Here is a 57671-nt window from a genome sequence, read left to right as displayed (position 1 = left end):
TATGGTGCTTAGTGTGCAGCAAGGCTAAAATACAAAGAAGTGAATTGATTTAATAATAGCTATTCAAATTATGAATATTAAAAGCAAAGATCTGAATTTATTGCTGCTGTTTAAAGTGCTATACGAAGAACTGAATGTCAGTTCGGCAGCGAACCGACTTAATTTGAGCCAACCCGCGCTGAGCCACAAATTAAATAAGCTACGTCAGGAATTTGCCGATCCGCTTTTTGTCCGGGCAGCCCGGGGTTTAACAGCTACGCCTAAAGCCATCCGCATCAGTGCTGAAATATTACAGCTGGTGTCTTCACTGGAAGGTTTTTATCAACAGCAAAGTGGCACTGATTTTTTAACTCAGTCCGACCGGCTGGTGATTTACAGCACCGACTACATCGAAAGTTTACTACTGCCCGATCTCGTGGCGTTATTAAATGAGCAGGCTCCGCAGGTACAGTTGGTCATGCGCCATACTCAGGGCGTATTACCTAAACAACAGCTGGAACGGGGCGACTGTGATATCGCTATCGCTGGTTTTTATCGTGATCTGCCGGAAAGCTTTTATCAGCAAAAACTACAGACCGAAGATTTTGTGGTACTGCTGCGTCGTCAACACCCGCTTGCGCAACAAGCTCTGAGTCTGGAAGACTATTGTCAGGCACGTCATATAGTCACAACTCTGACCGGAGATCTGGACGGCCTGGTTGATCAGGAATTAGCAAAGTCTGGCTTAGCGCGTCAAGTCTGCGCCGGGCTCTCTGGTTTTTTATCACCAGCTCATATAGTGAGCAAAAATAATGTGCTGCTGACCTGCCTGAAATCAGTGGCAGACATAGCACAAAAGGCCATGCCTGATTTACTGATCACAGCTTGTCCTGTGCCGCTACCTAAGGTACAAATCAGTCAGGTTTGGCATTCCAGAACTCAGGATGATCCTTTAAGACGTTGGTTGCGTCAGCATATTCATCAGTTGCTGGTCCGAAGCTAAGCGCCCTCCTTTGTTGTGTAAAATCTGGTAGTTAAATTGACCTTCTGTAATTTGCTGCCAGTATTAAGATCCCTAGATCTTCTGTCATACACATTTTTATGAAACAAAACCTGCTGTTGTTATGTCTGCTGCTGTGCTCTGCTTCGCTTCACTCTGAAGTGCTTTGGCAAGACTTTCGGGTCAGTTACTTAACAGGCAACCATTACCGCTTAGGCGACAACAATCGTGATATTTATACCTTTGAACACGCTGCGGCCACCAGTTGGGGCGACAGTTTTTTTTTCCTCGACCATATCAGGCCAGATTCCGGTGATGTAGCCAATTATGCCGAATGGGCCCCGCGCTGGAGTTTCAGTAAACTGGGGCTGGCAGAGGCAAAGTGGGGCTTGATCAGCGATGTAACGTTCGCCACTACAGTCGAAATGTCAAGCCAGACTACGCATCTGCTCTATGGTGTAGGTTTTAATCTGGACATGGCTCAGTTTCGCTATTTTCAGGTCAATCTTTACCGGCGCAACAATGAAAAACGCAGCGACAACTGGCAAACCACCATCACCTGGGGTTTACCTTTTGCACTGGGCGATCAGGAGTTTTTATACGATGGTTTTCTCGACTGGGCCAGCGCAACACAAAACCATAATGCAAATCTGAATATGACATCGCAACTGAAATGGCTACTAAGTAAAGCGTTGAACACTGAAGATAAAATTTATCTTGGGTTTGAATATGTGTTGTGGCTGAACAAATTTGGTGTCAAAGACCGGCCGAACTTACGCAGCGACGAATACAACCTGAACCTGCTGTTGAAGTGGCATTTTTAACAAGAGGGCGATATGAACTCTGTATCATTAAGAACCAAACTGATTTTATTAGCTTTTTGCCCGGTTTTTATTCTGGCTCTGGTACTTATTAGCAAAGCCTACTTTTCCGCTCAACATGAAGCAGAGAACCGAGTAATGCATCTGCGCGATTCATTGTATGCAGAGCGTAAACAGCAATTAGACACCCTGCTGGAAATGGCCATTACAGCGGTAAGTGCTGCTGCAGACGACGACAGCAAAAAAGCCATATTGCGCAGCCTGCGTTATGAAAACGGTAAAAACTACTTTTTTGTTTATGACCTGCAAGGAGTTCAGGTGGTCAGTGCCGACCTACCGGAGCGTGAAGGCAAAAACTTTCTCGACAGCAAATCGCCTGAAGGCCGCTTTTTAGTCAAAGAATACATAGAGGCAGCCAAAAAAGGCGGCGGTTACATTAACTACAACTGGCCAAAACCCGGCAGTACTGTGGCCGCACCTAAACTGGCAAAAGCTGTACTGCTGGGTGAATGGGTACTGGCGACAGGCTTTTATATTGATGATCTGGAGCTGATGCTGCAAAAACAACGAGAAGTCACAGAACAACAAATTTACGCTGATTTACTGTCAGATGCTCTGATCACTCTGATACTGGTGGCTTTGGTGATTTTTATCGGCACTTTATTTGCCAAAGCTATTTTAAAACCTCTACTGAATGTGGTTCAGGCCATGCAGGATATAGCGTCGGGCGAAGCCGATTTAACCAAAAGACTGGACGCGTCCATCGGCCATGAATTGGGCGCTTTAGCTCAGGCTTTTAACCAGTTTTCCGGCAAAGTAGCCACCTTGGTCGGGCAAGTGCAAAGCTCAATGCGTAGTCTGGGCCAATCCGCTGAACACTTAGCTGCACTAATGCAAAAAACAGAAGCCGGTGTTGCACAGCAACACAGTGAAAGTGATCAAGTCGCTACTGCGATAAATGAAATGTCCGCCACAGCAGAAGATGTTGCCAAAAGCGCCAGTCAGGCTGCACAAGCTGCCAATCACGCCGAAACTCAGGTGCATGAAGCTAACGTCAAGTTGCACAGAGCCATCTCTGTGATCGGAGGTCTGGAGCAACAAGTTCAGCTGGGCGTTTCTGTGATCGACAAAGTTGGCGACGACTCCAGAAATATCGGCGCTGTGTTGGATGTGATCCGATCTATTGCGGATCAAACGAATTTGTTAGCCTTAAATGCAGCTATTGAAGCCGCGCGGGCAGGTGAACATGGCAGAGGTTTTGCCGTAGTTGCTGATGAAGTACGCACTCTGGCAGCCAGAACTGCCAAAAGTACAGATGAAATCAATCAAATGATCGTTTCTTTACAGCAAGGTGCAGAGCAGGCGGTTCAGGCCATCAATGAAATTAAACACCACAGCCAGAATACAGTGCAACAGGCCCAGCAAGTCGATGCTGCGCTGCAGGAAATCCAGCACTCTGTATCAACTATTAATGATATGAACAATCAGATCGCCAGCGCCGCTGAAGAACAAACTACAGTGTCAGAGATGATTAACAAAAATGTGCACCAAATCGTGGTCATAGCTCAGGAAACCTCAAGTGATACCTCAGAATCCGCAGCCATTAGCAAAGAGCTGATGCATTTATCAGATCAACTGAATGCAGAAGTATGTCGTTATAAAATTTGACTGTAGATCCGGGAGCTGAGTAACAAAAGCAGCCGGTTTAAGGCTGCTTTTTCATTACTTACTCAACAATAATTTCAAACAAGCCACGCATATTGGCCTTCGCTGCATCTGAGCGTAACACAGCAGGATTGGCTTTATATTCAGCAGGATTGCTTTGACCAAAACCTACAGTTTTAAATCTATTGGCATCCACCTCTTCGAGGATCAGGAAAGCTTTGATTGACTGAGCGCGACGCTCGCTCAACGCCTGATTGTATTCAGCTGTACTGCTGGCTGAAGCGCAAGCTGCGATACGCAGACGGGTCTGCGGGTTCGCCTTCAGCGTCTGCACAGCTGACGTAAAATAGCTTTGGTTTCGTTATTTAATTCTGCAGTGTCAAAATTAAAATGCACATCTTTGAGCACCAGCACTTCGGCTTCATTTACCGGTGTTTGCACCACGGCAACAGACTGTACACTACGCACAGCTTCAGGAGCCGCAGAGGCAGCGTAAGTGGACTGAGTTTCGCCAAATCTAAGCATTAAGCCCAAAGAATACATATCTACATTACCGCTGTGGGCAATCAAATCATCCAAGCGATACCGCTCAGCTTCCAGTCGCACCGTCAAAATAGGCGAAATATTGTGCTGCAAACCCACGCCATATTTGTTTTTTGTATAGCTGCCATCTTCGTCATAACCCGTGACATCGACCAAACCATTGCTGCTGTAGGTATTTGCAGTTTCGTTTTGAGTCACGCCAATACGGGCAAAACCAGAGAAATCTTTGGTAAAAGACATAATGCCGACTAAATCAAGGTTCCAGCCTAACAGCTTGGTTTTACCGCGAAAATCAGTGGCTGGCGTAGTGTTTGCTAAAGTGTGAAAACCGCCAATATTAAAGTAACCACCTTCTACCGCCAGATAAGGATTGAACTTATAACCGACAAAAATTTTGTATCCTTCACTGCGGCGATCTTCTAAAACAGAGTTCAGATTAAAACCCTGGCTTTCCAGATCAGCGCGTATAGTATCCTGCTCTATTCCAGCCACAGACTTACCAAGGTTCATACCAGCAGACCAGCCATTTTCTTCAAAATTGCTGTAGTCCATCGCATATGCTGTGGGTAACATCAGCACAGATAAAACGGCTAAAACCAAAGGCTTAAGGCGTATTTGTTCCATTAGCCATATTTAATTCCTCTGCATTCCATCAAAAGATCACAAGCAAGGTACTGAAAAAGCGCCTTATCTGACTACAGTATTAGCTCTGCCAGCATGAACCTCACCTGAAGTGCTTACCTAAAATAAAACAAAGCATGCTGATCGTCTGCGAAACCAGAGCAAAAGCTGAGTGATCCCCTCACTCAAGCCTGCGCTAACGGGCAATATATCCTTTGGTACCGTCTGTGTAGACAATCACTTCATCCCAGATTTGACCATTGAGCTCCACTTCGCCGGAACGACTCAGCTCAAAACCTGGTTGCAAGGTATCCAGTATCGGCGCCTGTGCATCGGGGTGAGTGCGTATCTGCACAGTATTTTTGGTCACCAAATTACCGCCAGCTCGTTTGACCTGAAACTCCAGTCGGCTAAAGCGGACGTAATCAGCCGCTTTAATATATGCCCTGATACCTTTGGGACCCCAAGGTTGGGTTTCCAGCCAATCGCTGTCTTTTACAGTACCAGTCACATCCATCTGAAAGCCTTGTGCCAGCTCCTCTACCACAGCAGCTTGCTCAGAAGGGGCGGCATAGAGTTTGACCGGTTGAGGCAAGTTATGACCAAAAGGAGCCAGTTTTTTCTTTTTATCCAGCAGCACAGGATTTGCTGTCATCGTCAGTCCTGCAGGTGTCAGCTCACTTTTGCCAGCCTGACGTTGTACTTCAGCCACCACAGCATTTAAATCAGCAGGGTTCCCCGCTATCACTTTTACGCCGGCAGCAGTTTTATAAATCAAGGTAGGAAAAGCAAAAGTACGGTCCTGAGCATAAGGACGAAACTGGTAAGTTGTGCTGGTCATCACTGCATTGTTGTATTGCACAGCACGTTGAGCTTTAGCTCCATCAGCCACCTGCCCTGCTTTGCCGCTAAAACCAGCTGCCACAGCATCCGCAGTACGATCCGTGACTACTGCAGGAGCTTGTCTGGCGGCTACAGGGATCCAGCGCAGTTGCACTTGATCGGTAAGATGACGGGTATCATTAAATAACTTTTGGCTCCAGCCACATTCTGTGCTGTAAATAACATAAATAACCTTGTCACTGGCTTTACCATCTGCAGCCCAAATAGCGTTCTCAACAGTCCCAAGTAAAGCAGAACTTTGTGCAGCATCAGTAATTTGTAACTGCCGCCCTCTGTCCAGCGCTTTCACTGGCAAACTCAAGCTGGCAAAAAGAATGAGAAAACCTGCAAAGAGTACTAAATGTCGCATAGCATCGACTCCTTAAAAACAGAAATTCAGTGCATTGATAAACCCAAAACAACACAACCAGCCTGGGTTGACCCGCTTATTTATTAGACAAAATACCATACCTTATTTTTGAGTTCTGATACAACAGGCACAGCGGGCATGTGCTGCTAAGCGATAAAACGGAGTTGGGCTCTGTAGCTAAAAGCAAAACGCCCATCTGTGTAGTACAAAGATGGGCGTAAAGAAACCGGCCAAAAAGTGGTGTTAAGCAGTCGCAGTGCTCTTTTTATTGTGCGCTACAACAAGTCCGATCAAACCTATCACAGCAACGACCACACCTATAGGTTTGCTATATGCTGCAGGTAAGTTCAGGCCAATGCCAGCCGTTGCTATGTAGGCCACAGTCATACTGGTGCCTATCACCGCAGGAACACTGGCAATCCAGTGAAAAGTGCCACGATCAAACAAGTACTTCGTTGCCAGCCACAATACGCTGGTGGATAACAACATATTGGAGAAGGCGAAATAACGCCAAATCAACGAGAAATCCAGCATCGTCATAAAGTAAGCAATAGCTAAAATTGGCACGGACAACAGCAGTCTGTTGCGTAAACTTTGTGGAATATTAAAAGCATCCACTATGGTTAAACGTAATGAGCGGAAGGCTGTATCACCTGAGGTGATAGGAAATACTGCCACAGCCAGAATTGCCATCACACCACCAAAAACGCCCAGATAACTAGTCGCGATATGATTCACCACTAAGCCAGGACCACCCTGAGCCAGCATAGCTTTTAACTCAACATAACCACCAGGAAAGGCTGCAATACCAGCCAAAGCCCAAACACAGGCCACTATACCTTCACAGACCATGGCACCGTAGTAGACAGGACGAACATATTTTTCATTGGTTAAACAACGGGAAATAATAGGTGCCTGAGTAGAGTGGAAACCACTGATAGCGCCACAGGTAATAGTTAAAAACAGCAGAGGCCAGATCGGAGCACCATCAGGATTAGGTGTTAAAAAATCATGTTCATGGTGACCATCAAAATAAGCAAAAATATCAGCAACCTGTGGTAAATGAGGCGCTTCCATTAATAAAGCACCCGCTATTAGGGTTGTCATCACTATCATTAATACACCAAAAGCCGGATACAACTTGGTGATGATTTTGTCGATGGGCAGCAGGGTTGCTAAAAAGTAGTAGGCTAAAATCACTAAGACCCAAAAGGTATTGCCTGCTAACAAAGTGTCCTCAAAATAAGACAAATTACTTAAAAGCCCGGCCGGGCTCATAATAAACACCACACCGACAAAAAACAGCAGCATGGCGGTGAATACAAGCATAACGCCTTTAAAAACAACGTTGTAATAATGACCGGCTATTTCAGGTAAGCTTTTGCCGTCTTCTTTGATACTCATCACACCGGAAAAATAGTCGTGAACTGCGCCACCGATAATATTACCAATCACAATCCATACCAGCGCCACAGGACCATAAACAGCACCTAAGATAGGGCCAAAAATAGGACCTACCCCGGCCACGTTCAGAAACTGGATCAAAAAGGCTTTCATCGGACTAATAGCTACATAATCCACGCCCTCACTAAAACGCTCCTGTGGGGTAATAGCTTTAGGATCTATGCCAGCCTGTTTTTCAACAAAGGGACTATAGAATTTGTAGCCAAGGATAAGTATCGCAATACTGACAAAAAAGATAAGCATAAGGGTAGGTTCCTTTTATTCTCACAGGCTTGTTGGAGGTCGTCATTGCGACCCCCTTAATAAACCGGCATACCATAGCATGGCCACATCAGATGTGACATTAGCGAATAGTCGATAGAGCACGCGCTGCAGCTGGGCTATCAAGTAGTCTAGTCAGCATTGAAACCTAAAGCCTTTCCCCGTCATACAGTTGCTCCACCTGGGTTTGATGCTAAATCCCTATCAACGCAGAAAAAACGACGGAGATTTATGCTGACTTTGTGGCAGCGGAAAAATTTCAACTACAGCCCAACGTCAGTTTATGCGGGTTAAGTTGCATTGCAATATAGAGGATCGCCAGTTAACTTCAATTGACTATAAATACAACAATTTGGATGCCACATGAAAAAACCTGTTATTTCACTGCTAGTTAGTCTTGTGCTTTGCAGCGCAAGCACCAGTGTTTTTGCTGAAAAAATTGCACTGGTTGGTGGCAGGCTGATCGACGGCACAGCTGAAAACCTGATCCGAAACAGCGTGATCCTGATAGACAAAGGCATCATTCAGCAAGTGGGCTCAGTCGACACCCTCAGTGTGCCAGCAGATTACAAAATAGTGTCCACCGAAGGACAAGATGTATTACCTGGTTTATGGGAAAGCCATGCCCATATCCAGCTAACGGGGCACGCCAACTATGTGCACTGGCAAGCCAAATACAAAAGCCGTTTTGCCGATGAAATTATGCCTGCCAGTTTAGTGCAGTTATTGTTGGCCGGAATAACCAGCGTGCGTGATTTAGGTGCGCCGCTTGAAGATACTCAAATCATCAAAGCTAAACTGGCTGCAAACGAAATCCCCGGCCCCACTTTGTATGCCTCTGGCCCATTTTTGCAATGGCAGGTTGATGACTGGCAAAAAAGCTACCGCTGGGCAGTGAAAGATAAAAGTGACGCGATAAAAAAGGTCAATCAGTTAGCCGATGCCGGTATGGACATAGTTAAACTGATTGATCAGGACGACATGCCTCGTGAAGTGGCGGAAACTATAGTGCAACAAGCTCACAAACGTGGGTTAAAAGTTGTCGCACATTCACATAAACCTAATGAAATTCGCCGCGGAGTAGAAATTGGCGTCGATAACTTTGAACACACAGGCCTGACCACAGCACCAGGTTATCCTGATGACGTGCTGACCGCCATTAAAGAGCGCACAGGCACAGGCATGTTTAAAGGTCTGCTGTTTTGGACCCCTACAGTGGAAGGTTTGTGGAGTTATCAGGATACAGTTAAAAATCCTGAGCATTTAGACAATACCTGCTGGCACAGAGGCTTAAAGCCAGACACTATCGCCGATATTCAGCAATCTATTAAAAAACCCGGCCATTTGGGGTATACCCAATTAGTACCACTACGTAAACCCACGTTAAAGCGCAAAATTGAGCAGTTAAAAGATACCGGAGTTGTGATGTTGGTCGGGACTGATGTCGGCATTCCGATGAAATTCCATTGCCAGACCACCTGGCATGAAATGGCGGTTTGGGTAGACGATTTTGGCTTTGACCCTATAGAAACCATCAGAGCAGCGACGTACTGGCCAGCCGTAATGATGGGTGTGCAGGATAAATACGGCTCAGTAACGCCCGGCAAAGTAGCAGACATTATTACTGTTAGGGGTGACGTGCTTAAATATATGAACCTGTTACAACACGTTGATTTGGTGATGAAAAACGGCGTGATCTATAAACAAAATGGTCAGGTGATTGAAGAAGCGCTGAAGCGTTAGGACACACAGCCTAGAGACATTCTAACGCGGGTTGCGCCAAATTCTGCGGCAACCCGCAGCTCACTTGATCGGTAAATAAAGGTCGGTTACTGCCTGATGCTGTGGTACATCAGGGAAAAAACGAACCCGCTCAAAAAACAATGGAAAGTCCCGCAGCTCTGCTTGGGTTTCCTCAAGCCAGACCGAATACAAATACCGTACAACCTGCGCTAGCTGTTCATCTGAACCTGTATGACGGATCATAGCGCAAGGTCCTGCCGGAATTTTCTTCAGTACTATAGCTTCGGAGTTATCAGCCAAATCGCCATCGAATTCACAACATAAATCAAAGCGGTAATCTGCAGCTGGAACTGTCGCAGGATCCTCGTACACCAGATTAAAAGTTCGGCTGACTGCCGGTGTCAATTTCTGACTTTTCCGCCAGTTTATAAAACGCCTGATGCTGTGCATCAGTTGATCAGGTGCGCCTTTGTGTTCAAAAACTGCCACTGAAATGCCAGGAAAATCAATGCGCTGTACTTGATACGCCAGGGGCTCTGTCATAGTTACTCCTGCCAGGTCACTCAATACTTTGTGCTGTTGTTGCCAATAATCCCAGTCTGGAGCTTTTCGAAAACTGCTTGGACTCTGCCCGCTGAGTTGCCGGAACGCACGCGAAAAAGACTCCGCATTTTCAAAACCCGCCTCAAAAGCAATATCGGTCACAGTCAGTTGAGTTCTGAATGCCAGCTGGTAGGCTGCTTTTTTCAGTTTTAAGCTGCGAACAAGAGCAAAAGGACTGATGCCAAAACATAAACTAAACTGGCGATGAAAGTGATACTTGGATAAATGAGCCAGCTTGCTCAGCGCCTCAATATCCAGAGCGGTATCTGTATTGGCTTCAATAAACGCCAATACTTTTTGTAGTCTTTGCCGATAATTAACCACTCTCTGATCCTGCGTTAGGGATAAAACAACTAAATAGTACCCAATGAATCACGGCTTTACCTGACCAAAGTTGCTGTAAAATCAATTGACTGCGCTTTGATGCGACCAGGTAAACAGCTTCTGGCTGGTTTTATTGAGTTATTTTTGATCTGGCAGTTCCGGAATACAATCCCGTAGCAGAGTGGTTTATGCAAAGAGCCCCAGCCCGGAGTAACAAAGAGTAGTTTGGTTTTCACTTGAGTTTGACGCTGTGCAGGTTTTTGGCACCACATCAAAGTCAAAGGGCGGCACCGGATGATCTGTCAGAACAGAACCAAAAAACTGTTTCTGCAATTCCAGTCAGAGACATAGGTTTGCATTGCAGTTCTAAGGTTTTTTACGTACTTAGTTAGGGGTCAGCAGGCCATTAATCTTGGCGTACTGCAGCAACATAATAGTTTTACCGTCTTTAATTTCACCAGTGCTAATCATCGAATAAGCCTGCTCAAAATCCAGTTCCAGTACTTCGATATTTTCCTGCTCATGCGCCAGTCCACCGCCTGCGGACACCTGCATGTCTTCGGCGTATTCAGCCGCGAAAAAATGAATGATTTCGGTCACAGAACCCGGCGACATATAGGCTTCAAACAGCTTTTGCACTTTGTCTACTTTGTAGCCGGTCTCTTCTTCGGCTTCTCGCTTAATGCAGTCTTCCGGATTATCCTGCTCCAGTAATCCAGCGCAGGTTTCAATGAGTAAACCATCGGCATTACCATTGATATAAGTAGGTAAACGGAACTGACGGGTTAAAATTACAGTGCCTTTAGCGCTGTTGTACAACAAAATAGTAGCGCCATTGCCACGGTCATAGGCTTCACGGTGCTGTTGTTGCCATACCCCCTGGTGATTCTGATAGTCAAAACTAAATTTATTCAGGGTGTACCAGTTATCCGACAGCAGGGTTTTCTGAATATTTCTGATTTTAGTGCTCATTTAAAACGACCTGTCCATTTAAATCCATACATCATTTTCGGCTTTTAGCTCGCTTGTGGCGTCGCCAGTATTGACCACACCTTTGGGTTCTACCAGCAGTACTTTGCACTCCTGCACAGCCCTGGGTTTGTGTTTCACGCCTTTAGGCACCACAAACATTTCTCCGGCGGCTAAAGTGACTTTTCCATCTTCAAATTCGATGTCCAACACCCCGTCCATCACAATAAAAACTTCATCGGTGTCAGGATGATCGTGCCAGACAAAATCTCCAGCCACTTTTACCAGTTTAAACTGGTAGTCATTCATTTCTGCGATAACACGGGGTGACCAGTGATTATCGAACTTCGCAAATTTATCTTTAAAATTAATAGCCTGATAACTCATATGATCTTTGGCTCCACCTTTATATCAACTCAAATGCTGTTTAAAAAATTCGATTGTGCGGCCCCACGCCAGCTCTGCTGCCGCCTGAGCATAACGTGGCGTGGTGTCGTTATGAAACCCATGCTGAGTGTCAGGATAGATATAACTTTGGGCATTTTTGCCTGCAGCTTTTAGCGCTTCATCATAAGCTTGAGCTCCGGCATTCACCCGCTCATCGTCACTGGCGTAGTGAATAAGCAAAGGCGCCTGAATAGCCGCCACTTTGTTTAAATCAGCTTGTCGGCCATAAAATGGCACTGCCGCAGCTAAGTCAGGTAACTCAGTTGCAAGGAAGTTCGACATGCCGCCGCCATAACAAAAACCGACCACACCAACTTTGCCATTGCCTTGCGGCAGTTTTTGCAAAATCGCTACGCTGGCAATAAAGTCTTGCCGGGTTTTATCCTGATCCAACAAGGCAAACATGGCGCGGGCTTTGTCTTCATCTCCTGGATAACCACCCAGAGGAAAGAGTGCATCTGGCGCAAATGCAATAAAACCAGCCAAGGCCAGACGGCGTGCCACATCTTCAATATGAGGGTTTAACCCCCGATTTTCATGCACCACCAGCACCAGCGGTAATTTTCCCGTCACTGCCTTGGGTTTAACCAGATAACCCCGTAAATCACCGTAACCTTTTGGGCTTGGCCAGGTCAGATACTCAGAGTCCAGTTGCGGGTCGTCGGGTTGAATTTGCTGGCCCATCGCATAATTTGGCGTCAATGCCTGCAATATAGTCAGGGCGGTCATGCCAGCCACGGCAAACTTTGCAGCCCCTGCCAAAAAGTCGCGGCGACTAATATCTCCATGCACATATTTATCAAATAAACGCAGAGTTTCGGGGTGAAAATCTTTGGCAGTTTTACGATCAGACATAACCACTCCTGGGTTGGCCATTCACTCAGCTCTTTAGATAAAGCTATGTTTTGGGGGCAATTTACATACTGCACCCGACAGCGCTACGGGCACAACCTTTAATTTATCTGCACCACAGCTCTCAGACCAAAACCACAACGAACGGAGAAAGTTGCAAAGTTAATCGCAAAAAAGTGACGCTTTATCGCCTTTTGAAAAAACAAAAACGTCTTATTATGGTTGCTGTACTCTGCGCACTACCAGTTAACAAAGCCGCAGAACACCTTTACAAAAAGCAGCACAAATCACTCATAGGTGCATGATTTTCAATAAATTTACTACGTTCAACAACATTACGAAAAATGAAATCGGTTACATATCAAAAGCCGCAGCCGCAAAATGATGCAACCTTTTCATTGCACTTTGCTTACAACAAAACCCTGACAGCGGTTGTGCATTGAAATAAAAGCATCATAGTTGCTCTGTAATCTCGCCCGTCGTTGAGCACGGCCACTACACTCAGCCAATAAAATAGTGTGGTCGCAAAAAAACAATGACATCAGCTAAGGGTTTGGGAATGAAAAATCAGAGTCAATACCGTCGTCATATTGCATCAAAACGCACTGCATTAAGCCTGGCTATTGGTCAGCTGCTGCTGGGTACAGCCATCAGCTTACCTGCTTACGCACAAGACAAGCAGACTGAACAGAAAGTCGAAGTCATCGCAGTAAAAGGCACTTATAGCAAAAGTCTGGAACAAGCCGTTGATATGAAAAAAGAGAATATTGGTTTCTCTGATTCTATCGTAGCTACAGATATCGCCGATTTCCCGGAGCAAAACCTGGCAGAAGCTCTGCAACGTATGCCTGGTGTCACTATAGAGCGTAACAAAGGCCTGGGCAGCAAAGTCAACGTGCGAAGCCTCCCTTCTGAATTTACTCATGTGTCGATCAATAACCTGGCTACGGCATCAGGCAGTGGTGGCCGTGATGTGGAATTTGATATTTTTGCCTCTGAAATCATCCAAAGCGTTACAGTACAAAAATCTCCTACCGCTGCAGATGAAGAAGGCGGTATCGCAGGTTCAGTACAGATTGGTACAGCTAAACCTTTCGATTACAGCGAAGCTCAATTTGTTGTATCCGCTGAAGGTGCCCATAACTCGATTTCAGAAAAAACCGACCCTAAATTCTCCTTCCTTACCAGCGACACCTGGGGTGACTGGGGCGCTTTAGTGTCTTTCTCTAAAGCAGAACGTAGCAACAGAACTGATTCAAACTCTGGCATCAACTTCCGTCCTATGGGCCGTTTCCTTGAAGCGTCAGCACCACGCTCTACTCAGGCTGCGGCAGTTCTGGAGCGTGACGCAGGCGTGATCGTCAGCAATTTCAAAGATAAAGACGAAACCAGCCGTATTATTTTCCAGGATAAAGTGGGCGACCGTGTTTTCCAAAGCGAGCAGGACAAATGGGGTGGCACGGCTTCATTACAATACAAACCCAGTTCAAGCTTCAGCCTGACTTTTGACGCCATGTTAGGTGGTTATGACAACACCGAAGACGAGTACGATGCTGCCGCCTATTCCGCATCAAGCCGCAGTACCTTAGAGACTATCCACGCTTATGACGATACCACGCTGGCCGACTATGGCATGGTCGTGCTGACAGACGTGTCTTACACAGCCACTCAGCATGAATTTTTAAGCAAAGAACGTATCAATGAAACAGACTTCACTCAATACAGCGCCACTATGGATTGGCTGGTTAACGGGTGGGATATTAATGCTTTAGTCGGGTATTCAGGCGCTGAGAAAACTGCAGACTACGCCAACCTGAAACATGTGGCTTATGCTCCGTCCCGTACCCGCTGGACTGCGAATGGTGGTGAAACCATTAAGAGTGACAACCCGGCCAGTATCGATATGTACAATGCTGCCGACAAATACCTGTTTGAAGCTTATGAAACTCAACTGGAAGAAGTGCAGGACGACAAATACGCTGCTCAGCTCGACTTTAAGAAAGAGCTGGAATGGTCTCTGTTGCCAGCTCTGAGCAGTGTGCAGTTTGGTGTGCGTTACACTGACAAATCCAAAGAACGTAATTACGGTGAAATCAAAATTCAGGGGCCCAAAGCTGGCGACAGTTCATACGTGAACAAACGCACTTTAAAAGACAGTGAGTTAGGTTATGTCACTGATATTGCTTCCGGCGGTGCTTATCAGGCCAAAAACCTGAACTGGATGCAGGTATCGAACGACTATGCCCGCCGCACTTTCCGTTACGAAGGTTTCTTTACTCCATTCCAGGTGAACCAGTACTACCGTGTTGACGAAGCAGTAACTGCTTTATACGCCATGACCAATTTTGATTTCGAAATTGGCAGCTTACCAAGCAAGTTAAACGCCGGTGTGCGTGCAGTGGACACTGACGTAACCTCTTTTGGCTACCACCCAATCCAAAATGAAGATGGCACTACTGGTTATACCAAAGATCCAGTGTCTGCAGATGGCAGCTACAACGATGTATTACCAAGCTTTAACCTGACAGTTGAAGTTGCTGAAGATGTCATTTGGCGTACTGCTGCGTCAGAAACCCTGATGCGTCCGGCCTTAGGCGACATCGCCTACAAACGTACAGTCAGCTGGAACGAATTCCGCTTTAAGGACGGAAACCCGGGTCTGAAGCCAACCAAAGCCAAACAGTGGGAAACCGGTGTTGAATGGTATATGGAAAATGGCGGTATTCTGGCGGCATCTTACTTCTGGAAAGATATCGAAGGTGTAGTACGTGAAGAAATGACCGGCATAGTGAAAGATGTAGAAAAGCGTAATGCAGACGGCTCACTGGATGGTTATTACGACTTTGAAGTGTTCCAACCTGTCAATGCTGAAGGTTCTTACAAAGTTACAGGTCTGGAATTAATAGCCCAGTTACCTCTGACTATGCTGAGCGAATCACTGGACGGTTTTGGTATTAATGCTAACTACACCATGCTGGACAATACCTTAACAGGTGCGTCGGATTTAGATATTCCAACCCCACCTGAAGGTTTAGCAGACAAAACTTACAACTTTACGCTGTACTACGAAAACGATAGCTTTGATGCTCGTGTGTCTTACAACTACAAAGACAAGTACGTAGAGTACATTCACCTGAATATGTACCCGGTATACCGTGACGCCTACGGTCAAACGGATATCGCCTTAGGCTACCAATTGACTGACAACGTCAAGCTGAGCTTAAAAGGCATCAATATGACAGACGAAGAAACCTCAGGTTACACCATGAACCCAGCTTTCCCTGTGATGTATGAGTTTTCTGGCAGACGTGTAAGTTTAGGTCTGCGTGCAGATTTCTAATCCTGTTCTTCAGATTGTTTAAGTGATAAAACTTAGTAAGGCCACAGTATCCCTGTGGCTTTTTTTATTCGGATTACAAGGACAGCTTTACTGATGAAAACTCATTTCTTTGGCACTGTATTGGCTTTATTCTGTCTGCCTGCATTAGCTGCCAAACCAAGCCAGCCGCTTCAAATCGCCTTTTTACCAGACGTACACTTTCACGATGTCTATGCACAATTTTCTGATGACAGCTTTAAAGGCCTTACAAGTAAAAGCACAGGCAAAGCGGCCACTATCCGCACTATGGCCGCTCAGCTGCAATCCACCCGGCTTTTTAACGAAAACTACTTTGCGCTACGCGCAGCTTTAGATGATTTGGTACGTCGCAAGGTCAAACTGGTGGTGCTGCCCGGTGACTTTAGTGACGATGGTCAGACAGTACATATCCGTGGTTTAAAACAGCTTTTGCAGCACTACAGCGCCACTTATGGCCTGAAGTTTTTACTGACGTTGGGCAATCACGACCCGGTACGGCCTTATGCCCAGCCGGCCGGCAAACCCGACTACTTAGGAACAGATGGTCGACCTCTGGCTATCTTTAGTCCGGGTTCAGAGCCTTGCACCAGCTCAGATAAAGCAGTGGTTTGCACCGAAGAAGTAAAAGAGCTGGGGTACGCAGAATTAACAGCCGAACTTGCCGATTTTGGTTTTTACCCCAAAGCCGAAGATTTGTATTGGGAAACACCCTACAGCAACTACGCTCAGGCTCAATACAACTACAGCGAAGCTTTGGCCCAGTCTGATTTAACTCAACGTCAGTTTGAAATTTGTCAGCAAGGTGCCGGCGGCGCTTATAAAAAACCAGGCTACAGCAATTGTCATATTATTCCTGACGCCAGTTATCTGGTGGAACCAGTGCAAGGACTATGGTTATTGGCCATAGACGCCAATGTCTACAAACCTAAAGCCTCCTCACCCAACACAAGCACAGGCAAAGCCAATCAAGCCGCGGACTTTGAAGGCTCAGGCAATGCTGGTTACAACGCTATGTTTGACTACAAGCCGCAAGTGATAGCCTGGGTGAAGCAAGTGGCAGAGCGGGCCAAAATTCAGGGTAAAACCCTTATCACTTTTAGCCATTATCCGATGATCGAGTTTTATCAGGGCCAAACCCAACCTATTGCTGCTTTATTAGGTGAAGAGCGTGGACAATTGTCACGCAGCCCACACCAACAAATCAGCCACAGCTTAGCCGACTTAGGAGTCAAGCTGCATATTGGTGGCCATATGCATCTGAATAATACCGCCGTCGTTCATTCAGACAACGGCAATAGTCTGGTTAATATTCAGGCGCCCTCTTTAGCCGCTTATGTGCCAGCCTATAAATTACTGACGCTGACAAGCAAAGATCAAGTGAAGGTTCAAACCATAGTGCTGGAGCAGGTACCGGGCTTTGATCAGCTGTTTGAGCATTATCAAAAGGAATGGCAGCAACTGAAGCAAGACCAGCTGCCGTTATGGGATGCCCGTATTTTGCAGGCCAAAAACTATCGGGAATTTGCTAATGGCCACTTACGCGAGCTAACCCGTTTACGCTTCTTACCCAAAGACTGGCCGGACGAACTGCGGCACTTGTTGCTTGCTTTAAATGCTGAGCAAATGCTGGTGCTCTCTCAGTTAAACAGCGACGTCAAGCTCAAAGAGTTTACCCCCGAGCTCTTGCAGCAACTGAGCCAAAGCCCTGAATGGCAGCATGCCAGAACAAAGGCTATAGCTCAAACCTCAGCTGCAGGGTTACGCCTGGAGGATTTAGCCAGCTGGACAGGTTTTGATTTAGTCTTCGACTTTTACAGGCTGCAAAACGCAGGCGAACTGGCTCTGCCTGACATTACTGCACAGCGCCTGAAACAATATGGCTTTTTTACGTCAGTCTGGCAGCAACCGGCCACAGCAGCAAAAGTTCAGCATTGGCAAAACTGGACTCTGACACAGTACAGCCAGTACCAGTTTTCAGCTTTGTTTCACATCATTGATGGCTTTTTGCGAGGTCAGCCTAATGCTGATTTTATGCTGAATATGCAGACAGGCGAACTAAAGGCGCTGCACAACATTCAGGCCAGATAACGTCTGAATGTTGCGCTCTATAGTGCGAGAGAGCGAAATACGAAGCTCACTGAGGCAGTTGTTCTATCTGGCTCAGCTGAGCTTTTAATCTGTTGATCTCACTGCTGGTCTCCTCCAGCTTTTGCCGGTATTTCACTACTTTGTCTTTTTTACCGTCCAGCTCTGCCTGCTGTAAATCAGCCTGATACCGCACCAACTTTTTATTGGCGTCAGCCAGTTTCTCCGTCAATCCCTCTTTTAATCTATTGTCACTGCAATTTGTTCTGGCGTTATCCAGCGCCATTTGTAAACCGGCAAGCTTATTGGTGTCGCCAGTTTGTTTTGCCATAGTGAGTTGAACTTCCATTTCACAGAATTTCTGTTCACAACCTTTCAACGCACTGCAGCTGGCCTGCGTCTGAGCCAGCGAAGGAGTTGCTGCGGCCAGGGCGGCCAGACATAAAGCGACAACAAGCGGACCTGAAAAAATAGTTGGTGTGGGCATCATTTCAATTTCCTTGTTAAAGACGTTAATTGCGACTACATGCCACAATATGCTTTAAAGCTAGCAGCTGATACTGAACTCAAACTTAAGTTCTGCTATCTGTTTTTCTGTCCGTCCTTGCAAACACCTTCCTGATGCCGGAATTTTTTTCGTAAACTTGTGTGTAACATGTAACTACAATCTACCACCACGATCACTGGCTGCTTACCACCCCGTTGCACTTTCACGTAACCACCAGTTTCAGCAGTCATCCAGTTTATTAATCTTCAGCTATGAGCGAATAGCGGACATTAACGCCCCGCGCATGCGCGCGAACTTGTGAGCGTCGCAGGGGCCGCAGGCCCCGAATGACGCGGATTGTTAAGTATCACTTTTTATCCGTAATTGCAGTTAACCCTTTAACTTGGAACCACTTCTTAGCTGGCAGCAAATGAGATGAAAATCTGTTCCCTGCCTTGCCAACTTTAACGCAGGATTTAATTAAATTATCCATAGCAACATCGATACCTACATCTTTGTATGCTATTGACGGAGATCCTTCAGTGAAGCAATTAACTTTAGGGTGTTTTATTGCTTCAAGATAATCATCAAAAGTATCACGAGCTACAGACATACCGTAAATACGCCAAGCATATTTTTTACCCAAATAATGACCATCATTGGCGCTATGCGATACTCTTGTGTCAGATTTCTCTGTCTCTACTTTGCGCAGTTGTTCACCAAGAGTTCTTGCAAAGTAATGACTCACAGATGGATTCACTTCATCAGCTTTTGCGGTTGCTGAAATATCAACCCAATTAATACCCGCAATTACTTCGTAGCCAATGTTGTAGCGTTCACCATGAATCGACCAGACTTTCTTAGACAGTTTGTTGCCTCATAAAGTACTGCTTTTCAAATACAGCAGGAGGCAGATCACCACTGTACCCATGTTTGCGTTTGATGTTATAGAACATTTCGATGTAATTAAAGATATCCGACTTCGCTTCTTCTCTGGTTACATACACTTTTCGCCTGACCCGCTCTCGCTTTAACAACTGGAAAAAGCTTTCTGCACACGCATTGTCATGGCAATTACCGCGACGACTCATACTGGCTTTGAGGTTGTGTTCTTTTAAAAAGCCTTGCCATTCGTAGCCAGTAAACTGGCTGCCTTGGTCGGAATGAACAAGGACTTCCTGCTTGGGTTTTCTGCGCCAGATCGCCATTAGTAACGCTTTGAGCACCACATCCGCATCCATTCTCGGCTGCATCGACCAACCAACAACCTGACGCGAGAACAAGTCCAGTACGACCGCCAGATACAGAAAGCCTTCATGGGTTTTGATGTAAGTTATATCGGTGACCCAAACCCGATTCGGTTCTGTGACATCAAACTCGCGTTGCAACACATTCTGCGCCACCACCGCAGGCTTGCCATGGTAGTGGCCTTTCCGTCTGCGGTATCCCACTTGCGCACTCAGCGTTTCCTGCTTCATCAGCCTGGCCACGCGGTTTTTACTGCATCGTTCGCCTAAATCTTTCAAATCGCTGGTGACTTTGCGATAGCCATAAACACAGCCACTTTCCAGCCACGAATGCTTAATTAACCCTAACAAGCGGTTGTCTTCCAAGGTCCGGCCAGAATGTGGCTGTTTTAACCATGCATACAACCCGCTGCGCTGAATATTCAGCACCTGACACATCAGTTGCACCGGATAGTGAGCCAGTCTGGATTTTATGAACGTGTACTTTTCTTTGACTCCACGGCAAAGTACACGGCGGCCTCCTTTAATATATCGCGTTCCATCGTCACCCGTTTCAGTTGTTTCTCTAACTCACGGATCTTGGCTTCCTGCTCAGAAACCTGTTGATAATGTTCGCTGTTGCTGCCGTATTTTTTAAGCCACAGGTAAAGACTGTTTGTAGAGATGTCTAAACGCTTCGCAACGCTCGCCACAGAATGGCCGCGCTCCGTAATTTGCTTGACTGCTTCAATCTTAAATTCTTCTGGAAACCGTTTTGTCGTCATTTGTCCCCCTTAACACACTGCATTGTAATGCTATTTTGTGTCTAGGAAACTCTGGTCGATTCATCCGTTTTCAAAGGCAGCAGGCCCGCAAGTCGAACATTTTTCTGCCTTCTTTCATGATTTTTTCTCATGCCAAACTAACGCTGATGTACCTCTATTTCAACCGATTTTTCTGAAATCAGTAAATTTGCGTGCAACAAAATTTATACAAGCAATACGCTAGTTGTTCTTAAATTTACTCAAGCTAGATATATGGGATTTTAACCAGTGGTTTGGGCTAATAAAGGGAGAGATGAATAGAGATTGACTAGAAAGCCCAATATCGGCTTCCGGCACAAAGCCACTATTCGATACAGTCGCGCTATTTAGTGAAATAGGCGGTGCTGTCAGTTTGCAACGGGTAGTGCAATTGACTTGCAAATAGGTGGTGTATTAAATGAAATTAACCATTGTGCTTACAACCCCTGAGCTGAACGCTGGATCGCCGCTTCAATAGCTGCCAAAGCCTGCGGGCTGTTTTTCCAACAACTGGTTCTGAGCATAGCGGCTACCCGCTCCGCAATTTCAGCGGCACTGTGACTGGCTAGTTTCTCAAAGGAGTCCAGCCCAATTTGTTCAAAACGCTGTATCACTGTAGGCCCAACACCTTTGAGCTGTAATAAAGCGGTTTTTTCCTGTTCAGTAAAAGCCATCGCAACCTCATGCTGGATCGTTGTTTACAGCGTTATAACATGAAAGTACAAGAAGCGGGAACGCAGCAGGACGAACTGACTACCAGCAGCGGCAGCAGTAGATGAATACGATGAAGAAAAGGATCCGGCCTGATGGCCAGATCCAGCACTGAGGGGGCTGTAGCTAATAGTTAGAAGCTAACACCGTAGTTAGCATCGACTAACTCACTCACCTGCAATTGATCCACTGTAGGCAGAGCTTTAAACCACTCTGTGATCACTGTGATATCGTCCTGCGTGGCAGAACCATAACGGTGCGCTGACCAGATAAAAGCTTCAAACTGAGTTTTATCACCACCACCGGCCATCACCAGATCGCGGCTTTCAATCAAACTGATGAATTGGTCCAGTAATTTGCTGAAATCCTGATCAGACTCCAGGCCTAATGAGCAGGACAACATAAAACCGTATTCAGTAAATTCGCCCATGTAGAGCTTTTTCTGTAAACGACGGCTTTTAGGTTTAGACATGAGATCTCCTCGACGCACCTACCGGAAATTCGGCCTGATGCTTAGTTAACACACTAGGGTATTGCTATAGGATCTCGTTATCAGGGCCTGATAAGCAAGCTTTTTTAGAAAAGAAACGAAATAACAACGTTCAACTCCTTGCTAAGCTTCGCAAAACCAGCGAACTGATATATGATGCGCGGCCGAAAATTTGACCACACCAACCAGCCTATGCACTCTTCAAATGCGCTTTACACAGACCTATCCGGTTATTACGACCTGATGTGTGCTGACATTGACTATCAGGCGCAAAGCCAGAGCGCGCGCAGGTTGCATCAATTTTTTGGTGGTGATGGCAGAACTCATCTGGATTTAGCTTGTGGTACCGGCCCACATATCCGGCATTTTTTGGATGCCGGTTATCAAAGCAGTGGGCTGGATTTAAATCAGCCTATGCTGGATAAAGCCCAGCAGCGTTGCCCTGAAGCCAGCTTTATGTTGCAAAACATGTGTGATTTTCAACTGGAACAGCAGGTTGATCTAATTACTTGCTTTTTATACTCCATTCACTACAGCGCCAGTATTCAAAACCTCAAATCCTGTATTGATAGCGTATTTAAAGCACTAAAACCAGGTGGCGTGTTTTGTTTTAACGCGGTAGATAAAGACAAAATCGACAATAACTCTTATGTTCGACACAGCGCAGTGCTGGACAAGGATCACTTTGTGTTTGAATCTGGCTGGAATTACAGCGGTACAGGTGAGAGACAAACCCTCAATCTGAGTATCGAAAAAACCACAGCTGATTTAAAACAGCTGTGGCAAGACCAACACCCTATGGTTGCTGTTAGTTTTGCCGAGCTGGAATTGTTACTTAGCACTTACTTCGAAGTGCATATTCTTGAACATGATTACGAGAAAATTGCGGCCTGGGACAAAAATTCAGGAAACGCGCTTTTTGTCTGTATCAAAAGCTAAAACCGCTTTAAATCACAGTCAAACACAACAGCACTAAGGCCACGGCAGCTGGCAGCGCCTGCACATATAGTATTTTTTTCCCTACAGTCATAGCACCATACAGGCCGGCGATCAGCACACATAACAGGAAAAACACTTTCACATCAAAGCCGGCCTCGCCCTGATACAAGCCCCACAACAAACCCGCGGACAAAAAGCCATTGTATAACCCCTGATTGGCAGCCATCACTTTGGTGATAGCGGCTTTTTCCGGTGTCAGGCCAAACACCTTCATGCCTTTAGGCTTGTCCCATAAAAACATTTCCAGTACCAGAAAATACAGATGCAGTAATGCCACCAGAAGTATCAGCAGGTTTGCGATCAACGCCATCTCTTTGTCCTCATCAGCGCAATAAGTTTTATCCTACATCAGCAGCTTAGCCCTAAACTACTGATTTTTCTGCTGCAAAAGCTTAAACAGCCATCAATAGGCAAAAGGTCAGTTTTATTCAATACAACAGTGATGGGAAAGCTCATAGTCAGCGCTTTGTTGAATCAATACAGGAGCACCACTATGACTTTATCCCTTATGACCTCTATGGCGTTATTCGCCTTTGCCGCATCATTTTCACCAGGCCCGGTGAATCTGGTCTCCGTCAGTAATGGTGCCCGTTATGGCCTTGGCAAAGGGCTGAGCTTTATCACTGGTGCAACTCTGGGGTTTATCCTGTTGTTTTTCGTCATAGGTTTTGGCTTGCATCATGTACTGGCGGCTTTGCCTTTGCTGACTCAGGTACTGCAATGGCTTGGCATCGCTTTTTTGCTGTATCTGAGTTATCAGTTATTCAGTGACAATGGCGAGCTTTCTGACAATTCAGAGGCGAAGGCGCCGAATTTTATAACAGGTGCCTTAATGCAATGGCTGAACCCCAAGGCCTGGCTGGCCTCTTTGTCTGGTATAGCCGTTTATATTCCGCAAGCTCATACCGATCAATTGCTGATATTTGCGGGTCTTTATCTGCCTATTTGCTGGTTGTCGCTGGCGGCATGGCTTTGGGCTGGTATTGTGTTACGTCATTATTTGCAAAGTCCGGCCAGAATGCGCATGCTGAATAAAACGCTGGCGTTGTTACTTGCTGCCAGTTGTATCCTGATCCTGCTCTAATCCTGTTCAGATACTGAGCGGCGATACTGATCCGGTGTCGCTGCAACCCGTTGTTTAAATACCCGCTGAAAGTGCGCCTGATCACTAAAGCCTGTAGTTTGAGCCACAGCTGAAATAGCCTGCCCCAGTTTTAATGCCTGCTGCCCCAGCTGCACCCGCCGGTTTAACCTGTAGGCATGAGGTGTCATATTAAAATGGCGTTTAAAGGCCCGAACCAGATAGCCTGCACTGTAACCAAATTCAGCGCTGATACTGTCTATTGCCCTGTCTTCCTGACAATGTTCACTCAGATAGGCAGCCACCTTATACAGAGGGTTGGCGGGTAACAGATCCTCAGTGCTCTGGTTTTGCTGATCCAGCTGTAAAAACAACCTGGCCAGGTAAGCCTTTAGCTTTTGTTCTTTTTCCGCAGAGCTATACTGCGCCGACATCAGAAGTTCAGCCAAAACCACAAAGCTCTCAAACAATGCTGTTTCACAAAGCGTGTCGACTTTGGTATCACGCCACAAAGCGCTGGTTCTGATGCCTGCTTGTTGTAAAAAGTCCGCTAACCAGTTTTTATCCAGATGCATCATGTAATAAGCCCATGGCGAATTCTGGCGTGGGTTGCAGGCATGCACTTGATCCGGGTTCATCACCACCAATGCCCCCTGCTCCACATAATGCAGCCGGTCGGCACAAAGAAACTCACTTTGCCCAGCCAGAATTGCGCCAACAGACCACTGCTGATGTGAATGAGGTGCATAAGTTACCTTACGTCCATCCTGGACCAAACGTAGCTCCAGATAAGGTAAGCTTGGGTTGCGCCAAAACAGCGGGTGAGTTGAGGGAGTCATTTAGTTGTCTGCCTGTCCTTTTGTAAGATTTGCTAAGGGGATCCGGATCTGATCCGCATCAGCAATTGCTGATAAACACCGGATTTTTTCAGTTCAGTGATACCTGCATCCAGAGCTGCTGCTCTTTTACTACTTTGGGGATTCTCTTTGCTAAATGCCAGATAAATTTCGCTACGATAGTTCAGCTTACCGCGTTGAATATTGTTTTCCTTGCTCCCTTCTTGTTGCAGGTAATAACGCAGTACGTCATCAAAAAATATCGCCAAATCCAGCTTACCACCATTGAGCAAACCAATCAGCTGGCTGTGAGTGGACACCTGAACCAATTGAAATCGGTGTTTATGCTGCTCGTATAAATCCCCATACTCATAACCTAGTATCACTCCCACTACAGTACCATTTGGGATTTGCGCTGCAGAATCATAGGGCTGGGGTGTGCGATAGTAATAAAAGGACGAATCGGCGGTAAATAACGGAATTTTATGCAGGGTAAATTCCTGCTCTGTGTTTTGCTGGCGGGTTACATTCCAGCAAGCATCAGTCGTGCCCTGACGGGTAGAATGCAAAGCGCGGGCATAAGGCACAACTACAGTGCTGATCTGATAACCCTGAGTGGCAAAAGCAGCTTTGACCAACTGTTCAGAAAGCCCCTGCCCCTGATGATCAGAAAATGGTGGCCAGTTATCCTCCGCCGCAATACGGATAGGCATGGTTGGCTCAGCAGACAGAGGCTCATCCTGACTTAGCGCAGAAACAGACCAGATGATGAGCCAGAAGAACAGGTGGAATCGCAAATGACAAACTCTGTAAACTACTGTTGCAGTAAAGATAAACCAGATCAAAACAAGCCACCAGCGGCCGCTTTGATCTGAAACATTATTCGTTGAACAATTCCCGGATGAACTCCCGTCACTTCGCTGTAAAACCTACCACCATACAGCGTGCTACACTGAATCGCTGATATGCATCACACCGCATAACTTCACAGGTACAAGTTACTCTATGTACAAAGTACAACTGTTAGCGGCTTCAAGGATACTTATGCAATTTATCAAGCGCGGCTTAATCAAACACAAAAACCTGCTGTTGTTTATTGCAGTGACTGGCATTTTAGCCGGCTGTGCCACACAACCTCTGTCAGGCCATAGCGAAACAGAACCAGTGAGTTTCGTCACTGGGCTTATTCATGGTTTCTGTATCGTATTTAGCTTAGTTGGCAGCTACTTTACCGACGTGCGTATCTACGCCTTCCCGAACTCGGGCGGCTGGTACGATATTGGTTATGTAATAGGCGCAGCCATGTTTCTCGGCGGAAGCGGCGCCAGCGCACGCTAACAAAGCCAGATCCCACCAGGTTCCAACCCGGCAAATAGCTAGCCTGTGTGCCGGGGTGATCAGGTTCAAGCGACACCACTCTGCTTTCAGTCGGTTCAGGTTTTAACTAACTGAATTATTTCATCAGCTTAACCAGCAAATATTACCTTCGGTCGCAATTTAAGCAGATCACCATCTGGCTCTGTATGCTTTTTACGCAGCTTTGCTATTGTTGCTTTTGGTGCTGACAAGTCATCACTGCGCGGTGCAGAACTGCCAGACAATAAAACGAACCCTTGATGCAACAAAGGGAAATCTGCTTCCACTTCCAGAGACAATAAAAAATGAAAAATACCACCTCTGTACCACAGTTTAAAGCCACGCGGCTTTCGGTGTTTAAGGCTGCCCTGCTTCCGGCGGGTTTGCTGTGCTGCCTAATGGGAGCCAGTGCAGTTCAAGCCGCTGTGCTGATGAAACCTACTGCAGCTGCAGCTCTGAATTACCCACAGGCGCTGACACCGGAAAAGGTCAATCCAGCCATTACGCCACCAGAAAAAGTATTAGGTTTTCCTGTAGGTCAGCGCACCGCCACACCAGAACAAATTAATGAATTAATCAAACTTTGGGCCAAAGAGAGTGACCGTATTTCTTATCAACAATACGCCACCAGTTATGAAGGCCGGCCACTGCATTTATTAGCTATTTCTACGCCAAAAAACCTTGCCGCTTTGCCGGATATTCAGCAAAAAGTGCAATTGCTGGCACAACCTCAAGGCAAATCGTCAGGGCAGATTGAGCAGGCCATTAAAGAGTTACCTGCCATAGCCTGGATGGCCTATTCCATTCACGGCAATGAATCCTCAGGTGCAGACGCCGCTTTGGCTTTAATTTATCAATTGATCGCAGCCGACGATGCAGAAGTAAGCGCACTGCTTGAGAATATGGTCGTGCTGGTTGACCCCATGATGAACCCGGACGGCCGCGCCCGTTTTACCAAAATGCTGGAACAACACAGAGGCACTGCACCTAATGTCGATGGCCAGTCCATGTTGCATACAGGGGTTTGGCCTTTTGGCCGCTCTAACCACTATTACTACGACTTAAACCGCGACTTTTATTTCCTGCAGGCACCTGAAACCCGCGGCCGAGTTGCCTTGATTAACCAGTGGTACCCGCAATTGATGATCGACGGCCATGAAATGGGCAGCGATGACACTTTCCTGTTTGGTCCGTCCCGCGAACCGATCAACAGCAATATTCCACAGAGTAAACATAAGTGGGGCAAAACTTTTGCGGTCGATCAGGCTGCAGCTTTTGATCAGAATAAGTGGACCTATTACACAGGCGAATGGTTTGAAAACCTCTATCCGGGTTACTCCAACTATGCCGAATACCGTGGTGCTGTGCATATTTTGTATGAGCAGGCCCGCACTGCAGAAGATGGTATTCAACTGAATAATGGCGTCATCCGCACTTATCAGCAGTCAGTACATCACCAGTTAGTCAGCTCCATAGCCAACCTGAAAACTCTGGCCGCCAACAGCAAAGCCATGTACCGGGATTTTGTTGACGACCGGAAGTTAGTCACCTCAGGCGACAGCCCTTATGCCAACAAAAGTTATGTGGTACTGCCTACGGCTAACCGCAAGCGGCTGGAGCATTTTGTCTCCTTGTTACAGGCACAAAATATTGAAGTTCAGCAACTGACTGCGCCTACCTCTGTCAGCCGGGTTACTGATCAACTGGGACAAACATTCACCCAAAAAAACCTGCCCAAAGGCGCTGTGGTGATTAACGCCCGCCAGCCGGAAGCCCGTTTACTGAACGCTATTCTGGAGTTTAATGCCAACATTAAAGATGAAGTACTGCTGGAAGAATACCAGCGTACTTTACGCGACGGCAGTTCCCTGATGTATGACAACACAGCCTGGAATATGACCATGATGCAGGGCTTAACAGCGCTGGAAGTAGGCGAAGAAATTACCGACAATCTAAAAGCTTACGAAGCAGCCCCACTGCTAAGTGCAGCAAAAGATGAAAACCTTGGCTGGCTGGTAAATGGCGACGATGATGCATCTGTAGCTTTTGCAGCGCGGCTGATGGAGCAAGGTGTGCAAGTGCGGTTAATCGACAAAGCAGGTCAGCTGGGCAGCTTGGTATTTAACCGCGGCACTGTGACAGTGCTTCGCAGTGACAATCCACAACATGCTGATTTAGCAGAAAAGGTAGCCATTGCAGCTAAAGATGTTCATACCGACTTACAAAGCCTGACTCAGGGCTTAGGGGATGGCGATTTACCTGATATTGGCGGCGCACATTTCCGTTTATTACAGGCACCTAAACTGGCGATTGTAGGCCAGAGTGGCGTCAGCCAGCTGGATTTTGGTGCTATCTGGCATATGGTGGATACCCACCTGGGCATTCGCCATAGCCATCTGGATCTGAATGCATTAACCAGAGCGGATTTACGTCAGTACAACGTTATTGTGCTGCCTCATATGACGGCAAAGCTGGACCCATCCGCTATTGCTGCGTTAAAAAGCTGGGTTGAAGCTGGAGGTACCTTAATCAGCGTGGACGGGGCTACAGCGCAAGTAATGGCCGGTGGTTTATCAGCTGTTAAACCATTGGCAAACGCCATTGAAGAGGCCGCAAAATATGATTTATCGCTGCAACGCGAATGGCTGGCCAGTCAAACTGTGTTAGCCAACAAAGCCGCCATCAATAGTTATCTGGTGCCAGAGCGCATCAGCCTGCCGTGGCTTGCCGATGAAAAAATCAAAGGGCTCGACAAAGATCAGCTAAAAATCTGGGAACAATGGTCCGCACACTTTATGCCATCTGGCGCTATTCTGGCCGGACGGGTGGATCAAAAACACTGGCTTACCTTTGGTAGTGAAAACCAGCTGCCTTTGCTGTTCAGTAACCATCCGCTACTGATGTCGGACGATACCTCTGAAGCTGCAGTACGTATTGGTGTGATGACAGAAAACAAAATGGTGTCATCCCGTAAACTGGGTTGGTCGACTTTGCCAGCTGGTCAGGATGTGCGGGTACGGATGAGTGGTTTGTTATGGCCTGAAGCGGCGCAGCGGGTTACCAACACAGCTTATCTGACCCGCGAAAGCAAAGGCAATGGTCAAGTCATTCTGTTTGCCGGTCAGCCGGTCGTTCGTGGCGCCACCAAAGGCACTGAACGTTTACTGCTGAATGCCATTGTTTATGGTCCGGGTTTAGGTGCTTCCACCCCTGTAAAACTCTGAATTGATGGGCCATGTTTAATTTTTAACAGCATGGCCCGCAATTATCGCTGAATTTATCCCTTTAAACCTATTCAGTTGCAGCCTGCCCTGCACCTTGCCATAGTACTTTACAGCCTATGCAACATAACAAAAAATAAGGAAAAACCATGCGTATTCTGCCTTTTATCGGCACAGCTTTATTACTGGCGCTGGCTGGTCAGCCAGCAGCTGCAGAAGCTGCAACCGCAGAACGAACCCCATCAGCATCAGAGCGAGACAGAGGCGAAGGCCCGTATAAACGGTTGATTTTGCGTGGTGGTACTTATATCAGCGGTGAAGGCGCACCTCCTGTTGGGCCTGTCGATATTGTTATAGAACAGGATCGCATTACAGAAATCACCGCTGTAGGCAATCCTGGCGTTCCGGTGTTGCCACAAGGCAGGCCTAAAGCCCAGGCAGGTGATCAGGAAATGGATCTCAGCGGCATGTATATTCTGCCGGGTTTTATTGATATGCATGGCCATATTGGTGGCTCGGCCAACGGCACTCCGGCCGACTATGTATTTAAGCTCTGGCTGGCCCATGGCATTACCACAGTGCGTGAACCCGGCAGTTTTAATGGCGTCGACTGGACCATGCGCCATGTCAAAGCCTCAGAGAAAAACAGCATAGTAGCGCCTCGTATCGTGCCTTATATCGGCTTTGGTCAAGGCCTGAGTAAACCAGTGTTCAGCCCGGAACAAGCGAGAGATTGGGTGCGGGATATTAAAAAATCCGGAGCTTCGGGTATTAAATTTTTTGGTTCTACCCCGGCTATTATTTCAGCCGCTTTGGATGAAGCAAAAAAGCAAAAGCTCGGCACTATGATGCACCATGCTCAGCTCAACGTGATGGGCACCAATGCACTGGACAGCGCTCGTATGGGTTTAACCTCGATGGAGCATTGGTATGGTTTACCTGAAGCGCTGTTTACCGGCCAGGTGATCCAGAATTACCCTGCTAATTACAACTATCAGAATGAGCAGGACAGATTCGCCAACGCTGGCAATTTATGGAAACAAGCAGCAGCGCCTGGTTCAGAAAAATGGAATGCAGTGCGCGATGAACTGATCACACTGGACTTTACCATCAACCCTACTCTGACCATTTATGAAGCGACACGGGATGCCAGCGCCCAGCGCAATGCCGAATGGCATCAGGACTACACCCTGCCAACTTTAGCTAACTTTTTTAAGCCAAACCGTTATGCCCATGGTTCTTTCTGGTTTGACTGGACTACTGATCAGGAAATCGCCTGGCGCGAAAACTACCGCATCTGGTTTCAGTTTTTAAATGACTACAAAAATCACGGTGGCCGGGTGACTGCAGGGTCTGACGCGGGTTATATCTATAAAATTTATGGTTTTGCTTATATTCAGGAACTGGAACTGCTGCGTGAAGCAGGCTTTAATCCGCTGGAAGTGATACAAGTCGCGACCTTAAATGGCGCTCAGGCTTTAGGTATGGAGAAAGACATCGGCAGCTTAGTGCCGGGCAAAAAAGCCGATATGGTCATAGTGGCTGAAAACCCGCTGGCCAACTTTAAAGTGCTGTATGGCACAGGCCATTATCGCTTAAACGACAATAATGAACCGGAGCGCAGCAAAGGTGTGCGTTACACCATCAAAGACGGTGTGGTGTACGACGCGCAGCAACTGCTAAAAGATGTGCGCGATATGGTTCAAAACGCAAAAAAATAACCGTAGGGGCGGGCCTTGTGCCCGCCCGACTAATGATACCGCGGTGCAAATGGAAGTGCCGGGACAAGCCCAATAAAGATTTATTGGAACTCAAGACGGGCGGGGACAAGCCCCGCCCCTACACCGCCCTTCTATTCGATAAACGCAAAACCAGACAAAACCATGCCCTTCAATCTACTCTAGAATTGCTACCCCAGCCACTTCAGTGACGGTTTTGGCACCTGAACGCTCAATAATTTTGACCAGTACAGACTGAATTGCCTCACCCTGACGCACATATTCTGTAGCAGAGAATTTCTGCTCCTGCGCAGCAACCCCTTCTTCCAACACAAAGGTCACCACTACTTCGCTGGCCTTATCAGCGGTTTCACCAAAATAAGCCAGCGAAACGCCTGGATAACCTTCAAAGCCTTTGGTCAGCTGTTTTGAAAGGAGTTTTTTCGCTTTATCTAAATGCTTAATTGTTTCATCAAAGGGATATTCAGCAAGACTTTACAGCGCCAACGCTTGCCCTGCAGTTATTTCTCCTTCAGCCTGCTTCAGTGCCGCAATTCCAGCACAGTTCAAATGAAGCCGCATTTTCTTCGGCGCATTGACTGCAGTGCCAGTCTTCAGCCTTACTGTCCAGCTCCAGGTTCTGCAATATTCTGCTGGCCAGAGCAAAATCGTCTTCGTCCACCAACCATAACTCCAGCCAGCTATCAAAAGCCGATACTTCACCTATCATACTGACCGCATGTTCGTTTTTAACAAAAACCTCAAAACCTCGGCGTTGCAGAATGTTTTTAATATTACTGACAATCAGCCTGTTTTCATGGGTATAAATCATTTTCATGTCGGTGTCACTCCAGCCGCCCCACTGCATTTCATTCAGCAGACTCAGAACTTAGTATGACGAAGCAACAGGATACCGCCAATAGCTTTGGCTGAGCGGACAAAAATCAGCCCGCTCATTACGCAATTCCGGCCAAGCTGCAGTGCTGATCCGACATGGCAGCTTAACCGGCACAAAGAAATGAACTGACAAAGAGGAGTTACATCAGCTACCAGTGCAACCACAGACTGAACCAGCGCTGGCATTAAGGTTCGTCCAGTTGCCGTTCCATTTCAGGTAAGGTGCTGCTTTTTTACATACCCCCGGGTTCTCTTTTGTGCCATTGCCAGCACAAACACCAGCCGCCATACTGTTGGAGCTGATCACGCTGGGTGCCGTTACATCAATATTTTCGCCTTTGCCAATTTTAATATCTTTAAAAATATGGCTTAGTGCCTGTGAGGTCATATTGTTATTTACTGGTAAGCCTGAACCTTTGTAGTTATGACAACCAAAGCAATTACTGGCAAAACTTGAATTTAAATCAACATGTTGATAATCCGTTTCAGCCACTGTATTCGCCAGACGTAACGACCCTCTTTCGTTTGGCACGCCAGCACCACCCGAGCTTTTGCCGGTATCGCTAACCCACAATGCGCCAACAGTGAAGTAATTTGCCAATACCTTCATCGCAGGATCTATCCCAGGTTTCGATAATAAGGCAATTAATTCATTATTTTGCTGCGTAATGTCCGCAACATTTTCTGCAGCCTTGTTGTCGTTGCTGTCTGTCCCATTGGGGAAAACCCGACAAATATTAGTGGGTATTCCTGTGGGTTTACTGTCAGTGCCAGTGGTTTTCGGATCATTAAATTGGCAGGCATTTTTTGGATCTGAACTGGCCGGTAAAGCTGCGGTACAGCTGGCGCTGGCAAAGGTCCAGCCTGAACTTGGCTGAGGCTTTTGCGGGGTACAATCGGGCGTATTGTTTTTATGTTCGTAGGTACTCCAGATCATTTCAGGATGATCCTTGGTGGTGCTCACCATATGCATTCCAGCCAGACCCAGAGTGACAGCTTTACCATTAATACTTTGTTTTTGAGTGACAAAACTATTGGCTGCAATTTCGCTGTCTGACAGTACTTTCCAGCCAAATTTCATCTCCATAGTCCCAGCCGGAAAATTCGTGATATTTTTCTTTTGCAACTCCACTGCACTGGCAGATAAATCGCACAAAGCCCGGCTAAAACGCACATCGTAATACACCACATTGCCATCCTGCGCATAAATGGTAGAAGAGCCACCAGCCTGCCCTGTCCCCATCGACGTACCGCCATCCACTTTAGTTAAGCTGCTGCGTAAAATTGGCCCGGTAATAGTGCTGTCACACGAATTGGCTGGTGTTTTAGCGTCAGCCTGATACTCCAGCACAGGATAGTTCGCCTGCACCTGAAAATTGCGCAACCCATTGCTATTTTGTGACATCAGATACAAAAAGGTTTGAGTCGAAAACTGATAAAAGTCACAGAAGTCAGAGCTACCATCTGAACCACTTTTTTTAACTTCAGTTGGCAAAGAGGGATTTTTTAGCCAGTTAGGGTCAACAGGGCAAGCTGATGCAGCATCTGCGCTGGCATAAGCCTGATTGGCCTGCACCATCAGCGGCAACAACGAGCCTAAAACAAAACTGCTGACCACTAGTTTTTTTAAGGTATTCATCTGCGATATTCCTTCCTTTGGGATTGTTTTCACTTTGAGCAACAGGATGTAATGGTTTTGCCATTTTTTACCTGTTTCGAATACTTTAGTTTCTAAATAAGAAAATGAAAGCGGTTCTAAAAAAGAAACTGAATTGATGTACTGATGCGGCAAAAAGTCAGCGCAAAAGCATGACTTCCGGACTTGAGCTTGGTTTCCAAGAAAACCATTTGATTGTCAGGGGAATAACCAGGTGGACAAAGCACCAATCGACAGTATCGGCCAGGTGTTTAATGCATCGCAGCAAGGACACACTTTTTCTCATCTCCAAAGCATCAATCAATGCGGCATGAATACTTTGTGTTTTAGTGTATAAAGTACGCAAAGCCAGCCATTCTGTGACCGTCACGCCATGCTCTGGCAGTGATCTTTCAAAACGGCCAGAGACCAGATACAAGGTTTGTTTTAACAATTAGAATTTATTTAACTTGTACTGAATCAGAGCACAAAAGGTTGATTTTACCTTAGCTGATGAAGCAGCAACTCACCTTATTGCGCTCCAACAATACACAGCTCAAAGCTAATTGGATCTATTTATTGACATACCTATCTTAGGTCTTTAGATTGGTTTTTAACCAGCAGCAATAGTATCAGTACAGAGTTGTCTGGGATAACAACCTGTTATTAGCGGAAAGAACTCTAGGGAGTGGCGTATGAATCGTACTGTTATTGCTTTGCTTGTTTTTTGTTCAGCCTCGGTGCTGGCTGATGATGGCATTTATATGGATCTAAGCTCCACCTTTCACCCTAAAGCTGATACTCAAATTTCTGATACTGTTGATTCTTTCTGGGAAACTGGTGTTGGCTTAGGCTACAAAGAGCCATTGTCTGCAGCCTGGAATGCTGATTATGCTTTAGGTGTCACTACCGCCAAACCAGACTACTCAGGTGCTGGCGATGAGCGAACTCATGGTATCTACACCAGAGTTCTTTTCGAATACAACGAACTTTCTGATAGTGTTAAACCTTTTGCAGGTGTTGGCCTGCAGAAAACTTATGCATCAACTGGTAACTACACTGATGTGAAAAAGTCTGTGGGTTTAAACTTCTACCCTGAGCAAAAAGACTACAGCATCAGTCTGAGGGTATCGCACTCTGATTAATTGAATCAGCCAGCTGCTAGCCCACTAAACTGTGGGCTTTTTCCTGATATTTTGCTGCACTGATACCCTCAAAGCCTAAGACTTCAGCAGTTGTATTCTCACTGTTGCCCATCCACACAAACCCTGTTGCGGCCTGAAACCTTAGCCTGAATCATGGCTTTATCTGCGGCATGCAGCAAATTTTCCAGCATAGTTTGGGGTTCAAACTCGCCTTTGCATTCAGCTAAATTGGCACTGGCAATACCAAAACTGGCGGTACAGCTGATTTCACCGCCCTCAATCGCTATTTTGTGTTGTTCAAAACCCGCGCGCATCCGCTCAGCCAGTTGCTTGGCTTGCTCTGCATCCGTATCAGGCAACACCACCGCAAACTCTTCGCCACCGACGCGAGCCAGCACATCAGAACCGCGCACTATGCTTTGCGCCAAAGCAGAAATATTCACCAACACAGCGTCACCGGCAGCATGGCTCCACTGATCGTTTACCTGCTTAAAATGGTCCAAATCGAACATCACCACCGCCAGCATTTGCCCGGCACGATGTACCTGATGAGTTAGCTGTCGGCTGATATTAAAAAATGCTCTGCGGTTATACAACTGAGTGAGTTCGTCCGTATTAGCTTGTCGCTCAGCCAGTGCTTTGGCTGTGGCCAGTTGCTGCTCCATCTCTTTGCGCTCGGTAATATCTATAGCAATTTCAATACGCACCAGTCGGCCATCTACCCAATAAATGGCCTGATCGCGGCACTGATACCAGCGGCCATTCAGCGTATTCTGAAATTCCCAGACATAAACAGCAGCTGGCTTTCCTTCTGCATTCAGCAACCTGTTATTGGTGCAAAAATGGCAAGGTGAGTCTTGCCCTACCTGCAGCACCTGAAAACACTTCCGGCCAGCTATAGGCCCCCACTCCACCGTGCCATAGTCGTTGATATACAACAAATCGTAAGTTTGCATATCCGACACATACACCAACGCATCAAGACTATTCAAAATAGTTTTGATGGCCTGATAGCTATGGTTTTCATCCATAACAACAGATTTTGTCGCAGCTTCAGACACAACCGTAGAACCAGCAGAAATTGATATCATGACAAGCCAACCATCTGATAAAAATGAAACAAACAAAACAAATGAACATTAACATAAATGAATGTAACTGTGTTAATTTCAACCTGCCTGGCCCAGTCATCGTTCGACCTATTCATCTGCAGAAGTTCTTGTCATCTGCTGCGTTACAAGATAGAACAGAAGAAACCCATCAAGGAGTTAGTTATGGTTTATCGTTTTTCTCCCACTGCTTTGTTACTTAGCCTCTTTATGTGCTTCAGCCCTTTACAGGCCACAGAAACTGCAGCTCTACCCCAAAGTATCAAACAGGGCGCGGTAGCATCTCCTGATCAATACGGCGCTTTAGTGGCCGAGAAAATTTTGCGCAAAGGCGGTAATGCAGTAGACGCAGCCATAGCCACAGCTTTTACGCTGGCAGTCACATACCCTGAAGCTGGCAATATAGGCGGCGGTGGTTTTATGTTGGTCTGGTTTGACGGCAAACCTTATTTCCTTGATTACCGCGAAACAGCACCAGCAGCAGCCCATAAAGATATGTTTTTAAATGCCGACAAGCAGGTGATTGAAAACTTAAGCTTAATAGGCCATAAAGCCAGCGGTGTGCCTGGCACAGTGATGGGATTATGGCTGGCTCATAAAAAGTTCGGCTCCTTGCCATGGCAAGACTTGGTCGCTCCGGCCATTTATTACGCCAGCACTGGCTTTACTGTGGCGGAAAACCAGTATCAGTACCGCGCCGACTTATTACAGCAACTGGCGGGGAAAACCAATTTCGCGCAGTATTTTGCTGCAATGAAAGCAGGTGAAAACTTCAAACAACCAGAGCTTGCCGAAACCTTAAAACGTATAGCTGCACAAGGCCCGGACGATTTTTACAAAGGCAAAACCGCAGAGCTTCTGGTGGCAGAAATGCAGCGGGGCAAAGGCCTGATCACTATGGCCGATTTAGCCGCTTACCGCGCAGGTTGGCGTGAGGCTTTAGTCACTCCATGGCGTGACAAACAGCTGATTAGCGCACCACCACCAAGTTCAGGTGGCATAGCGCTGGCACAATTATTGGGTTTAAAACAGCGTCGCAGCAGCGATTTTACCGACCTAACACACAATAGCAGCCAGTATGTACATTTGGTGGCAGAACTGGAAAAACGGGTTTATGCTGACCGGGCAGAATATTTAGGTGACCCTGGTTTTGTCACAGTGCCGCAGCAGCAATTGCTCGACAGTACCTATCTGGATAAACGCGCCAAAGAAATTAATCCGTCAGCTATCTCTGAAACTAAAACTATAAAGCCAGGCCTTGAGGGCTATCACACCACTCACTTCTCCATTTTGGATAAACACGGCAATGCGGTATCAAACACCTATACGCTGAATCTGGATTTTGGCAGCGGTGTGGTGGTTCAAGGCGCAGGCTTTTTATTGAATAACGAAATGGATGATTTCTCTTCCAAACCTGGTGTACCCAACGTTTTTGGTGTTGTGGGTAACGATGCCAATGCAATAGCACCGGGCAAACGTATGTTGTCATCCATGACCCCCAGCATTTTGGTGCAGGACAACAAAGTTCAGTTGGTCGTTGGTACACCGGGCGGTTCAACCATCATCACCTCTATTTTTCAGGTGATCACCAACCTGTTCGACTTTGACATGCCATTGCAAAATGCCGTAGCAGCACCACGTTTTCACCACCAGTTATTGCCCAAAGATCAAATCACTATGGAGCCCTACGCCCCACTCCCTGCTGAAGTACAGCAACAGCTGACGAAAAAAGGCTACACACTGTATACCCAAGACTGGAATTTAGGTGACGTGCAGGCGATACAAGTGACAGCAAAAGAGGTTAAAGCCGCAGCCGACCCTCGTTCCCGCGGTGTGGCGAAGGTCATTGAGTATTAAGTTGAGTATGAAGTCGAGTAGTATTGAGTAGTAGAGTGAGATTTAACATTCTCGGGGCGGGATAAACCCGCCCCCTACAGTTTTATTGTTGTTTTGCAAACTTAAGATTAATAACATGAGCCCAACTTACCAGGCTGATGTTATGAAAATTCTTCAGCTCGTTAATTGTGACTTTTACTGATGCCCTTGCTGCAACACCACATAATCACGTTCAATATTGGGATAAAAACTTTTCGGTAATAAAGCCCAGTCGTGTACATCGACCAAAATTGGCAAAGTACTTTGCTGCAGTGCTTCCTGTAGTTCACACCAATCGCTTTGAGTAAGTTCAAGGTCCGCCGTGTTACGCAGCACTATATCAAGATCGCTGCCCTGATGCGCATTGCCATTAACTCTGCTGCCATAAGCCCATACTTCAGCCGTCGGAACATACTGCGCCAATAACTGCTTTAGCAAATTCAGGTGTCTTGGCTCTAGCTGCAGTGTGGAAATATCATTGCTGGGCATCAAATAATTCCTGAGTAGCCAAGGCTAAATCACGCACATCCTTTAAAAAATCAGGAAGAATTTTCAGCGTTTCGTTAGCAAAACCTTCGCCATAGTCGTGCGCTGTGGTATTGCGGTTAGCCCTGTAATTAATCCAGCGTTCAACCCCAGCAATATCCAGCAGACCATGTTTGCCTGCATGGCGTAGCACATCATTAAATACCAGCTTGTCCACTTCACGCGGACTGCCGCCATATAACTTCAGCGCTTTACGCAGCAACTTTCCGGTAGTTTCCAACGAGAGTTCAAAGCTTTTTATGGCCGCGTTGCGGTACAAATCGTACAACACATCACCTGAATCTACTTCAGCCAACCGAAGAATAGCTTGTTCCAGAGTGTCGGCAGTTCGTCTCAAATGCTCAACGTTCAAAGACATGAACCTTACTCCTTAAAAGTGTTACAGACTTAAGAATCTGTTCGCTGCAGCAATGTTAACAGAAGAGCAACTCAGCAGCTATTTGAATGTAGGGATGCAGCTTACGGCTCCGGAGTTAACAGATTCAGCCTATCATTTTAAACAATACAACCACCACGCCATACACAGCCACACCTGTGCAGACAGGCCAGCCTAAAGAACGGGTGCGCCGCCAAACCAGAATAGTGCAAAGCCCACCCAGCACTGTGGCCAACCAGGAACTCAACACCGCATTTGCAGGCGCTAACGACACACCAAACATAGCGGCAACCATAGTAGGCGCCAGCACGGTCAGCCAGACAGGCATGGTCTGACTGCTATTGTTGACACTGCGACGTACCAAATGTCGTTGCATCCAAAGCAAAGGCAAAGCCCGCAGTAAATAGGTCCCCAAAGCGCAGGCCAGCAGTAACAACCAGAGTGATTTATCCATGGATTTTCCCCTCTGCTTTTAGTTTGGCCTGCAGCAGATAAAACAGCGACACACCGCATATTGCCGCCAGCGGAATAGCTGAATTGGTCATGCCCATCAGCTTCAGCAGCAAGGCCGCCACTATGGTGATCAGCATGGTTAAGGACCACTGCACAGAGGTAAAACGTGGTGCCAATAACACCAAAAAAAGCGCTGGTAAGGCAAAGGGCATCACTTCGCCTAATAAAGGCCAGCGTTCAGTAATTTCAGCTCCGGCTATAGCACCCACTGCGGTGCCAACAATCCAGCTTCCCCATGCAATCAAAGCAGCGCTGATGTACCACCCCATTCGATCTTTTTCTGCCAACTGCGGCAATCTTGTATGGGCCAACGCAAAAATCTGATCAGTTAAGCCATGCATCAGTACTGGCCACCAACGGCTATTTGATAAATAAGGCGCAAGATTAGGCCCATACACTGCATGCCTGGCGTTAATCAGCAAGGTCATCACCAACACTAACAACAGCGGCGCGCCAGAAGCAACCATAGCGATAAACAAAAACTGCGAGGCCCCCGCATAGATAAGGGCTGAAATAAGTACAGCTTCCAGTGCAGTAAAACCCGATTGCACTGCAATCAAACCAAAAGAAATAGCCACCGGAATATAACCGCCCAAAAGCGGCAAAGCATCACGCGCGCCCTGCAACCATGGTGGGCTTTTTAGGGGGGCAACTGAGCTCATAGCCCCTCCCCACTTGGGTGATACACAATGGTCAAAAGCGCCGTAGCCCAGTTTTCGCCTGTGCGATACAAATGCGGCTCGTCAGCAGAAAAGCTATGGCTTTGCCCGGCAACTAAGGTTTTGGTATTCCCTTCAATACCCACTTCAAGCTGACCACTAAGCAAAGTAATAGATTCAACAGTGCCCATGGTATGAGCCTCTGCCTTGCGTTCTGTGTGTGGCGCACAGGACATCCAATAGGCATCGACAGGAGGATTGTCTTTGCCTTGATCGATCAGCCGCACCTGCACACCACTATCTCCGACCAGCGCACTAACAGGCGCTATCAAATTGCCAAAAGGCACTTGCAGCTGCAAAGACAAACGCCAGATGGTGTCCAGTGTTGGATTGCCATTGCCCTGCTCCAGTCGTGACAAATTAGATTTAGCAATACCGGCATCCGCAGCCAGCTGTGACAAAGACAAGCCCCGTGCTATCCGCAAACTTTGAATATGCCGCCCCAGCGTATCCAGTGTAGCTTTATCCATTACAACCTCTAATCGTTCTCTATACAGAACGTTCTATATAAGGAACGGCCGCTTGTCAATGTCCTGAACTGGAATTCTGTGCCTGAGCCTTGCATTTAATTCGAAACCAGAAGAGCCCAAGCTACGATAAAATTAGCCGGGAAAAGTAGCAAAACCCTTCACCTGGTCTAAAGTTTATCGGCTTGGCAGAACACCACTATCATGGTGATAGTGGGTGCCGTATTCCGCCAGCCAGAACCAAGGACATGTTATGAAACTATCTTTTTTATCTTGTCTGGTATTTTCTGCTGTGGTCTGTAGCGATCTTCAGGCGGTGGAAGAATCACATCATGCTGTTAGCGACGATGTGATTGCCCAGCAAAATGCCAAATTGGCAGCGGCCACCAAAGACAAAGGCTACGGCCCCCAGTCGCCTCGTGATATCGACATGAAAGCCGGCAGTGACCAGCGTATATTCGCTTTGGCTCCTTCGTATGAAAAGATGAACCTGTGCAATATTCATATGCACGTCAGCGCTGAACACAAAGGCGGTGAGTTCACCACTTATGCGGGCAACGGCGACGGAAAAGGCATGGGCTCGGGTTATAAATACAATGGCAAACTCAGCAAAGCCGAGTTAACCCCGGTCAAAGAGCCAGTATGTGCTGGTGAGCATGGTAGTTTGCATTCAGGTGACACCATCGAAGTGCATTATGTCCACACCAGCGCCATGGCTGCACCTGGTGCAACTTTAAATTCCTGTATGAGTGAAGCTATTAAAAACCCTGAACTGCGGGTAGAAGCTCAGGTTTTTGTGCTGGTGAATGACCCCAAAGCATTGGATTTCACCCAACTTGCCGCTGTCGGCATGGATGATGGCTACCATCAGGCGCTGAATATACCGGAGAACACAGGCGATCCTGTCGAGTATGCAGGCTCAACCACAGGCCCGGATTACAATGAAATCGCCTCGCCTTTTCAGGTCAGTTGGGGCGTTCGTCCTAAAGTGGCGAAGGTTAATATTGCCACAGTAGGTCAATGGTGTAAGGCCAACCCCTTTAAAGAATCCGAAGCGCACGCAGTACGTAACCTGGTAACCAACCCGGATCTATTGTCGAAAATAGACGAATAGCAAATCTGTTTCATGCAATAACACCAACTGCTTTTTAAATAAAAGCAGTTGGTGTTTTTCGTTGTGCGGGCAACTCCTGCTGCAATTTGCTTTGCCACTAGCGTAACTGCAGCACAGAAATAGACTAACTGTGCCCCTTTTTCCGTAGCTAGATCCTTTTCCACTGATAGTATTTTTCATCGGCTAACGCCAGTAATTCACGATCTTCTTTGGTGTCACCGTATGCATAAATTCGGTCGAAGTGGCTTAGTTTCAGTAAAGCCTTCACCCTGTTTGCTTTTTCTTCACCACAGCAATCAGGCCCGTTGTAATAACCTGTTAGCCTGTCTCCTTCAGCCTCAAGGCTGGCTGACAACAACTCAATACCCATGTGGTCGCACCATGGTTTGAGATAAAGATCCAAAGAGGCAGAAACCAGCACCACTCTGTCGCCTGCTGCTAAGTGCCATTGCAACTTTTTCATCGCCAAAGGCCGGATCACTGTAGGTAAAAACTTAGTGGCGTGTTGCCGCCCTAGTTGTTCCAGTTCCATTTTTGAGCGTCCGGTTAACGCCAGTTTGACCAGTAACCTGCGCATTCGGGAAGAAGACACCATGCCAATACGATAGGCAGCTATAACAGGTAGCAATAGCAAACGCCCCCAAAACAGCCGTGCTGGCGATATCACCTGTTTGATAAAAGGCGTAAAGGTGTCGCAGCTTGTAACTGTGCCATCGAAGTCGAATAAAGCCAGATCGGTAAATACCAGCTCGGGGTTATTAGGCACATAGCCCGGGTTTTCTGCCGCAAAGGCCAATAAATACTCCTGCTGCTTTTGTAGCTTGTCTTGCGCTTCATACTTTGCGGCCTGTTCGAGAATAAAAGTTCGGAACTTATCAGCCCCCCAGCTGTGTAAACCCGGAGGCACATCGGCTAGCGCCATAAGTTCGTATTCTGTCCATTCATGGGGCTGTTTTGGCACTGTGCTTTGGTCTGACATCAACGAATTCCTTTTCTTAACAACTAAATGCAGCGGCGGCTATTTAAAGCTGGATTGTAATTTTTTTAGCTAACACCTCTAAAAAATGAAGGCGCAGCACCTATTCAATGCTAAGTTAATTGCGTTACTTCGCCTGGGGCGTTCGCTGCTGATGTGTTGGCATTGTTGCATCGGCATACAAACAGGGGCGGATAGCCAAAATCTGCGAAGTCAGTTGCGCATAGACTTCGAAGTAACGGCCAGTTTGTGTTAAAGCTACTTTGGTCAATCTGTCCCGACAGTCTTAATAAGTTTCATACAGTCATACGCCCCTGAACTATCAGCTTTGCTGACGGCGAACCAGTAACTTACCCGGGTAACCTTGCGCTTCAGCTTACTTTGCAACAGCCCTGCCCCACACAATGTCCTCAGCATGTTCTGTAGTAAAACCACTGTCGTTACACACTATGTACCCAATCACCATGACACCATGGTCTGTATTCAAAGCTTCGATTCCAGCGCCAAGTAATCCGCCGGTTAAACCACCTAAAACGCCGCCAGTGACAGCCGCCGTACCCGAAGAAGAGCTGCCGCCGCCCTGCACTTCAGATGCAAAAACGTCAAACTCCTGATATCCGGATGGGCATAAGCGGGTTGCTTCTTTATTCCACTCTTGAGGTATGAGTTTTCCATCTTTATTGACAGCTTTTAGCTGGAAAATACTGTCATGAAATCTGACATAGCTGACTTCATTCACCAGAGAGCCACTGCTTGCACAGCCTTGAAGTAGCAAAAACACAGGGAACCCATAGCCCCATCGATTCAAAAATCTATTAAGCATAAATAATTCAAACTCCGTAAAACTGTGCAGTGATCATGTCTAACCAACTTTCCTGGAACACTCAGTCAATGAGCCTTTAGGTTGGTTTTTCACAATGAATTTCGACTCGTTTATCTCCATGATTTCGACGACTTCAATTATCTCAGACAATTCCGGGGGAGCTACTTCTTCAGATGTTTGTTCTATGGAATTGCTGCTTTGTTGCTGCATTGTGATAGTTCCGGTACTTGTTAACTGGTTCCCATCCAGAGCCCAGGTACCAGTGGCAGTGAATAAATATCTAGTAGCTGCCTTCTCAGCAGTAAGTGGGATCTTAAATACCGCAACCGAATTGATCCTTCCGTTGCTGGTATAAGTGTTCTCAATGCGACCCGATGCACTCACGCCGGTTATATCTGTAGTGAAGTCACAGACCCAGGTTCCGGGTAGATAGTGTTCGATAGTTTGTTGCTCGATCTGCAACATTTGAGCTAGTGCAACAAAGGGGGTGAATGACAAAAGGAAAATAAAAGCGCTATTTTTCATAAACATCCATATCTATCATCAAGTTATAACAGTGAAGTGAAAGTAACCAGATACCAAGCTATCAACTAAAACTAAGGTTATCAACTTTACTGGCCCGCTTCAGTTCAATTAGCCCGCCATCTGTATCAGCAAAAGCTTCACCAGTTAAACCTCAGGGACAAACCTATTTCCATCAAGGTCCGCCCGCCCCCACCATCAGGGCATAACCTGTACCTTGAAACAGACAACCAACCCAACATGAAGATCCTTCATACAGCAGATGAAATAAAACCATTTTTCTTCATCCAGCCATCCGCGTATAACAGACACATAAACTTTAGACATCCAGACTTCTTAATGGATACTCGAGCCGCACAATGGGGTACAGATACAATGAACAACTTCAAATTCAGCATCAAAAGCATTGGTTTTGATGAAAATTATCAACCAGCGGACAATACCCGTATCACCACCAACTTTGCTAATTTGGCTCGCGGTGAGCGCCGTCAGCAGAATCTTCGCAACACCTTAGCCATGATCAACAACCGTTTTAATAGCCTGGTGTTTTGGGATAACCCAAACTCAGATCGTTATTCGGTGCAGCTGGATATTATTTCTGTGGCTATCCAGATAGAAGGCGCTGTATCAAACACGGAAGAGAACAATGGACACAACTTCCCGGCCATTGAAGTATTAAAAACCACTATTATCGACGGCAAAACCAATCAGCGCATTGAAGGCATTGTTGGCAATAACTTTTCCTCTTATGTGCGGGATTATGATTTCAGCCTGGTGCTGCCGGAACATAACAAAAACCAGCCTAGCTTCAGCATTCCGGAGCAGTTTGGTGATTTGCATGGCAAGCTGTTTCAATACTTCGTCAATTCAGAAGCTTATCAGCAACACTTTAACAAACCACCAGTGATCTGCCTGAGTGTGTCCGATAACAAAACCTATCAGCGCACCAGCAATCAGCATCCAGTGTTAGGGGTTGAATACCAGCCCAATGAAACCTCTTTAACCGAGCAGTACTTCAAAAAAATGGGCTTAGAGGTTCGCTACTTTATGCCTGCTGGCAGCGCCGCGCCTTTGGCGTTTTACTTCTTTGGCGATTTGCTGAACGACTACAGCAACCTGGAGCTGGCCAGCACCATCAGTACCATGGAAACCTTTCAACGCATTTACCGGCCTGAAATTTACAACGCCCATGCCGCCGCCGGAGAGCGTTATCAGCCGAACTTAAAAAACCGCGATCACGCATTAACAGACATTGTGTACGACAGAGAAGAGCGCAGCCGCTTAGCGGTAGAACAAGGCAAGTTTGCACACGAACACTTTATCAAGCCGCACCATGCCCTGTTAAGCCGCGTGCTGGCACAAAGCTCTGCTGACAAAGCAGCACAGCAACAGTAAATCCGGCAATGAATTCAATTAAACCAAAGAGCGACCTATTGATGAAAAAATTACTCCCTACCTCAACGGCAGGCAGCTTACCTAAACCTTCATGGCTGGCCCAACCTGAAACCTTATGGTCGCCGTGGAAATTGCAGGGCGAGGAATTAACAGACGGCAAACAGGACGCTTTGCGTTTGTCGTTGCACGAACAAGAGCTGGCTGGCATTGATATCGTCAGTGACGGCGAACAATCGCGCCAACACTTTGTCACCACCTTCATTGAGCATCTGGACGGCGTAGATTTTCAAAAACGCGAAACAGTGCGTATCCGCAACCGCTACGACGCCAGCGTGCCTACAGTAGTTGGCCCTGTCAGTCGGCAAAAACCGGTGTTTGTGGAGGACGCCAAATTTTTACGCCAGCAAACCAACCAACGCATTAAATGGGCGCTGCCTGGCCCTATGACCATGATAGACACGCTGTACGATGCGCATTACAAAAGCCGCGAAAAGCTGGCCTTTGAGTTTGCCAAAATACTGAATCAGGAAGCCAAAGAACTGGTTGAGGCTGGTGTGGATATTATCCAGTTTGATGAGCCAGCCTTTAATGTGTTTTTTGATGAAGTAAACGACTGGGGTATTGCCGCTTTAGAACAAGCCGCTGACGGTCTTAAAGAGCTGCAATGCGAAACCGCAGTGCATATCTGTTATGGCTATGGCATTAAAGCCAACACCGACTGGAAACAAACTCTGGGCAGCGAGTGGCGCCAATACGAAGCCGTATTCCCTAAGCTGCAACAATCCAGCATCGATATCATCTCACTGGAATGCCACAACTCACGGGTTCCAATGGAGCTGCTGGAACTAATTCGCGGTAAAAAAGTGATGGTCGGCGCTATAGATGTCGCCAACCACAATATTGAAACGCCGGACGAAGTGGCCGCCACGCTGCGCAAAGCCCTGCAGTTTGTCGACGCCCACCACCTCTACCCTTGCACTAACTGCGGCATGGCTCCGTTACCGCGCCATATTGCACGAGGCAAACTGAATGCATTAGCAGCAGGTGCTGAGATAGTGCGTAGGGAATTGGCGGGCAAATAGCCACGGATTGAACGCAGTGTCACAAGGGTAGTGTTTTGCGGATTTTCCGTTGCGGTTTGATTGGAATAAATAGCCATTCAAACCGCCGCCCTTCCCCCTGAAATAACGGCAAGACCAAGTCGAAACCAGCTCATAGCCCATCCGCTAAATATAAACGCTGAGCTGCACCAATCTCCGCCACCAACCTTGCCATGCCGTCAAAATCTTTTAACCCTGCAAGCTCAGCGTAGTGTGGCCACCTGGACACAGCACCCACCACCTGCTTCACGATTTTTTTTGCTTTTGCCAGACTCAAATCGCCATGCCTGGCCACCTTCATCAAGTCATCAAACTCTATGTCTTTCGCTTTGCCATTTATGGTCATCTGGTGACGACTTGTCCAGCCTACACCATTACTGTAGGTGATGTCATACGCAGGTGACAGCGACCACTTGCCCTTCTGATCCATCAAAAATGCAATGTTCTTAGTATGATCATCCTGGTTAACGGCCACCACGTTAAACACCATTCTGAGGTAAAACTGCTCAATCTCTTTGGCCGATAATCCAAGCTGGCGTAAAACCCCAATCGCCTGTTCATAGGAGTAAGCACCAGACTCATTAAAATCATAATGCGCCAGGCCACACAAAGATTGCATATGCAACTTGTCGCCACCGGCTAACCTGTCAAAACGTTTGGTCATGAAATGTGAGCGGCCATTTTCTTTAAACAACCGACACTCACTCATCAGTACGCCAGCATCCAGCGCCATTAAGTAATAGGCATACTCCAGTAAACCAAATCCCTTCGGATCAGCCAGTAGCTCTTTATCTTTGTTTTCTGTGACGCCGTCGAACTTCAGTAGGTAATAGTCAAAACCCTCACCCGCAGGCGCCTGACCTGTCTTGATCACATTAGTATCTTTATTCCAGGCAATCACCGCCTTGGCCCTGGCACCACCAGCAGAGGTTCCAACCTGGATAATTTGCTCAACCACCTGTTGTTTATTCTGGTCGTCGGATCCATGCAGTTGAGTATCCAGTTCAACCTTTTCTTGCAGCGCCTGGTTCGCTAACTCAACCAGATCTGCTAATTGCACTTCTGAAGTGGATGTACTGATTGCGCCAATGCTCGGCCGAAATTCTAATCCTCCCATGCCACGAGAACCTATATAACATAAGCGCTCAATGGGGCTGAACGACTGTGGCGTGCGGTTATTACGTTCTAACCATTGATCAATCAGTCTATTACCAAACTTGTCCGGTAAGCTGTCCGCCAGTAATCCGGGAAGCCGCTTAAAGCTTTGTTCGGACAGTTCACTAAATGCATAGACTTTGTTGCTGAGCGGCATTTTAATGGGCGACAACTCGATACCTGAACGTTGAAAATTCCGATCGTATTCAAAGTAGCCTAAGTCATTTTGCCAAATAACTGAGCCAACTTTTGTATCCCACAGATACACCTCAGCTCTCTCGATTGCCCCTGCCATACAGCCCCCTTTTAGTCGCCGCTTGCAGCTATGGATTTATTCCATTGAAATGGCTCCGTATCCTGCTTGTCTTCTTTGCGCTTACTGACCCGTTTTCTGACCTGATTCTTATTGGTAAGCAATGAAGCCGATCGCACCGGAGGTTTTGGCATAAAGTTGTCTAATTCATGCAACTTATCCAGCGCCCGCAGTATCGCGATGATTTTTTCCAGACCAACACTGCGCTTACCGTTTTCTAAACTCTGCACCGTACTCACGTTAACACCAGCTTTTTCCGCCAGTTCAATTTGTTCTAAGCCTTCATTGAGCCGTGCTTGTAAAAAACGCTCACCAAGCATCACCAAAATGGCTTGATTACTCATTCGACTGATTTCCATAATATGGCTTATCCGCACTATTAACCTGTAATAGATATAAGTATAGTGCTTAATTCCAACATTAAACAATATTAAATAAAAGTGCTTTTATTCACTATAAACGCAGAAAACAACCACAACAGTGCTTTTATTAATTATTAATATAAGTTACTGAACTTAGCCTGCCACTTTACCATGACAACCAGATCAAAGTAGTTGTAGCCGCTGCAAAAGAGAACTTCGGGCATAGCTGCTTACACTTCGAAGCGCTGTTTGCAGTGCTGGCCCAGCTGAATTTATTGCAGCCCATCACGGATGAAGTGGTGCAACAATTGGCTTCTTTTGCTTCGCAGTAGTTAACAATTTGGCGCAAGCTTGCTGGCTTTGTCTCTGCTGCAGCAGGCTTTTTACTGCACACCCAAATTACTATACCGGCCAGTTCATTAATTACTTTTCAAGCCCTCAAAAATTTACTAGACTGCCGAGTCTATTAAATAAAGAGGAGTAAAATTGTGCAAGATTTAGTGATAGCTGTACTTCAACACCCAGTGGCTTTGCTGGTGGCAAAGCTTGTGCTTACCTTTGTGTTTTGGATGGCCGGGCTTTTTGGTGTGTTTAATTTCAAAGTGATTGTGCAGGAAATGGTCGATGTAAATTTGCCTAATCCGCGCTTTTTTGCACTTGCTACCATATTCACTCAGTTAGCTGGCTCCTTGCTCATCATCACCAACCTGGGAGGATATGGCTGGTTAGGTGCAGGCTGGTTAGCGGTGTTTCTGCTGCTCACTATCCCGCTTGGCCATCCATTCTGGAAATTTGACGAGCCCAAACGCACCCATGAATTCCATATAGCGCTGGAACATGTCACCGTAGTCGGCGGACTTATGCTGGCCGCTATACTGTCAGTAGTGCCACTGTCCTAACCTGTCGGCTTTACTCAACAGCCAGTAATTCAACAGTAAGCAGGTCGGTTCTGAAAAACAAAGTGGAAAGCACCTTACTTCAGAATCGACACTTTAGAGCGGCCAACAACGCCATAGCCCGAAACCTGAGTTGTTCATTAAAGGAAAAGTCTTTGAAATTACAGGCTAAGTCCGATTTAATACGCAAAGTTCAACACTAAGTAAGCTTCGCTGACCATACCAAAGGCGGTGGAGCTTCACGCCAATACACTTTTTTATTAATTGTGCCGGTTCGGAGCAAGAGTGGATTTAGTTAAAAAACAACGCGGCAGACCCCAGGATAACTCCAAGACAGTGGCCATCCTCGACAGTGCCCGCAGTTTATTTTTGTCCAAAGGGCCAAATGTAACCTTGGATGAAATTGCAGCTGCTTCCGGAGTGGCAAAAGCCACGCTTTACGCCAAATTCAAAGATAAAAAAGCCATCATTGAGGCGGTCATTCTAAGAGAAGCCGATCTGACGGTTACAGAAGAACAATTCCTTCAATTTACCCAACGCCCTGTGTCTGAAGCACTCTACGAATTTGGCTTGCAATATCTTGCCTTTATCAACAACAGGGACCTGCTAAATTGGGACCGCCTAATCTCCGCTCTGGAATTACAGGAAACCGATCTGCCCAACCACTTTTTTAATTTAGGCCCAGGCCGCGGGCAACAATTTCTTACCCGCTTAATAGCTCAGGCCATGGAAACAGGCCAGTTAGCAGTCAGCGATCCAGTTCAGGCAGCCGATATTTTGACAGGCTTATGGCTTGGTTTTGTAAATCTTGAAATTAAACTAGGGGTGCGACCACCGCTAACAAAAGCTGAAATGGAAGACCGTGTAAATCTGGGTATAAAACATTTTCTTAAAATTCATGGGGCTTAAGCCCATTGCTGTCATCTTTCGCAGTGTTTTATATAACAGTCATAACAAGCTCTAACATTTCAGCTTAGAGCTCACTCTTGTCGACCTTTATATCTGGCTGACCAGCCTTTCAGCCACTAGAGCCGCCAGCTCCTGACAGTTCTAGGGATTAATCTACAGGTTTTAGTGTAATACCATTTATAGGTTTTGATGTATTTCAATCTATAGGCTTTGAAGTGTTTTGATCTGATTATGAGTTATGAAGAAGGGTGTTGGCAGATATGTGAATCGCCACTAATTTCCTAGACACCTTTCAGTTAGATAAACTAACTCAAAGAGAGGTGCCTATGAGCAGTAAACGTTACCCCGAAGAATTCAGAATCGAAGCAGTTAAGCAGGTCGTTGATCGCGGCCATTCAGTTGCGGATGTTGCCAAACGGCTCGATATCACCACGCACAGCCTGTACGCCTGGATTAAAAAGTACGGTCCTGACAAACAACAGCATAATGATTTGGCTGACGCTCAGGCCGAGATTAAGCGACTGCAAAAAGAGCTGAAGCGAGCCACCGAAGAGCGCGACATTCTAAAAAAAGCCGCGGCGTACTTCGCAAAGCTGTCCGACTAAGATACGCCTTCATTAAAGAACACTGCGACAGCTGGCCGGTGCGCTGGCTTTGTAACATGTTGGATGTGCATCCCAGTGGATACTATGCGTGGAGTAAGGCATCGCTGTCGAAACGCGATAAAGCAAACCGGCGGCTGACAGGATTAATAAAACAGTTTTGGCTGGAGTCTGGTTGTGTGTATGGCTACCGTAAAATTCATTCTGATTTACGTGATTTCGGCGAGTCTTGCGGCATTAACCGGGTATACCGGTTGATGCAATCCGAAGGGCTTAAAGCACAGGTTGGATATCGCAAACCCAGATCACGTAAGGGGGACAGCCATATCATTACGCCGAACCGCTTGCAGCGGCAGTTTAATCCGTTAGTGCCTGACGAGGTATGGGTAACTGATATCACGTACATCCGCACGCATGAGGGGTGGCTGTATTTGGCTGTGGTTGTGGATTTGTTCTCGCGCAAGGTTGTTGGCTGGTCGATGCATTCCCAAATCAGCAAAGATATTGTGCTGAACGCATTGCTGATGGCCGTGTGGCGACGTCAGCCTAAAAAACAGGTGATGGTTCACTCCGACCAAGGGAGCCAATACACCAGCCATGACTGGCAGGCATTCCTGAAAACTCATGGCTTACAAGGCAGCATGAGCAGACGCGGAAACTGTCATGACAATGCAGTGGCAGAAAGCTTCTTCCAGTTGTTAAAGCGAGAGCGGATCAAGCGGAAAGTCTACACGACGCGTGATGAGGCCAGAAGTGATGTGTTTGATTACATTGAAATGTTTTACAACAGTAAACGGAAACATGGTTCCAATAATCTGCTGTCACCGGTAGAGTATGAAAACCGTTACCAAGAACGGCTGGGAAGTGTCTAGTTTATTGGTGGCGATTCAATGAAGACTAAATAACAAACCTAATTGGGGAGTGGCAATCAGGTAGAGTGAGACACTTCCGCTCTATTCAGCGCTCTTCTCTTGTATGCCAAAGCCGCAATATATAAATGGTCTGCTGCTGGAGTTCGTAGCGCATCTCAAAATGCCCTACTAATAATCGCCTCACTTCTCGCGGTAAAAACTCGAATAACTGCTCGCCTATACGCGGATTAGTCAGTAATAGTGTGGGTGCTTTGATCAAACTTAGTACTGTTTTGGCGGCCGCCTGTTTATTTTCCGGAGCCAGAAATTCGTAAAGTCGGGCTAAATCCGACAATGCTTTACTGGTCCACTTCAATTCCATTAGCCTGGCACCGCTAACGGGTTATCTGTGCCTAAGCTTTCGGCCCATGCCTGCACAGCCTGATGATCGATCACCTGCCCTGCATCTACATCTGCCAAAGCTTCACGAGTTAAGCGTTCGCGCTCTTCTTCCTGTTCCAGCCAGGCAGATAAAGCTTGTTTCATAATCCAACCGCGGGAGCGCTCTAAGCGTTCAGCCATTTGGTCAACTTTTTCAGCCAACGGCAACGGGATATGTGCGGTTAACACTTTAGTTCCGGCTTGTGCCACAGCGATGCTCCTGATGTAAAGTGATTCAAAATTAATCATACTGATTAAACCCCATTCCAGCAAGGCGCACGGCTGATACCTTAATTTTTGGCACTGGGATTTTTGTTTTTAACCGCTATTCAGTTTCTGCGTCGTTGTTGCGGTTCTGGCAATAACGCAGCACTTCGTAACTAAGCACTTCGACGACAACCAACCCCAATATTGCTTTTGGAAACAAGCGTTGTTATGGTAGTTTTTTAACCATCGCCGCAATTAGAAATAAATAACCAGCAGACAACAAAGGCGATGGGTATTCAAGCAGACCGGAGATGGATTTTATGGTTGTTGAGCAGCAGTTGGAACGTGCGCGTCTTGAATTACTTGATATGGGTCTTCGATCCAACCCCCAATTAAATTACCGCAGTGGCAGCAAATCCCTCGACATTATTGATGAACAATCTGCCAAGATTTTTCAGATGCTGGTTGAGCAGGAAAACACCCTTAGCTTTTTGCCGCTGCCAGAAGCTTATCAACAAAAAATTGCCGACAACGAAGATGAAGGAAGCTTCTTTCAGTCGGACGACGACTCCGAATTACCACCGCTTGATTTGTATCTGGAACAAAAGAAAGGCGCTGCACGCTTTAGCGATAAATACCTGCAAACTGGGCTGATACCAGCAAAGCTGGATAAAGCACTGCTGAAACTCGAAACTGAAGCGCACACCATGCTGCAGGAACAAGGTGTTGAGGTTCTGTATCTGGCTCTTGGTTTTTTACAGTGGAACGAGCCAACCAACTCATCAGTTTCAAGGTATGCGCCGTTAATTCTGATCCCTGTCGAACTTACCCGCTCTTCTGCACGCGACAGTTTTAAGTTGCGTTATACAGGCGAAGATCTGGGCTCAAACCTGACTTTAGCGGCAAAGCTCAGAACAGAATTTAAGTTATTGCTGCCAACCTACTCAGATGACATGACGGTTTCTGATTACTATCAGGCGGTGACAGATGCAATTGCAGCACAACCTTCATGGCGGGTGCATCAGGACAAAATAGGTTTAGGGCTGTTCTCATTTGGCAAGTTTCAGATGTATATGGACCTTGACCCGTCCGGCTGGCCTGAAGGAAAAAAACCATCCCAATTGCCTTTGATTGGCCGCTTATTCCGGGATGGTTTTGATCACAATGTCGAGATTAACCAGGATGATCTGAATCATCCGGAAAAACTCCACTTGGTAAAAGACGCCGACTCCAGCCAGATTGAAGCCATCCTCGCCATGAAGTCTGGTGCAGACTTAATCATTCAAGGCCCGCCAGGTACAGGCAAATCCCAAACCATCACCAACATCATTGCCGAAGCTGTTGCTTTGGGTAAAAAAGTGCTTTTTGTGGCGCAAAAAATGGCAGCACTTGAGGTAGTGAAAAAGCGCCTTGATGAAACTCATATGGGCTTTGCCGTACTGGAACTGCACAGCCACAAAAGTACCAAAAAAGCTGTGCTGGAATCTATCGCTGAATCACTGGAACAAGGGCGGCCACAAACCGGAAATCGCCAGCAAGAGCTGTCGGATTTGGCAGAATCAAAAGCTTCACTGGATGCTTATGTGCATGCCATTCGCGCCCCTGTTTTGCGCAGTAGCCTTAATTATATTGAAGCTTTAGGCTCTCTGTTGCAGCTGAAAACAAAAGATCCCGAAAGTTCTTTGCCAACTTTGCCTTTTAGCTGCTTTGAACAATGGACAGCCGAGCAATACAGCAATGCCAGAAAGCTGGTGGCAGAATTAGTGCAGCAACTGGAACGTGTTGGTGTGCCTGCAGCACATCCTTTTGCGATGTCTGGCCGTACTGACTTTTCTCCTGCCTTGCAACAAGCGCTAACCTCAGCTTTGGCAGAAATAAGCCAGCTACTTAGCCAACTTGATGCACAAACTCAAACCGTCAGCGCATTTCTGAAGCTTGAAAAACCACAAAGCTTGCAACAAGTTACCCCGCTGATCGCAACAACAAGCTGGCTATCCGAAGTGCCAGATCTTAAACAGGTTAAAGTAAATAACCCTTTATGGGCTGTTGAACAAAAACGGATCGATAATGGTCTGGCTTGTTTAGCCACTTTCTTAACTCTTAAAACCAGCTGCGAACAACACTTTATAGCTCAAGCGCTGGATGCCGATTTATTGAGTATCCGCCAGGGCTTGATTGGTAAAACAGATAAATGGTGGCGTTTCCTGTCATCCAGCTATCGACAAGCAAAAGCTAACTTAGCAGGGCTTTGGCGTGGCACTCTGCCAGCATCGTCCGCTGACTGGCTCACTGCATTAGATACTGCTTTAGCCTATCAAAGCGCGAAAAAAGAGCTGACCAGCTACCACGCTATTTTGTCTGAAGTCTTTGGCGCTCAGTGGCAAGGCGAGTTTTCAGAGCATACTGAATTAACTCAAATCCATAGCTGGATCAGCACCTTTTATACCAAAGTAAATCGTCTTGAATTGTCGCAGTCATTGGCTGAACTGATTGATACAGGAGTTGATAAAAAGCTGCTGCGTGATCAGGCGAACTCACTAACAACGCTTTGTAACGCCATTGCAGTGCAAGCTCAAACGCTGAAAGAGCTGATACAAATCCCTAACAGCAATCCAAACCACGATTTAGCGGCCATGCAATTTCCCCAGCTCAATGCTTTATTAGAAGGCTGGAAAAACTCTGCCCTGCTTTACGATTTCGCGCGCTACAACCAGATTATTCAGGCCTTTGAGCCTTATAAAATCAAAACTTTCACTGAACTGGCGTACTCATGGCATACAGCCCCAGACCTGCTAATGACAGTATTCGAGCTTAGTTATTTCCGTGGTTTGGTTGATCATGCCTACGACAGCTCGGAAGCCATACGGCGCTTTGACCGCAATAAACATGAGCAAAGCCTGCGCGACTTTAAACGTATCGACGGCAACAGTTTGTTTTTCGCCCAGGAGCTGTTGGTGAACACCTTGTACGAGCGCTTACCGAAGAAATCAGCGAAAGGTGAAATGGAATTAGTGCTGCGCGAAATGGGTAAGAAAAAGCGCCATATTCCTATCCGAAAACTGCTGGCTGAAGCCGGTCACGTGATCCAGCAAATAAAACCTATTTTTATGATGAGCCCCATGTCCATCGCCACCTACCTGAAACAAGGAGCTTTGGATTTTGACTTAGTGATCTTTGATGAAGCCAGCCAAATTCCTGCCCCTGATGCCTTGGGCGCTATGCTGCGTGGGCGGCAGGTGATAGTGGTGGGTGACAGTAAGCAAATGCCACCAAGCAACTTGTTTGGTAAAGCCGTTGAACTGGAAGAAGAAGAGCTGGAAAGCAGCGCCACTGCAGAAATGGAAAGTATTTTGGCACTGATGGAAGCACGTGGCGCGGCCAGCAAAATGCTGCGCTGGCACTATCGCTCCCGCCACGATTCACTGATTGCAGTATCCAACGACCAGTTTTATAAAAACAAGTTAGTGGCCTTCCCAAGCCCGGGTTTTCACCCCGATGCAACAGGGCTGAAGTTTCATCATTTACCGGAAACTCATTACGACAAAGGCGGTTCACGCACTAATCCGGGCGAAGTAAAAGCTGTAGTAGCGGCCGTGTTAAACCATGCGTTAAGCAAACCTCACCTGTCCTTGGGTGTTGTAGCCTTTAGCCTTTCGCAGCGTGATGCCATCTTGCTTGAGCTGGAAAAAGAGCGCCGCTTACACCCAGAAACCGACGAATTCTTTGCACGACATGCGGGTGGCGATGAGTTTTTTGTAAAAAATCTGGAGAACGTGCAGGGCGACGAGCGCGACGTTATTTATATCAGTATTTGTTATGGCAAAACCAGCACAGGCCAACTGAGCCAGAATTTTGGCCTGCTGAATAAACCCGGTGGTGAACGGCGCTTAAACGTGCTGATCTCACGCGCACGGCTGGCGATGGAAGTCTTTGCCAACTTCAAAGGTGATGAATTAAAAGTTGAAGCAGACAGCCCTTTTGGTGTGCGTTCGCTGCAAATCTTTTTGCAATTTGCCGAATCAGGCCAGTTGAACAAAGCCCATGAAAAAGAGCAGGAACAAAACTTTGCTTTTGGTGCTCTGCTGCATCAGGCAATACAGCGATTAGGTTATCAGGTAGCCACCCGGGTCGGCAGTCAGGGTTACTATATCGACTTAGCTATCAAGCATCCTGAAGACCCCAGTAAATTTGTATTAGCGCTGGAATATGACGGTGCAGGTTATTACCAGGCCGCTTCAGCCCGCGACCGCGAACGGCTGCGGCAAAGTGTGCTGGAAGGCCTTGGCTGGAGCTTTGAGCGCATTTGGTCCACCGACTGGTTTCGCGATCCAGAGGCTGAGTTACATCGCCTGAAAGTATTGATAGATAAAGCCATAACACAGCATAACGAACTGATGGTATCGATGGCGGCACAAGCCACTAGCACCAGACAAGTGAAACACCAGGTTGCTGCGCCAGAGCTTGTTGCAGCGCCTATATTGCAGGTAGAGGAAGAACAACCAGAGTTTGAAGCCTGCACTACGCCCTATAAAAAAGCTGATGTGTCTAAGCTAAATATCCCTCATGTCGATGATTTCAGTGCCATTCCTTTAAGTATGTTGGTGCATGCGGTGGAGCGTATTGTTGAAACCGAATACCCAATATTCGCCAGCTTAATGGCCACACGCTTAGCCAACGCCGCTGGCCTGACACGAGTTGGTGCCAAAATTAAACGCACTGTCGATCAAGCCATTGAAAGCGCCGTTGCCAAAGGGCTGATCCAGTTAGATAAAGACGAAGTGTTATGGCCGCAAGGCCGCAGCACAGTCAAACTCAGAAACTGGAACAGCGCCGACACAGCCACCCGCAAGCTCGAAAACGTCTGTGATGCCGAACTGACCAATGCCCTATTACTTACAGTGCAAGACGCACACGCTATCAGTGTAACGGATGCAGCATCCGCAGCTTTGGGTCTGTTAGGGTTTCAGCGCGCAACGGCACAGGCTGCGGAACGAATGGCGAAGTTGGCTCAGGTACAGTGTGATAAAGGTGTATTGGTTTGTGAGAATGAGCGGTTGAAGATTGCGGTCAAAATTTAGCTCCTCAACACAAGGAGCATGTTCTGACACGAAAATTTTCATTTAGAAAGATGGAGCTTAGTATCGAATGATTAACAAAAAAAATATCTTAATCAACAATAGATCATTTAAAGATGGAAGTTTATATCTTCGACTTCATGATTCATCACGAACAAAAACAATGTTAAATGGCAAAAATATATTCGAAATAATATTATCAGTAATAGTCGAGGGGCGACACATGGAGCACGGCCCTCACGAAACACCAAACCAGATAACAATGCTACTTATTGGTTATAGTAAAAATGAGAGCGATTTGTATGAAGAACTATCTCACGGGAACATATCTTTACATCAAATAATTCACAACTGGAAATGCGACTACGTAAGCCAAGCATCGGAAGATGCATACAGGTATATAAATAGTAACCTCTCGAACGAAGAGGCTAGAAAGTTTTTCATTTTATTAAACGACTACGCTTATAATTATAAGAAAAATAGAAACACTAAATTCATTAAAAAATACCCAACAGAATCAATAGGAAAAACACTCCTCAGACAGTCATCTATTAGATATTCATTTGAGCATGGTTACAAGCAGCTAGACGATGGGCAAGACGTAACATACCACATGCATAGACCTTCCTACATAAATTTAGTAACTGAGAGAAAAGAAAGTCACAAATTACATTTTGAAAATTCGGCGAATATAGATATACCATTTCACACTTTAATTGGAAAGAATGGAAG

At 46.6% G+C, this 57671-nt stretch carries 53 protein-coding genes (1 of these 53 cut by a window edge); 21 read left to right on the top strand and 32 right to left on the bottom strand.

The annotated features are described in order from the left end of the window. The first annotated feature begins 70 nt into the window (after positions 1 to 70). The 3 genes from EK374_RS06690 (at position 71) to EK374_RS06680 (ending at position 3468) form a co-directional block, all read left to right on the top strand. Positions 71 to 982 carry a LysR family transcriptional regulator gene (locus tag EK374_RS06690; RefSeq protein ID WP_127021306.1) on the top strand — a complete coding sequence of 304 codons (912 nt, stop codon included), beginning with the start codon at positions 71 to 73 and terminating at the stop codon, positions 980 to 982. A 98-nt stretch (positions 983 to 1080) separates the two neighbouring features. After that, positions 1081 to 1803 carry an outer membrane protein OmpK gene (locus EK374_RS06685; RefSeq protein ID WP_127021304.1) on the top strand — a complete coding sequence of 241 codons (723 nt, stop codon included), beginning with the start codon at positions 1081 to 1083 and terminating at the stop codon, positions 1801 to 1803. Between the two features lie 12 nt (positions 1804 to 1815). After that, positions 1816 to 3468, top strand: coding sequence for a methyl-accepting chemotaxis protein (locus tag EK374_RS06680; RefSeq protein WP_127021302.1), 1653 nt, complete (start codon positions 1816 to 1818; stop codon positions 3466 to 3468). 58 nt (positions 3469 to 3526) lie between these two features. Here the strand turns inward: EK374_RS06680 and EK374_RS20890 are convergent, their stop codons facing one another. The 4 genes from EK374_RS20890 to EK374_RS06665 all read right to left on the bottom strand — a co-directional run bounded on the left by EK374_RS20890 (position 3527) and on the right by EK374_RS06665 (position 7588). Beyond that, complete coding sequence (locus EK374_RS20890; protein ID WP_233280361.1) at positions 3527 to 3799, bottom strand: OmpA family protein; 273 nt, start codon at positions 3797 to 3799, stop codon at positions 3527 to 3529. Continuing rightward, positions 3787 to 4632, bottom strand: coding sequence for an outer membrane beta-barrel protein (locus EK374_RS06675; RefSeq protein WP_233280360.1), 846 nt, complete (start codon positions 4630 to 4632; stop codon positions 3787 to 3789). The genes EK374_RS20890 and EK374_RS06675 overlap by 13 nt, the downstream gene beginning before the upstream one ends. A gap of 193 nt (positions 4633 to 4825) precedes the next feature. After that, complete coding sequence (locus EK374_RS06670) at positions 4826 to 5881, bottom strand: hypothetical protein (protein WP_127021300.1); 1056 nt, start codon at positions 5879 to 5881, stop codon at positions 4826 to 4828. Between the two features lie 243 nt (positions 5882 to 6124). Further along, positions 6125 to 7588 carry a carbon starvation CstA family protein gene (locus EK374_RS06665; protein ID WP_127021298.1) on the bottom strand — a complete coding sequence of 488 codons (1464 nt, stop codon included), beginning with the start codon at positions 7586 to 7588 and terminating at the stop codon, positions 6125 to 6127. 381 nt (positions 7589 to 7969) lie between these two features. On the opposite strand from EK374_RS06665, the gene EK374_RS06660 reads away from it, so the two are divergent. Next, a complete protein-coding gene (locus EK374_RS06660) occupies positions 7970 to 9349 on the top strand; it encodes an amidohydrolase family protein (RefSeq protein WP_127021296.1) in 1380 nt (459 codons plus the stop codon). A gap of 60 nt (positions 9350 to 9409) precedes the next feature. Here the strand turns inward: EK374_RS06660 and EK374_RS06655 are convergent, their stop codons facing one another. The 4 genes from EK374_RS06655 to EK374_RS06640 form a co-directional block, all read right to left on the bottom strand. Further along, a complete protein-coding gene (locus tag EK374_RS06655) occupies positions 9410 to 10276 on the bottom strand; it encodes an AraC family transcriptional regulator (RefSeq protein ID WP_127021294.1) in 867 nt (288 codons plus the stop codon). A 384-nt stretch (positions 10277 to 10660) separates the two neighbouring features. Further along, the gene (gene nudK, locus EK374_RS06650) at positions 10661 to 11248 is read right to left on the bottom strand and encodes a GDP-mannose pyrophosphatase NudK (RefSeq protein ID WP_127021292.1); all 588 of its coding nucleotides are present in this window, start codon (positions 11246 to 11248) and stop codon (positions 10661 to 10663) included. Positions 11249 to 11266: 18 nt separating this feature from the next. After that, on the bottom strand, positions 11267 to 11632 hold the full coding sequence (locus tag EK374_RS06645; protein WP_127021290.1) for a cupin domain-containing protein: 366 nt from the start codon (positions 11630 to 11632) through the stop codon (positions 11267 to 11269). Positions 11633 to 11656: 24 nt separating this feature from the next. After that, a complete protein-coding gene (locus EK374_RS06640; protein ID WP_206099295.1) occupies positions 11657 to 12547 on the bottom strand; it encodes a dienelactone hydrolase family protein in 891 nt (296 codons plus the stop codon). 556 nt (positions 12548 to 13103) lie between these two features. Here EK374_RS06640 and EK374_RS06635 point away from each other — a divergent pair. Continuing rightward, complete coding sequence (locus EK374_RS06635; protein WP_127021286.1) at positions 13104 to 15884, top strand: TonB-dependent receptor; 2781 nt, start codon at positions 13104 to 13106, stop codon at positions 15882 to 15884. A gap of 93 nt (positions 15885 to 15977) precedes the next feature. Next, positions 15978 to 17990, top strand: a complete 2013-nt coding sequence (locus EK374_RS06630; RefSeq protein ID WP_127021284.1) for a metallophosphoesterase family protein — start codon at positions 15978 to 15980, stop codon at positions 17988 to 17990. 46 nt (positions 17991 to 18036) lie between these two features. Here the strand turns inward: EK374_RS06630 and EK374_RS06625 are convergent, their stop codons facing one another. The 5 genes from EK374_RS06625 to EK374_RS06605 all read right to left on the bottom strand — a co-directional run bounded on the left by EK374_RS06625 (position 18037) and on the right by EK374_RS06605 (position 21686). Further along, positions 18037 to 18477: a DUF1090 domain-containing protein gene (locus EK374_RS06625; protein WP_127021282.1), complete on the bottom strand. Its 441-nt coding sequence runs from the start codon at positions 18475 to 18477 to the stop codon at positions 18037 to 18039. A gap of 364 nt (positions 18478 to 18841) precedes the next feature. Further along, positions 18842 to 19234: a hypothetical protein gene (locus EK374_RS06620; RefSeq protein WP_127021280.1), complete on the bottom strand. Its 393-nt coding sequence runs from the start codon at positions 19232 to 19234 to the stop codon at positions 18842 to 18844. 100 nt (positions 19235 to 19334) lie between these two features. Continuing rightward, positions 19335 to 20485, bottom strand: a protein-coding gene (locus tag EK374_RS06615) for an IS3 family transposase (protein ID WP_127019331.1) whose coding sequence is annotated in 2 segments (ribosomal slippage) — positions 19335 to 20248 and positions 20248 to 20485 — 1152 coding nt in all. Because the reading frame shifts where the segments join, the coding sequence is not laid out codon by codon here. A gap of 455 nt (positions 20486 to 20940) precedes the next feature. Further along, positions 20941 to 21177, bottom strand: a complete 237-nt coding sequence (locus EK374_RS06610; RefSeq protein ID WP_127021278.1) for a helix-hairpin-helix domain-containing protein — start codon at positions 21175 to 21177, stop codon at positions 20941 to 20943. A 170-nt stretch (positions 21178 to 21347) separates the two neighbouring features. Next, the gene (locus EK374_RS06605; RefSeq protein ID WP_127021276.1) at positions 21348 to 21686 is read right to left on the bottom strand and encodes a YggL 50S ribosome-binding family protein; all 339 of its coding nucleotides are present in this window, start codon (positions 21684 to 21686) and stop codon (positions 21348 to 21350) included. Positions 21687 to 21857: 171 nt separating this feature from the next. Here EK374_RS06605 and EK374_RS06600 point away from each other — a divergent pair, with 171 nt between their 5' ends. Continuing rightward, the gene (locus EK374_RS06600; protein ID WP_325049716.1) at positions 21858 to 22643 is read left to right on the top strand and encodes a class I SAM-dependent DNA methyltransferase; all 786 of its coding nucleotides are present in this window, start codon (positions 21858 to 21860) and stop codon (positions 22641 to 22643) included. A 7-nt stretch (positions 22644 to 22650) separates the two neighbouring features. Here the strand turns inward: EK374_RS06600 and EK374_RS06595 are convergent, their stop codons facing one another. Then, positions 22651 to 23013, bottom strand: a complete 363-nt coding sequence (locus EK374_RS06595; RefSeq protein WP_127021274.1) for a DUF1304 domain-containing protein — start codon at positions 23011 to 23013, stop codon at positions 22651 to 22653. Between the two features lie 183 nt (positions 23014 to 23196). Between EK374_RS06595 and EK374_RS06590 the strand changes: the two genes are divergently transcribed. Further along, a complete protein-coding gene (locus EK374_RS06590) occupies positions 23197 to 23787 on the top strand; it encodes a LysE family translocator (protein ID WP_127021272.1) in 591 nt (196 codons plus the stop codon). Here the strand turns inward: EK374_RS06590 and EK374_RS06585 are convergent. Together EK374_RS06585 and EK374_RS06580 are read right to left on the bottom strand one after the other, a co-directional pair. Then, entirely contained in the window at positions 23784 to 24623 is an 840-nt protein-coding gene (locus tag EK374_RS06585; protein WP_127021270.1) for an AraC family transcriptional regulator, read from the bottom strand. The genes EK374_RS06590 and EK374_RS06585 overlap by 4 nt on opposite strands. 32 nt (positions 24624 to 24655) lie before the next feature. Further along, positions 24656 to 25333, bottom strand: a complete 678-nt coding sequence (locus EK374_RS06580) for a substrate-binding periplasmic protein (RefSeq protein ID WP_127021268.1) — start codon at positions 25331 to 25333, stop codon at positions 24656 to 24658. Positions 25334 to 25664: 331 nt separating this feature from the next. Here EK374_RS06580 and EK374_RS06575 point away from each other — a divergent pair, with 331 nt between their 5' ends. The 3 genes from EK374_RS06575 (at position 25665) to EK374_RS06565 (ending at position 30918) form a co-directional block, all read left to right on the top strand. Further along, the gene (locus EK374_RS06575) at positions 25665 to 25958 is read left to right on the top strand and encodes a hypothetical protein (protein WP_127021266.1); all 294 of its coding nucleotides are present in this window, start codon (positions 25665 to 25667) and stop codon (positions 25956 to 25958) included. Positions 25959 to 26281: 323 nt separating this feature from the next. Further along, complete coding sequence (locus tag EK374_RS06570) at positions 26282 to 29200, top strand: M14 family metallopeptidase (protein ID WP_127021264.1); 2919 nt, start codon at positions 26282 to 26284, stop codon at positions 29198 to 29200. A gap of 146 nt (positions 29201 to 29346) precedes the next feature. Beyond that, complete coding sequence (locus EK374_RS06565) at positions 29347 to 30918, top strand: amidohydrolase family protein (RefSeq protein WP_127021262.1); 1572 nt, start codon at positions 29347 to 29349, stop codon at positions 30916 to 30918. 174 nt (positions 30919 to 31092) lie between these two features. Here EK374_RS06565 and EK374_RS20885 read toward each other — a convergent pair whose 3' ends face one another. The 3 genes from EK374_RS20885 to EK374_RS06550 all read right to left on the bottom strand — a co-directional run bounded on the left by EK374_RS20885 (position 31093) and on the right by EK374_RS06550 (position 33451). Further along, positions 31093 to 31257, bottom strand: a complete 165-nt coding sequence (locus EK374_RS20885) for a hypothetical protein (RefSeq protein WP_233280359.1) — start codon at positions 31255 to 31257, stop codon at positions 31093 to 31095. 190 nt (positions 31258 to 31447) lie between these two features. Further along, the gene (locus tag EK374_RS06555) at positions 31448 to 31753 is read right to left on the bottom strand and encodes a putative signal transducing protein (RefSeq protein ID WP_233280358.1); all 306 of its coding nucleotides are present in this window, start codon (positions 31751 to 31753) and stop codon (positions 31448 to 31450) included. A gap of 204 nt (positions 31754 to 31957) precedes the next feature. Beyond that, complete coding sequence (locus tag EK374_RS06550) at positions 31958 to 33451, bottom strand: mannan-binding protein (protein ID WP_127021259.1); 1494 nt, start codon at positions 33449 to 33451, stop codon at positions 31958 to 31960. A gap of 692 nt (positions 33452 to 34143) precedes the next feature. Between EK374_RS06550 and EK374_RS06545 the strand changes: the two genes are divergently transcribed. Continuing rightward, complete coding sequence (locus EK374_RS06545) at positions 34144 to 34593, top strand: hypothetical protein (RefSeq protein WP_127021257.1); 450 nt, start codon at positions 34144 to 34146, stop codon at positions 34591 to 34593. Positions 34594 to 34691: 98 nt separating this feature from the next. On the opposite strand, the gene EK374_RS06540 is transcribed toward EK374_RS06545, so the two are convergent. Then, positions 34692 to 35684, bottom strand: coding sequence for a sensor domain-containing diguanylate cyclase (locus EK374_RS06540; protein ID WP_127021255.1), 993 nt, complete (start codon positions 35682 to 35684; stop codon positions 34692 to 34694). A 183-nt stretch (positions 35685 to 35867) separates the two neighbouring features. Here EK374_RS06540 and ggt point away from each other — a divergent pair, with 183 nt between their 5' ends. Next, positions 35868 to 37559, top strand: a complete 1692-nt coding sequence (ggt, locus tag EK374_RS06535; RefSeq protein WP_127021253.1) for a gamma-glutamyltransferase — start codon at positions 35868 to 35870, stop codon at positions 37557 to 37559. Positions 37560 to 37733: 174 nt separating this feature from the next. On the opposite strand, the gene EK374_RS06530 is transcribed toward ggt, so the two are convergent. The 5 genes from EK374_RS06530 to EK374_RS06510 all read right to left on the bottom strand — a co-directional run bounded on the left by EK374_RS06530 (position 37734) and on the right by EK374_RS06510 (position 40201). Continuing rightward, on the bottom strand, positions 37734 to 38066 hold the full coding sequence (locus EK374_RS06530; protein ID WP_127021251.1) for a nucleotidyltransferase family protein: 333 nt from the start codon (positions 38064 to 38066) through the stop codon (positions 37734 to 37736). Next, positions 38053 to 38481 carry a nucleotidyltransferase substrate binding protein gene (locus EK374_RS06525; RefSeq protein WP_127021249.1) on the bottom strand — a complete coding sequence of 143 codons (429 nt, stop codon included), beginning with the start codon at positions 38479 to 38481 and terminating at the stop codon, positions 38053 to 38055. The genes EK374_RS06530 and EK374_RS06525 overlap by 14 nt, the downstream gene beginning before the upstream one ends. Before the next feature lie 124 nt (positions 38482 to 38605). After that, positions 38606 to 38953, bottom strand: a complete 348-nt coding sequence (locus EK374_RS06520; RefSeq protein WP_127021247.1) for an AzlD domain-containing protein — start codon at positions 38951 to 38953, stop codon at positions 38606 to 38608. Further along, positions 38946 to 39674 carry an AzlC family ABC transporter permease gene (locus EK374_RS06515; protein WP_127021245.1) on the bottom strand — a complete coding sequence of 243 codons (729 nt, stop codon included), beginning with the start codon at positions 39672 to 39674 and terminating at the stop codon, positions 38946 to 38948. The genes EK374_RS06520 and EK374_RS06515 overlap by 8 nt, the downstream gene beginning before the upstream one ends. After that, positions 39671 to 40201 (bottom strand): helix-turn-helix domain-containing protein, encoded by a 531-nt coding sequence (locus tag EK374_RS06510; protein WP_127021243.1) that lies wholly within the window; start codon positions 40199 to 40201, stop codon positions 39671 to 39673. The genes EK374_RS06515 and EK374_RS06510 overlap by 4 nt, the downstream gene beginning before the upstream one ends. Positions 40202 to 40451: 250 nt before the next feature. Between EK374_RS06510 and EK374_RS06505 the strand changes: the two genes are divergently transcribed. Further along, positions 40452 to 41312 carry a delta-class carbonic anhydrase gene (locus EK374_RS06505; protein WP_127021241.1) on the top strand — a complete coding sequence of 287 codons (861 nt, stop codon included), beginning with the start codon at positions 40452 to 40454 and terminating at the stop codon, positions 41310 to 41312. Between the two features lie 148 nt (positions 41313 to 41460). Here EK374_RS06505 and EK374_RS06500 read toward each other — a convergent pair whose 3' ends face one another. The 3 genes from EK374_RS06500 to EK374_RS06490 all read right to left on the bottom strand — a co-directional run bounded on the left by EK374_RS06500 (position 41461) and on the right by EK374_RS06490 (position 43636). After that, positions 41461 to 42291 carry an HAD family hydrolase gene (locus tag EK374_RS06500; protein WP_127021239.1) on the bottom strand — a complete coding sequence of 277 codons (831 nt, stop codon included), beginning with the start codon at positions 42289 to 42291 and terminating at the stop codon, positions 41461 to 41463. Positions 42292 to 42664: 373 nt separating this feature from the next. After that, positions 42665 to 43069 carry a hypothetical protein gene (locus EK374_RS06495; RefSeq protein ID WP_127021237.1) on the bottom strand — a complete coding sequence of 135 codons (405 nt, stop codon included), beginning with the start codon at positions 43067 to 43069 and terminating at the stop codon, positions 42665 to 42667. An 81-nt stretch (positions 43070 to 43150) separates the two neighbouring features. Further along, entirely contained in the window at positions 43151 to 43636 is a 486-nt protein-coding gene (locus EK374_RS06490; RefSeq protein ID WP_127021235.1) for a hypothetical protein, read from the bottom strand. A 372-nt stretch (positions 43637 to 44008) separates the two neighbouring features. Between EK374_RS06490 and EK374_RS06485 the strand changes: the two genes are divergently transcribed. Continuing rightward, the gene (locus EK374_RS06485; RefSeq protein ID WP_127021233.1) at positions 44009 to 45028 is read left to right on the top strand and encodes a DUF1852 domain-containing protein; all 1020 of its coding nucleotides are present in this window, start codon (positions 44009 to 44011) and stop codon (positions 45026 to 45028) included. Positions 45029 to 45069: 41 nt separating this feature from the next. Then, positions 45070 to 46110 carry a methionine synthase gene (locus EK374_RS06480; protein WP_127021231.1) on the top strand — a complete coding sequence of 347 codons (1041 nt, stop codon included), beginning with the start codon at positions 45070 to 45072 and terminating at the stop codon, positions 46108 to 46110. A 130-nt stretch (positions 46111 to 46240) separates the two neighbouring features. Here EK374_RS06480 and EK374_RS06475 read toward each other — a convergent pair whose 3' ends face one another. Beyond that, on the bottom strand, positions 46241 to 47578 hold the full coding sequence (locus EK374_RS06475) for a type II toxin-antitoxin system HipA family toxin (protein ID WP_127021229.1): 1338 nt from the start codon (positions 47576 to 47578) through the stop codon (positions 46241 to 46243). An 11-nt stretch (positions 47579 to 47589) separates the two neighbouring features. Beyond that, positions 47590 to 47940, bottom strand: coding sequence for a helix-turn-helix domain-containing protein (locus tag EK374_RS06470; protein ID WP_164731832.1), 351 nt, complete (start codon positions 47938 to 47940; stop codon positions 47590 to 47592). Positions 47941 to 48446: 506 nt separating this feature from the next. On the opposite strand from EK374_RS06470, the gene EK374_RS06465 reads away from it, so the two are divergent. From EK374_RS06465 to EK374_RS06455, 3 genes are all read left to right on the top strand, one after another. After that, a complete protein-coding gene (locus EK374_RS06465) occupies positions 48447 to 48857 on the top strand; it encodes a DoxX family protein (protein ID WP_233280357.1) in 411 nt (136 codons plus the stop codon). 282 nt (positions 48858 to 49139) lie between these two features. Further along, positions 49140 to 49763, top strand: a complete 624-nt coding sequence (locus EK374_RS06460; protein WP_127021225.1) for a TetR/AcrR family transcriptional regulator — start codon at positions 49140 to 49142, stop codon at positions 49761 to 49763. A 326-nt stretch (positions 49764 to 50089) separates the two neighbouring features. Beyond that, positions 50090 to 51237 (top strand): IS3 family transposase gene (locus EK374_RS06455; RefSeq protein ID WP_127019341.1). Its coding sequence is split into 2 segments (ribosomal slippage): positions 50090 to 50327 and positions 50327 to 51237, totalling 1149 coding nucleotides; the frame shifts between segments, so codons are not numbered across the junction. Positions 51238 to 51322: 85 nt separating this feature from the next. Here the strand turns inward: EK374_RS06455 and EK374_RS06450 are convergent. Both EK374_RS06450 and EK374_RS06445 read right to left on the bottom strand, forming a co-directional pair. Next, a complete protein-coding gene (locus EK374_RS06450; protein WP_127021223.1) occupies positions 51323 to 51598 on the bottom strand; it encodes a type II toxin-antitoxin system RelE/ParE family toxin in 276 nt (91 codons plus the stop codon). Next, a complete protein-coding gene (locus EK374_RS06445) occupies positions 51598 to 51906 on the bottom strand; it encodes a CopG family ribbon-helix-helix protein (RefSeq protein WP_127021221.1) in 309 nt (102 codons plus the stop codon). Before EK374_RS06445 ends, EK374_RS06450 begins: the two co-directional genes overlap by 1 nt. A gap of 269 nt (positions 51907 to 52175) precedes the next feature. Between EK374_RS06445 and EK374_RS06440 the strand changes: the two genes are divergently transcribed. Both EK374_RS06440 and EK374_RS06435 read left to right on the top strand, forming a co-directional pair. Further along, positions 52176 to 56942 (top strand): DUF3320 domain-containing protein, encoded by a 4767-nt coding sequence (locus tag EK374_RS06440; RefSeq protein ID WP_233280356.1) that lies wholly within the window; start codon positions 52176 to 52178, stop codon positions 56940 to 56942. A gap of 67 nt (positions 56943 to 57009) precedes the next feature. Further along, positions 57010 to 57671 carry the beginning of an AAA family ATPase gene (locus EK374_RS06435; RefSeq protein ID WP_127021219.1) on the top strand. 976 nt of this gene lie beyond the right edge of the window, so 662 of the gene's 1638 nt are visible here — the first part of the coding sequence; its start codon is at positions 57010 to 57012; its stop codon lies off the right edge, out of view.

The organism is Rheinheimera mangrovi (assembly GCF_003990335.1).
Classification (GTDB): domain Bacteria; phylum Pseudomonadota; class Gammaproteobacteria; order Enterobacterales; family Alteromonadaceae; genus Pararheinheimera; species Pararheinheimera mangrovi.
This window is presented reverse-complemented; position numbering and strand designations above follow the sequence as displayed.

Coding starts and splice junctions, on each gene's coding strand:
- EK374_RS06690 (WP_127021306.1), top strand. CDS start 71: ATGAATATTAAAAGCAAAGATCTGAATTTATTGCTGCTGTTTAAAGTG.
- EK374_RS06685 (WP_127021304.1), top strand. CDS start 1,081: ATGAAACAAAACCTGCTGTTGTTATGTCTGCTGCTGTGCTCTGCTTCG.
- EK374_RS06680 (WP_127021302.1), top strand. CDS start 1,816: ATGAACTCTGTATCATTAAGAACCAAACTGATTTTATTAGCTTTTTGC.
- EK374_RS06675 (WP_233280360.1), bottom strand. CDS start 4,632: ATGGAACAAATACGCCTTAAGCCTTTGGTTTTAGCCGTTTTATCTGTG.
- EK374_RS06670 (WP_127021300.1), bottom strand. CDS start 5,881: ATGCGACATTTAGTACTCTTTGCAGGTTTTCTCATTCTTTTTGCCAGC.
- EK374_RS06665 (WP_127021298.1), bottom strand. CDS start 7,588: ATGCTTATCTTTTTTGTCAGTATTGCGATACTTATCCTTGGCTACAAA.
- EK374_RS06660 (WP_127021296.1), top strand. CDS start 7,970: ATGAAAAAACCTGTTATTTCACTGCTAGTTAGTCTTGTGCTTTGCAGC.
- nudK (WP_127021292.1), bottom strand. CDS start 11,248: ATGAGCACTAAAATCAGAAATATTCAGAAAACCCTGCTGTCGGATAAC.
- EK374_RS06645 (WP_127021290.1), bottom strand. CDS start 11,632: ATGAGTTATCAGGCTATTAATTTTAAAGATAAATTTGCGAAGTTCGAT.
- EK374_RS06640 (WP_206099295.1), bottom strand. CDS start 12,547: ATGTCTGATCGTAAAACTGCCAAAGATTTTCACCCCGAAACTCTGCGT.
- EK374_RS06635 (WP_127021286.1), top strand. CDS start 13,104: ATGAAAAATCAGAGTCAATACCGTCGTCATATTGCATCAAAACGCACT.
- EK374_RS06630 (WP_127021284.1), top strand. CDS start 15,978: ATGAAAACTCATTTCTTTGGCACTGTATTGGCTTTATTCTGTCTGCCT.
- EK374_RS06625 (WP_127021282.1), bottom strand. CDS start 18,477: ATGATGCCCACACCAACTATTTTTTCAGGTCCGCTTGTTGTCGCTTTA.
- EK374_RS06610 (WP_127021278.1), bottom strand. CDS start 21,177: ATGGCTTTTACTGAACAGGAAAAAACCGCTTTATTACAGCTCAAAGGT.
- EK374_RS06605 (WP_127021276.1), bottom strand. CDS start 21,686: ATGTCTAAACCTAAAAGCCGTCGTTTACAGAAAAAGCTCTACATGGGC.
- EK374_RS06600 (WP_325049716.1), top strand. CDS start 21,858: ATGATGCGCGGCCGAAAATTTGACCACACCAACCAGCCTATGCACTCT.
- EK374_RS06595 (WP_127021274.1), bottom strand. CDS start 23,013: ATGGCGTTGATCGCAAACCTGCTGATACTTCTGGTGGCATTACTGCAT.
- EK374_RS06590 (WP_127021272.1), top strand. CDS start 23,197: ATGACTTTATCCCTTATGACCTCTATGGCGTTATTCGCCTTTGCCGCA.
- EK374_RS06585 (WP_127021270.1), bottom strand. CDS start 24,623: ATGACTCCCTCAACTCACCCGCTGTTTTGGCGCAACCCAAGCTTACCT.
- EK374_RS06580 (WP_127021268.1), bottom strand. CDS start 25,333: ATGCCTATCCGTATTGCGGCGGAGGATAACTGGCCACCATTTTCTGAT.
- EK374_RS06575 (WP_127021266.1), top strand. CDS start 25,665: ATGCAATTTATCAAGCGCGGCTTAATCAAACACAAAAACCTGCTGTTG.
- EK374_RS06570 (WP_127021264.1), top strand. CDS start 26,282: ATGAAAAATACCACCTCTGTACCACAGTTTAAAGCCACGCGGCTTTCG.
- EK374_RS06565 (WP_127021262.1), top strand. CDS start 29,347: ATGCGTATTCTGCCTTTTATCGGCACAGCTTTATTACTGGCGCTGGCT.
- EK374_RS06555 (WP_233280358.1), bottom strand. CDS start 31,753: ATGAAAATGATTTATACCCATGAAAACAGGCTGATTGTCAGTAATATT.
- EK374_RS06550 (WP_127021259.1), bottom strand. CDS start 33,451: ATGAATACCTTAAAAAAACTAGTGGTCAGCAGTTTTGTTTTAGGCTCG.
- EK374_RS06545 (WP_127021257.1), top strand. CDS start 34,144: ATGAATCGTACTGTTATTGCTTTGCTTGTTTTTTGTTCAGCCTCGGTG.
- EK374_RS06540 (WP_127021255.1), bottom strand. CDS start 35,684: ATGATATCAATTTCTGCTGGTTCTACGGTTGTGTCTGAAGCTGCGACA.
- ggt (WP_127021253.1), top strand. CDS start 35,868: ATGGTTTATCGTTTTTCTCCCACTGCTTTGTTACTTAGCCTCTTTATG.
- EK374_RS06530 (WP_127021251.1), bottom strand. CDS start 38,066: ATGCCCAGCAATGATATTTCCACACTGCAGCTAGAGCCAAGACACCTG.
- EK374_RS06525 (WP_127021249.1), bottom strand. CDS start 38,481: ATGTCTTTGAACGTTGAGCATTTGAGACGAACTGCCGACACTCTGGAA.
- EK374_RS06520 (WP_127021247.1), bottom strand. CDS start 38,953: ATGGATAAATCACTCTGGTTGTTACTGCTGGCCTGCGCTTTGGGGACC.
- EK374_RS06515 (WP_127021245.1), bottom strand. CDS start 39,674: ATGAGCTCAGTTGCCCCCCTAAAAAGCCCACCATGGTTGCAGGGCGCG.
- EK374_RS06510 (WP_127021243.1), bottom strand. CDS start 40,201: ATGGATAAAGCTACACTGGATACGCTGGGGCGGCATATTCAAAGTTTG.
- EK374_RS06505 (WP_127021241.1), top strand. CDS start 40,452: ATGAAACTATCTTTTTTATCTTGTCTGGTATTTTCTGCTGTGGTCTGT.
- EK374_RS06500 (WP_127021239.1), bottom strand. CDS start 42,291: ATGTCAGACCAAAGCACAGTGCCAAAACAGCCCCATGAATGGACAGAA.
- EK374_RS06490 (WP_127021235.1), bottom strand. CDS start 43,636: ATGAAAAATAGCGCTTTTATTTTCCTTTTGTCATTCACCCCCTTTGTT.
- EK374_RS06485 (WP_127021233.1), top strand. CDS start 44,009: ATGAACAACTTCAAATTCAGCATCAAAAGCATTGGTTTTGATGAAAAT.
- EK374_RS06480 (WP_127021231.1), top strand. CDS start 45,070: ATGAAAAAATTACTCCCTACCTCAACGGCAGGCAGCTTACCTAAACCT.
- EK374_RS06475 (WP_127021229.1), bottom strand. CDS start 47,578: ATGGCAGGGGCAATCGAGAGAGCTGAGGTGTATCTGTGGGATACAAAA.
- EK374_RS06470 (WP_164731832.1), bottom strand. CDS start 47,940: ATGAGTAATCAAGCCATTTTGGTGATGCTTGGTGAGCGTTTTTTACAA.
- EK374_RS06450 (WP_127021223.1), bottom strand. CDS start 51,598: ATGGAATTGAAGTGGACCAGTAAAGCATTGTCGGATTTAGCCCGACTT.
- EK374_RS06445 (WP_127021221.1), bottom strand. CDS start 51,906: ATGATTAATTTTGAATCACTTTACATCAGGAGCATCGCTGTGGCACAA.
- EK374_RS06440 (WP_233280356.1), top strand. CDS start 52,176: ATGGATTTTATGGTTGTTGAGCAGCAGTTGGAACGTGCGCGTCTTGAA.